Origin of the sequence: Geomonas limicola (assembly GCF_014193675.1) — a bacterium.
Lineage (GTDB): Bacteria > Desulfobacterota > Desulfuromonadia > Geobacterales > Geobacteraceae > Geomonas > Geomonas limicola.
In genome coordinates this window covers 1-55,995 of sequence record NZ_BLXZ01000012.1, presented here as the reverse complement: position 1 = coordinate 55,995, position 55,995 = coordinate 1, and the positions used below count along the sequence as shown (strand labels likewise).

54 protein-coding genes and 1 rRNA gene (1 of these 55 only partly in view) are annotated in these 55,995 nt (G+C 62.0%); 17 read left to right on the top strand and 38 right to left on the bottom strand.

The genetic code is table 11. The features are described from left to right. Positions 1 to 1,042: the 5' portion of an O-acetylhomoserine aminocarboxypropyltransferase/cysteine synthase family protein gene (locus tag H7688_RS22040; RefSeq protein ID WP_183363416.1), read on the bottom strand. 242 nt of this gene lie to the left of the window's left edge; only the first 1,042 of its 1,284 coding nucleotides appear in the window; it begins with the start codon at positions 1,040 to 1,042; its stop codon lies beyond the left edge, outside the window. Positions 1,043 to 1,147: 105 nt separating this feature from the next. Beyond that, positions 1,148 to 2,644, bottom strand: a complete 1,497-nt coding sequence (gene malQ / locus H7688_RS22035; RefSeq protein ID WP_183363420.1) for a 4-alpha-glucanotransferase — start codon at positions 2,642 to 2,644, stop codon at positions 1,148 to 1,150. A gap of 228 nt (positions 2,645 to 2,872) precedes the next feature. Between malQ and H7688_RS22030 the strand changes: the two genes are divergently transcribed. Beyond that, on the top strand, positions 2,873 to 3,037 hold the full coding sequence (locus H7688_RS22030) for a hypothetical protein (protein WP_183363415.1): 165 nt from the start codon (positions 2,873 to 2,875) through the stop codon (positions 3,035 to 3,037). Positions 3,038 to 3,055: 18 nt separating this feature from the next. Here the strand turns inward: H7688_RS22030 and ftsH are convergent, their stop codons facing one another. The 16 genes from ftsH to H7688_RS21950 all read right to left on the bottom strand — a co-directional run bounded on the left by ftsH (position 3,056) and on the right by H7688_RS21950 (position 20,854). Further along, complete coding sequence (gene ftsH, locus H7688_RS22025) at positions 3,056 to 4,903, bottom strand: ATP-dependent zinc metalloprotease FtsH (protein WP_183363414.1); 1,848 nt, start codon at positions 4,901 to 4,903, stop codon at positions 3,056 to 3,058. Between the two features lie 248 nt (positions 4,904 to 5,151). Beyond that, positions 5,152 to 6,027 (bottom strand): CRISPR system precrRNA processing endoribonuclease RAMP protein Cas6, encoded by an 876-nt coding sequence (gene cas6 / locus H7688_RS22020; RefSeq protein WP_183363413.1) that lies wholly within the window; start codon positions 6,025 to 6,027, stop codon positions 5,152 to 5,154. Between the two features lie 129 nt (positions 6,028 to 6,156). Then, complete coding sequence (locus H7688_RS22015) at positions 6,157 to 7,110, bottom strand: Tim44 domain-containing protein (protein ID WP_183363412.1); 954 nt, start codon at positions 7,108 to 7,110, stop codon at positions 6,157 to 6,159. A gap of 52 nt (positions 7,111 to 7,162) precedes the next feature. After that, entirely contained in the window at positions 7,163 to 7,966 is an 804-nt protein-coding gene (locus H7688_RS22010) for an HD domain-containing protein (RefSeq protein ID WP_183363410.1), read from the bottom strand. Continuing rightward, positions 7,959 to 8,333, bottom strand: coding sequence for a PilZ domain-containing protein (locus tag H7688_RS22005; protein ID WP_183363408.1), 375 nt, complete (start codon positions 8,331 to 8,333; stop codon positions 7,959 to 7,961). Before H7688_RS22005 ends, H7688_RS22010 begins: the two co-directional genes overlap by 8 nt. A gap of 76 nt (positions 8,334 to 8,409) precedes the next feature. Then, entirely contained in the window at positions 8,410 to 9,693 is a 1,284-nt protein-coding gene (locus H7688_RS22000) for a class II fructose-bisphosphate aldolase (RefSeq protein WP_183363406.1), read from the bottom strand. Positions 9,694 to 9,780: 87 nt separating this feature from the next. Next, entirely contained in the window at positions 9,781 to 10,734 is a 954-nt protein-coding gene (locus H7688_RS21995) for a DUF4140 domain-containing protein (RefSeq protein ID WP_246329923.1), read from the bottom strand. A 73-nt stretch (positions 10,735 to 10,807) separates the two neighbouring features. Continuing rightward, on the bottom strand, positions 10,808 to 11,287 hold the full coding sequence (locus H7688_RS21990; protein WP_183363418.1) for an FKBP-type peptidyl-prolyl cis-trans isomerase: 480 nt from the start codon (positions 11,285 to 11,287) through the stop codon (positions 10,808 to 10,810). Between the two features lie 138 nt (positions 11,288 to 11,425). Beyond that, positions 11,426 to 12,667: a DUF1015 domain-containing protein gene (locus H7688_RS21985; protein WP_183363404.1), complete on the bottom strand. Its 1,242-nt coding sequence runs from the start codon at positions 12,665 to 12,667 to the stop codon at positions 11,426 to 11,428. A gap of 63 nt (positions 12,668 to 12,730) precedes the next feature. Then, positions 12,731 to 13,573 carry an NlpC/P60 family protein gene (locus tag H7688_RS21980; RefSeq protein ID WP_183363402.1) on the bottom strand — a complete coding sequence of 281 codons (843 nt, stop codon included), beginning with the start codon at positions 13,571 to 13,573 and terminating at the stop codon, positions 12,731 to 12,733. Between the two features lie 62 nt (positions 13,574 to 13,635). Further along, positions 13,636 to 14,752 (bottom strand): peptide chain release factor 2 gene (prfB, locus tag H7688_RS21975; RefSeq protein WP_183363400.1). Its coding sequence is split into 2 segments (ribosomal slippage): positions 13,636 to 14,682 and positions 14,684 to 14,752, totalling 1,116 coding nucleotides; the frame shifts between segments, so codons are not numbered across the junction. Between the two features lie 77 nt (positions 14,753 to 14,829). Further along, on the bottom strand, positions 14,830 to 16,389 hold the full coding sequence (gene lnt / locus H7688_RS21970; RefSeq protein WP_183363398.1) for an apolipoprotein N-acyltransferase: 1,560 nt from the start codon (positions 16,387 to 16,389) through the stop codon (positions 14,830 to 14,832). Next, positions 16,386 to 17,249 (bottom strand): hemolysin family protein, encoded by an 864-nt coding sequence (locus H7688_RS21965; RefSeq protein ID WP_183363397.1) that lies wholly within the window; start codon positions 17,247 to 17,249, stop codon positions 16,386 to 16,388. Before H7688_RS21965 ends, lnt begins: the two co-directional genes overlap by 4 nt. Positions 17,250 to 17,397: 148 nt before the next feature. After that, the gene (locus H7688_RS21960) at positions 17,398 to 18,105 is read right to left on the bottom strand and encodes a diacylglycerol kinase (RefSeq protein ID WP_183363396.1); all 708 of its coding nucleotides are present in this window, start codon (positions 18,103 to 18,105) and stop codon (positions 17,398 to 17,400) included. Positions 18,106 to 18,141: 36 nt separating this feature from the next. Further along, positions 18,142 to 18,531 (bottom strand): rRNA maturation RNase YbeY, encoded by a 390-nt coding sequence (gene ybeY / locus H7688_RS21955; RefSeq protein WP_503826608.1) that lies wholly within the window; start codon positions 18,529 to 18,531, stop codon positions 18,142 to 18,144. Then, positions 18,494 to 20,854, bottom strand: a complete 2,361-nt coding sequence (locus H7688_RS21950) for an HD family phosphohydrolase (protein ID WP_183363394.1) — start codon at positions 20,852 to 20,854, stop codon at positions 18,494 to 18,496. The genes ybeY and H7688_RS21950 overlap by 38 nt, the downstream gene beginning before the upstream one ends. Positions 20,855 to 21,094: 240 nt before the next feature. Here H7688_RS21950 and eno point away from each other — a divergent pair, with 240 nt between their 5' ends. From eno to H7688_RS21935, 3 genes are all read left to right on the top strand, one after another. Further along, entirely contained in the window at positions 21,095 to 22,384 is a 1,290-nt protein-coding gene (gene eno, locus H7688_RS21945) for a phosphopyruvate hydratase (RefSeq protein WP_183356584.1), read from the top strand. A 175-nt stretch (positions 22,385 to 22,559) separates the two neighbouring features. Then, positions 22,560 to 22,784, top strand: coding sequence for a hypothetical protein (locus H7688_RS21940; protein ID WP_183363393.1), 225 nt, complete (start codon positions 22,560 to 22,562; stop codon positions 22,782 to 22,784). Between the two features lie 159 nt (positions 22,785 to 22,943). Further along, complete coding sequence (locus H7688_RS21935; protein WP_183363392.1) at positions 22,944 to 23,864, top strand: RluA family pseudouridine synthase; 921 nt, start codon at positions 22,944 to 22,946, stop codon at positions 23,862 to 23,864. Here the strand turns inward: H7688_RS21935 and H7688_RS21930 are convergent, their stop codons facing one another. Both H7688_RS21930 and H7688_RS21925 read right to left on the bottom strand, forming a co-directional pair. Further along, positions 23,865 to 24,521: a protein-L-isoaspartate(D-aspartate) O-methyltransferase gene (locus tag H7688_RS21930; protein ID WP_183363391.1), complete on the bottom strand. Its 657-nt coding sequence runs from the start codon at positions 24,519 to 24,521 to the stop codon at positions 23,865 to 23,867. A gap of 47 nt (positions 24,522 to 24,568) precedes the next feature. Beyond that, positions 24,569 to 25,981 carry a sigma-54-dependent transcriptional regulator gene (locus H7688_RS21925; protein ID WP_183363390.1) on the bottom strand — a complete coding sequence of 471 codons (1,413 nt, stop codon included), beginning with the start codon at positions 25,979 to 25,981 and terminating at the stop codon, positions 24,569 to 24,571. A 506-nt stretch (positions 25,982 to 26,487) separates the two neighbouring features. Here H7688_RS21925 and H7688_RS21920 point away from each other — a divergent pair. Together H7688_RS21920 and H7688_RS21915 are read left to right on the top strand one after the other, a co-directional pair. Further along, positions 26,488 to 26,847 carry a transposase family protein gene (locus tag H7688_RS21920; RefSeq protein WP_183363389.1) on the top strand — a complete coding sequence of 120 codons (360 nt, stop codon included), beginning with the start codon at positions 26,488 to 26,490 and terminating at the stop codon, positions 26,845 to 26,847. A gap of 603 nt (positions 26,848 to 27,450) precedes the next feature. Next, a complete protein-coding gene (locus H7688_RS21915; protein WP_183363388.1) occupies positions 27,451 to 27,942 on the top strand; it encodes a BCAM0308 family protein in 492 nt (163 codons plus the stop codon). 129 nt (positions 27,943 to 28,071) lie between these two features. On the opposite strand, the gene H7688_RS21910 is transcribed toward H7688_RS21915, so the two are convergent. Together H7688_RS21910 and rpsA are read right to left on the bottom strand one after the other, a co-directional pair. Then, a complete protein-coding gene (locus H7688_RS21910) occupies positions 28,072 to 28,299 on the bottom strand; it encodes a DUF3820 family protein (protein ID WP_183363387.1) in 228 nt (75 codons plus the stop codon). Between the two features lie 3 nt (positions 28,300 to 28,302). Further along, positions 28,303 to 29,502, bottom strand: coding sequence for a 30S ribosomal protein S1 (gene rpsA, locus H7688_RS21905; RefSeq protein WP_183363386.1), 1,200 nt, complete (start codon positions 29,500 to 29,502; stop codon positions 28,303 to 28,305). A 448-nt stretch (positions 29,503 to 29,950) separates the two neighbouring features. Between rpsA and H7688_RS21900 the strand changes: the two genes are divergently transcribed. From H7688_RS21900 to H7688_RS21880, 5 genes are all read left to right on the top strand, one after another. Then, positions 29,951 to 32,248, top strand: coding sequence for a hypothetical protein (locus tag H7688_RS21900; RefSeq protein ID WP_183363385.1), 2,298 nt, complete (start codon positions 29,951 to 29,953; stop codon positions 32,246 to 32,248). 52 nt (positions 32,249 to 32,300) lie between these two features. Next, the gene (locus tag H7688_RS21895; RefSeq protein WP_183363384.1) at positions 32,301 to 32,648 is read left to right on the top strand and encodes a hypothetical protein; all 348 of its coding nucleotides are present in this window, start codon (positions 32,301 to 32,303) and stop codon (positions 32,646 to 32,648) included. A gap of 74 nt (positions 32,649 to 32,722) precedes the next feature. Further along, entirely contained in the window at positions 32,723 to 32,920 is a 198-nt protein-coding gene (locus tag H7688_RS21890) for a GSU3473 family protein (protein WP_183363383.1), read from the top strand. Between the two features lie 418 nt (positions 32,921 to 33,338). Further along, positions 33,339 to 34,799 carry an RtcB family protein gene (locus H7688_RS21885; protein ID WP_183363382.1) on the top strand — a complete coding sequence of 487 codons (1,461 nt, stop codon included), beginning with the start codon at positions 33,339 to 33,341 and terminating at the stop codon, positions 34,797 to 34,799. 121 nt (positions 34,800 to 34,920) lie between these two features. Continuing rightward, positions 34,921 to 35,355 carry an archease gene (locus tag H7688_RS21880; protein WP_183363381.1) on the top strand — a complete coding sequence of 145 codons (435 nt, stop codon included), beginning with the start codon at positions 34,921 to 34,923 and terminating at the stop codon, positions 35,353 to 35,355. Positions 35,356 to 35,487: 132 nt separating this feature from the next. On the opposite strand, the gene H7688_RS21875 is transcribed toward H7688_RS21880, so the two are convergent. The 4 genes from H7688_RS21875 to H7688_RS21860 form a co-directional block, all read right to left on the bottom strand. After that, positions 35,488 to 36,204 carry a BON domain-containing protein gene (locus tag H7688_RS21875; protein ID WP_183363380.1) on the bottom strand — a complete coding sequence of 239 codons (717 nt, stop codon included), beginning with the start codon at positions 36,202 to 36,204 and terminating at the stop codon, positions 35,488 to 35,490. Positions 36,205 to 36,389: 185 nt separating this feature from the next. Beyond that, positions 36,390 to 37,169: an amino acid ABC transporter ATP-binding protein gene (locus H7688_RS21870; RefSeq protein WP_183363379.1), complete on the bottom strand. Its 780-nt coding sequence runs from the start codon at positions 37,167 to 37,169 to the stop codon at positions 36,390 to 36,392. Further along, entirely contained in the window at positions 37,156 to 38,121 is a 966-nt protein-coding gene (locus H7688_RS21865) for an ABC transporter permease subunit (protein ID WP_246329921.1), read from the bottom strand. The genes H7688_RS21870 and H7688_RS21865 overlap by 14 nt, the downstream gene beginning before the upstream one ends. 144 nt (positions 38,122 to 38,265) lie before the next feature. Beyond that, a complete protein-coding gene (locus H7688_RS21860; protein ID WP_183363378.1) occupies positions 38,266 to 39,060 on the bottom strand; it encodes an amino acid ABC transporter substrate-binding protein in 795 nt (264 codons plus the stop codon). Positions 39,061 to 39,339: 279 nt separating this feature from the next. Here H7688_RS21860 and H7688_RS21855 point away from each other — a divergent pair, with 279 nt between their 5' ends. Next, a complete protein-coding gene (locus H7688_RS21855; protein WP_183363377.1) occupies positions 39,340 to 40,467 on the top strand; it encodes an AAA family ATPase in 1,128 nt (375 codons plus the stop codon). 125 nt (positions 40,468 to 40,592) lie between these two features. On the opposite strand, the gene H7688_RS21850 is transcribed toward H7688_RS21855, so the two are convergent. The 4 genes from H7688_RS21850 to mutL all read right to left on the bottom strand — a co-directional run bounded on the left by H7688_RS21850 (position 40,593) and on the right by mutL (position 45,342). Further along, entirely contained in the window at positions 40,593 to 41,894 is a 1,302-nt protein-coding gene (locus H7688_RS21850; protein ID WP_183363376.1) for a DUF512 domain-containing protein, read from the bottom strand. A gap of 306 nt (positions 41,895 to 42,200) precedes the next feature. Next, positions 42,201 to 42,425 (bottom strand): RNA chaperone Hfq, encoded by a 225-nt coding sequence (gene hfq / locus H7688_RS21845; protein ID WP_012529414.1) that lies wholly within the window; start codon positions 42,423 to 42,425, stop codon positions 42,201 to 42,203. A 12-nt stretch (positions 42,426 to 42,437) separates the two neighbouring features. Further along, positions 42,438 to 43,352 carry a tRNA (adenosine(37)-N6)-dimethylallyltransferase MiaA gene (gene miaA, locus H7688_RS21840; RefSeq protein WP_183363375.1) on the bottom strand — a complete coding sequence of 305 codons (915 nt, stop codon included), beginning with the start codon at positions 43,350 to 43,352 and terminating at the stop codon, positions 42,438 to 42,440. Between the two features lie 7 nt (positions 43,353 to 43,359). Beyond that, complete coding sequence (mutL, locus tag H7688_RS21835; RefSeq protein WP_183363374.1) at positions 43,360 to 45,342, bottom strand: DNA mismatch repair endonuclease MutL; 1,983 nt, start codon at positions 45,340 to 45,342, stop codon at positions 43,360 to 43,362. Positions 45,343 to 45,465: 123 nt separating this feature from the next. Here mutL and H7688_RS21830 point away from each other — a divergent pair, with 123 nt between their 5' ends. The 3 genes from H7688_RS21830 (at position 45,466) to H7688_RS21820 (ending at position 48,655) form a co-directional block, all read left to right on the top strand. Further along, positions 45,466 to 46,335 (top strand): D-alanyl-D-alanine carboxypeptidase family protein, encoded by an 870-nt coding sequence (locus H7688_RS21830; RefSeq protein ID WP_183363373.1) that lies wholly within the window; start codon positions 45,466 to 45,468, stop codon positions 46,333 to 46,335. Then, positions 46,319 to 46,738 carry a secondary thiamine-phosphate synthase enzyme YjbQ gene (locus H7688_RS21825; RefSeq protein WP_183363372.1) on the top strand — a complete coding sequence of 140 codons (420 nt, stop codon included), beginning with the start codon at positions 46,319 to 46,321 and terminating at the stop codon, positions 46,736 to 46,738. Before H7688_RS21830 ends, H7688_RS21825 begins: the two co-directional genes overlap by 17 nt. A 156-nt stretch (positions 46,739 to 46,894) precedes the next feature. Then, positions 46,895 to 48,655 carry a DNA ligase LigA-related protein gene (locus H7688_RS21820; protein ID WP_183363371.1) on the top strand — a complete coding sequence of 587 codons (1,761 nt, stop codon included), beginning with the start codon at positions 46,895 to 46,897 and terminating at the stop codon, positions 48,653 to 48,655. 11 nt (positions 48,656 to 48,666) lie between these two features. On the opposite strand, the gene H7688_RS21815 is transcribed toward H7688_RS21820, so the two are convergent. The 4 genes from H7688_RS21815 to H7688_RS21800 form a co-directional block, all read right to left on the bottom strand. Next, positions 48,667 to 50,211: a SpoIIE family protein phosphatase gene (locus H7688_RS21815; RefSeq protein WP_183363370.1), complete on the bottom strand. Its 1,545-nt coding sequence runs from the start codon at positions 50,209 to 50,211 to the stop codon at positions 48,667 to 48,669. Beyond that, positions 50,208 to 50,657 carry a response regulator gene (locus tag H7688_RS21810; RefSeq protein ID WP_183363369.1) on the bottom strand — a complete coding sequence of 150 codons (450 nt, stop codon included), beginning with the start codon at positions 50,655 to 50,657 and terminating at the stop codon, positions 50,208 to 50,210. The genes H7688_RS21815 and H7688_RS21810 overlap by 4 nt, the downstream gene beginning before the upstream one ends. Further along, on the bottom strand, positions 50,654 to 51,991 hold the full coding sequence (locus H7688_RS21805) for a sensor histidine kinase (RefSeq protein WP_183363368.1): 1,338 nt from the start codon (positions 51,989 to 51,991) through the stop codon (positions 50,654 to 50,656). The genes H7688_RS21810 and H7688_RS21805 overlap by 4 nt, the downstream gene beginning before the upstream one ends. A 216-nt stretch (positions 51,992 to 52,207) precedes the next feature. Next, positions 52,208 to 52,495 carry a ubiquitin family protein gene (locus H7688_RS21800; protein WP_183363367.1) on the bottom strand — a complete coding sequence of 96 codons (288 nt, stop codon included), beginning with the start codon at positions 52,493 to 52,495 and terminating at the stop codon, positions 52,208 to 52,210. 385 nt (positions 52,496 to 52,880) lie between these two features. On the opposite strand from H7688_RS21800, the gene H7688_RS22845 reads away from it, so the two are divergent. Further along, the gene (locus tag H7688_RS22845) at positions 52,881 to 53,003 is read left to right on the top strand and encodes a hypothetical protein (protein WP_281379526.1); all 123 of its coding nucleotides are present in this window, start codon (positions 52,881 to 52,883) and stop codon (positions 53,001 to 53,003) included. A 6-nt stretch (positions 53,004 to 53,009) separates the two neighbouring features. Here H7688_RS22845 and H7688_RS21790 read toward each other — a convergent pair whose 3' ends face one another. From H7688_RS21790 to H7688_RS21780, 3 genes are all read right to left on the bottom strand, one after another. After that, positions 53,010 to 53,534, bottom strand: coding sequence for a DUF4870 family protein (locus tag H7688_RS21790; protein WP_183363365.1), 525 nt, complete (start codon positions 53,532 to 53,534; stop codon positions 53,010 to 53,012). 78 nt (positions 53,535 to 53,612) lie between these two features. Further along, positions 53,613 to 54,512 (bottom strand): L,D-transpeptidase family protein, encoded by a 900-nt coding sequence (locus H7688_RS21785; RefSeq protein WP_183363364.1) that lies wholly within the window; start codon positions 54,510 to 54,512, stop codon positions 53,613 to 53,615. A gap of 71 nt (positions 54,513 to 54,583) precedes the next feature. Further along, positions 54,584 to 54,991, bottom strand: a complete 408-nt coding sequence (locus tag H7688_RS21780) for a hypothetical protein (RefSeq protein WP_183363363.1) — start codon at positions 54,989 to 54,991, stop codon at positions 54,584 to 54,586. Positions 54,992 to 55,152: 161 nt separating this feature from the next. On the opposite strand from H7688_RS21780, the gene H7688_RS23005 reads away from it, so the two are divergent. Then, entirely contained in the window at positions 55,153 to 55,470 is a 318-nt protein-coding gene (locus tag H7688_RS23005) for a 4-alpha-glucanotransferase (RefSeq protein WP_308470317.1), read from the top strand. 446 nt (positions 55,471 to 55,916) lie between these two features. On the opposite strand, the gene rrf is transcribed toward H7688_RS23005, so the two are convergent. Beyond that, positions 55,917 to 55,995, bottom strand: a 5S ribosomal RNA gene (rrf, locus tag H7688_RS21770); the annotation flags it as partial.

The window sequence follows — 55,995 nt, the reverse complement described above, 5'->3', positions numbered from 1 at the left end:
CCTTGATGCCGAAGCCGATGATGGCACCGCACCCGTTTAGATACTTCTTGGCGTTTGCATGGTCCTTGTGGCTCGGCAGGCCGGGATAGTTCACCCAGCTTACCAGCGGATTTTGCTCCAGCCACTCGGCAACCTTCTGCGCGTTCTCGACATGACGCTGCATCCTGACGTGCAGGGTCTCGATCCCCTGTATGATCTGGAAGGCATTGAACGGAGAGATGCAGGCACCCATGTCGCGCAGCAACTCGACCCTCATCTTGATGATGTAGGAGATGTTGCCGAGCGCGTCCCAGAACTTGAGGCCGTGATAGGACGGATCCGGCTCGGTGAATTCCGGGAATTTCCCGTTGTTCCACGGGAAGGTGCCGCCATCGACCACGCAACCACCGATGCTGGTGCCATGGCCCCCCAGGAACTTGGTCAGCGAGTAGACCACGATATCAGCCCCGTGTTCGAGCGGCTTGAAGACAAAAGGGGTTGCGGCGGTGTTGTCGACGATGTACGGGATGCCGGCGTCATGGGCAACCTTCGCGATCGCCTCGAAGTCGTCGACGTTGTTCTTGGGATTGCCGATCGCCTCGCTGTAGACCAAGCGGGTATTTTCATCGATCGCCTTGCGGATGTTTTCCGGATCGGAAGAATCCACGAACTTCACCGTGATCCCCAGTTTGGGAAGGGTGTAGTGGAACAGGTTGTAGGTGCCGCCGTAGAGGTAGCTGGTGGAGATGATGTTCTGGCCGGCGCTGGCGATGTTGAGGACGGCGTAGGTAGTGGCAGCCTGGCCTGATGCCACGGCAAGCGCGGCAACACCGCCGTCAAGTTCCGCGACCCGCTTCTCGAGGACGTCGGTGGTCGGGTTCATCAGACGGGTGTAGATATTGCCGAACTCCTTCAAACCGAAGAGGTTTGCCGCGTGCTCCGAGCTTTTGAAGACATACGAGGAGGTCTGGTAGATGGGCACGGCGCGCGAAAGGGTCGTCGGATCCACAGTCTGACCAGCATGCAGTGCGAGGGTGTCAAAGCCATAATTAGTGTCTGCCATGTTTTTCTCCCATCCTTTCAACAATCATTTTGGTAAAGAAAAGCCTTTTATGAGCTATACGAAATTACATCTACTATGTCAACAAATTACTCTATACATTCCCCCTCAACCAACGAAGTCGGGCTGCCTGCCATAAAGCTCGGTAACATGTGCAAGTTTACTGGCAAGGCGGCCCGAGAACGCATCTGGCGGACAGCGCCAGCTCCAGTTGCCTGCTGCCTGGCCGGGGACGTTCATACGCGCGGAGCTGGGAAGTTCCAGGAGATCCTGCATGGGTATGATTGCGTAATCAGCCACCGAAGCCAGCGCGCACTTGATCATCTGCCAGACGATATCGGTATTGTCCCGGTCCAGGTAATTGAGCACGGCCTTCTGCTCTTTGGCTTTGAGGGATTCGAACCAGCCGAGCGTGGTGTCATTATCGTGGGTGCCGGTATAGGCAACGCACGATCTTACGTGGTTATGCGGCAGGTAGGGATTCTCCGGGCCGGAACCAAAGGCGAACTGCAGGATCTTCATCCCGGGAAAGCCGAACTGGTCGCGCAAGGCCTCGACCTCGGCGGTGATGATACCCAAGTCCTCCGCAATTATCGGCAGAGTACCCAAAGCGTAACGCAAGGTATTGAAGAGCGCCTCGCCCGGACCCTTGACCCAGCGCCCGTTGATGGCAGTCTTCGCCCAGACCGGCACCTCCCAGAACGCCTCGAAGCCGCGGAAGTGGTCGATCCGCACCATGTCGTAGAGGGATAGGTCGTTGCGCAACCGCGCCACCCACCAACCGTACCCTTCCGCAGCCATGCGTTCCCAGTTGTAGAGGGGGTTGCCCCAAAGCTGACCGGTCTTGCTGAAATAGTCGGGCGGCACCCCCGCGACGACGATAGGCCCCCCCTTCTCGTCCAGGTGGAACAGGTGCGGGTTTGCCCAGACGTCGGCAGAATCGAACGCTACGAATATGGGGAGGTCACCAATAATAGAGATCCCCAGCACGTTCGCGTAGCCCTTTAGTTTTTTCCACTGGCGGGTGAATTGCCACTGTTGGTACTTCTGCTCGCCAATAGCCATACCGAGTTGTTCACTCCAGCTGGCAAGTGCTTCCGGCTCGCGCTGGGCAATTGGCTCAGGCCAGGCATTCCAGCTCTCTCCCTTGAAATGCTCCTTCAACGCCATGAAGAGGGCGTAATCATGCAACCAGAAGGTGCTGTCGCAGAACTGCCAGAACTCTTCCTTGCGCCGCTGTGGGGCCGATTCAAAGAACCGCGTCGCCGCCACCTTCAGGAGTCCGGTCTTGTAAAGGGTGGTAGCGCCGTAGTCGACATGGTCGCCGGGGGGGTCGGGCTGCAGGTCCTGCGCTGTGAGGTCGCCATCATCGACAATGGCCTCGAGGTTGATGAGCAGCGGATTGCCGGCGAACGCGGAATAGCAGGAATACGGGGAGTTTCCGTAGGCGGTGGGACCAAGCGGCAGGATCTGCCAGAGCGACTGACCCGATTTGTGCAAAAAATCAACGAAACGACGGGCCTCCTCTCCAAAGGACCCGATGCCGCCTGTGCCCGGCAGCGACGAGGGGTGTAACAGCACCCCACTCTTTCTCTTTCTCACTATAAAACCCCTCACATCATAAGGTACGGCCGGCACTCGTCATAGCAGCAGTCTCAGGATCAAAGTTCCAAAGAAAAGGCCGCTGTGCTCTTTGGGTGAGCTAAAGAGAATCGAGCCCTGAGCCTAGGGGTGCCCCCCTGAGACAAAGCAGGATGAACTATGCCATAAAATAGCTGTAATGCAAACAGAGGGGGACTTTACGGTGATGAAGGGAGATGTTATAGTGCCGCCATGGAAACTATCAAGACAGCTACTTTCGAAGCTCTGCTAGAGAACGCGGTTCCCAACGATGTCGGCGGTTACGACTTCATTTTGGACGGGGAGACCTTCCAGATCAAGGACACCCTGGAGATCTCCGCAATCGCAACGCGAAAAGGCTACATCATTATCTACTAGAGTCGGTAGCCTCCGGGTTCAGGCACTGGCGAGAACGGCGTCCACCCGGACGCCGTCGAGGGTTTCCTCCTCGAGCAATGCCGCGGCCAGGGCGTCAAGTTTCTCGCGGTTCCGTGAAACCAGTTCTTGCGCCCTTGATTCCGCCTGCCGGATCAACGAAGCGATCTCCTGATCGATCTGCCAGGCCATCTCCTCGGAAAAGGTTTTTTCCTCCGCCAGCTTCATTCCCAGAAAAGGATGCTCTTCCCCGCGTTGGAAGGTCATTGGCCCGATCTTATCACTCATCCCCCATTGGCAGACCATCTTCTCGGCGAGGTCGGTGACGTACTTCAGGTCGCTTTGCGCGCCCGACGAGATGTCGTTGAACACCTCTTTCTCGGCAACCCTGCCTCCCAGTGCCACGCAGAGACGGTTCACCAGGTAGTTGCGCGGGTAGTGGTAGCGGTCGTCATCGGGGAGCTGCTGGGTGACCCCTAAGGCGCGCCCCCTGGGAAGAATCGTCACCTTGTGCACCGGGTCGGTACTCGGCAGCAGCCGCGCCACCAGGGCATGTCCCGCCTCGTGGTAGGCAGTGATGCGTTTTTCGTCATCCGAGATCACCATGTGACGCTCGCCCCCCATCAGGATCTTGTCCTTGGCGCGTTCCAGGTGATCCAGAGTCACCACCATGACGTTGTCACGTGCCGCCAGGATGGCCCCCTCGTTCACCAGCCCTTCCAGATCGGCCCCGGTCATCCCGGGAGTTCCCTTGGCGATCACCGCGAGGTCGACGTCTGAGGCGAGTGGGATCTTCCGGGTGTGCACCCGGAGGATTTTTTCCCGGTCGCGCCAATCCGGCCGTTCTATCACCACGTTGCGGTCGAAGCGCCCCGGACGCAGCAGGGCGGGGTCGAGGACATCCGGGCGGTTGGTTGCCGAGATGACGACCAGTTCGGCGTGGGGATCGAAGCCATCCATTTCGGACAGTAGCTGGTTCAGGGTCTGCTCGCGCTCGTCATGCCCGCCGCCGAACCCGGCACCGCGGCTGCGTCCCACCGCATCGAGCTCGTCGATAAAGATGATGCTGGGAAGTACCTTGCGCGCGCTGGCAAAGAGATCGCGGACCCGGCTGGCGCCGACGCCGACGAACATCTCGATGAACGCCGAGGCGGAGATGGAGAAAAAGGGAACCCCGGCCTCCCCCGCCACCGCGCGGGCCAGCAAGGTTTTACCGGTACCCGGAGGCCCCACCAGGAGAACCCCCTTGGGCACCTTCCCGCCAATCTGCTTGAACTTCCCCGGTTCTTTCAGGTACTCGACCACCTCGCGCAGTTCCTGCTTGGCCTCTTCCATCCCCGCGACATCGGCAAAGGTGACGTTGATGTGCTCCGAGGTGTAGGTCTTGGCGCCGGAACGGGAAAAACCGCCCATCATGGCACCGGGTCCCTGACTCTTCATCCCTCTCATGATGAACCACCAGACTCCCAGGATGAGCAACCAGGGGAGCAGGTAGATGAAGATGTTGCCCGCGGTGGAGCCGTCGACCGGCAGGACCTGGACGTCGACCTTGCGTGCCTGTAGTTCTGGGAGGAGTGTGGGGTCACCGAAGGAGGGGATATTGCTGGTGAAAAAGGCGGTATCAACCGAACCGCCCTTTTGCCCCGCCGGTTGCGGGATTGAGATCTTGGTGCGGAACTCCCCACGCAGGTTGCTGCCGCGCAGGGTGACTTTCTTGACATTGCCGGCGGTCAACTCATCACGAAAGCGGGAATAACTGATATCGGCACCACGCTCGGCAGACTGCTTGACAAAGGAACCGTAGAAGGCATTGAGCAACAGGACCAAAAGACCGGTAACCAGCAACGGCCTCCAGATTGACTTCCCCATGAGAAGCTCCTCGGCGAGTGAGTGACCGCTAACACAGGGGAAGTCTAACCGAGAAAGGGCGCAATACAAGGCGGGGCGGCTTTATGAGGCAGGAGGCGATGCTGGGATATTTTTATCATGAGGAGCATCGCGGCAGGCTCTGATGAGAAAAGCGGGGTTGCTCAGGCGGCGATAATGAGAAATTCCGACGACAGAAAGCGTCCGGTTCGTTGCCTCTTCGGCCGACGCTAACTGCAGCAGTGTGCCAGCTACCCTTCCAGCTGGAACCGGCCGAAACCGAACGAGGCCCCTTTGCCGAGATGGGTGGCGCCCCCCAGTTGCAGCAGCAGGTGAAAGGGCTCCAGGTCGCCGGCGAAGGTCACGCTGCCGATCAACCCGGCGGGGCGTCCATTCCACACCTCGAGCCTGCAGTCGGAGCCGAGAGGCTGGACCGAAGCCGCAGCCTGGGAAAGCCAGCGGTAGTCGAGCGGGAGCTCCAACCCTTCGTAGTAGTATGCCAGCGAGGAGACACGACGCATCAGTGCCCTGGTGAGTTCGGCAAAGCTGAAGCGGCGCACCAGCCTTCCCTCATGGGTGAGCTTGAGCGGCGTCACGAAGCGAACGGTGAGCCGGTCCGGCGGCAGCGGTCCGGATGCGGTGGGGTCCTCGGCACTCAAGAGAGGGAGCGCCGGCTGCAGTCCTCCGGCCACAGACTCGCGCCCGCCACCCGGCGCTTCCGCCTCGACCTTCAGCACGCTGGCCGGTAGCGCCTCGATCAGAATCCTCACCGCCTCGATAAAATGGGGCAGGTGATGCACGGCGCTTCCGAAAAGGGTGAGGGAACAGGTGAAACTGCTGCCACCGTTGGGCAGGGGCAGTAACCGGGGAAAGTGGAACACGAAAGGCAGCGGAGGTTTCTGGTGGCGTCGCAAGGCCTCCGGGTCGCGGGCTAGCTGCTGACCGAAGATCTCGGGGTACGGGCAGCCTTCGGCAGCGCGGCAACCGGCACACGTAGTACGGTCACAGGACACGACACGGCGGAAGGCGGCCTCGAAGCCGCCGCGGCACGCGTAGAGAAGGTAGGGATCCTCGAGATCCTCTTCCAGCAGAAACTCGAAGTGAATTTTTACGTAGTGCAGCTCCACGATTGCGCTCCTCGGGAGCTTTTATAACTGGTGAGCGGTAGCCGAGGCAAGTTTAAATGCGGAACCCGACGCAGCAAAAAGAAAGTGGCCCATCTCTCGACGGGCCACCTGGTTGGTTCATGGCTGGTGCTACTTCTGGGTTATCGCGCTCAATTTCCAGGGGTTGTTACCGACCGCCCTGGTGAAGGTCCAGAACTCCTCGAACTTCACCGGATCGGTTTTGCTCCCGGCAACCACCTGGCCGGTCGTGTCGTCCGTGGTGTAGTCCAGGAGGTTCGCGTAAATGAGCGCGGTGATGTAGTCCTGTCCGCTCTCCTGCCACGCCTCGGAGATCTCCACCGTGCGCACCGCGATGTTCTCCAGGCGGTTCACGCGTTTCTCGCCGAGCAGACGGTCCACGTCGTTTTGCAGGATGCCGCGCATCTCCTCGGTCAGAAGGCTTCTCACGCCGGAGAGATCCCGGTTCATCCAGGCCCCCTGGATCTTGAAGAACATGTCCATGACGTTGTCGTTGAAGCGCTGTTCATCGAAGGAAGGGTCCATCTGGCGGATGTAGGCGAGGCCGTCGGCCAACTCGTCGCGCTGCGGGGCGTAGTTGAGCCCCTGGCTCTGGGACTGATAGTCGTTCATCTGGATTACCCGGCCAGGCTCCCCGTAGCCGCTGTCGCTAACGCGGTTTTTTTTTACAAAGCGGTAGATCATGTAGGCGATGCCCGCCAACAGCAGGATCTCGAACAGGCCGATGCCTCCCCCGCCGCCTCCGCCGTAGCCGCCGAACCCCATGGACCGGAACAACATCCCGCCCAGCATACCTCCGGCAAGGCCACCGAGCAGGCTGCCGCCGAAGCTGCGCCCGAAGGAGGGCTGCTGGTACGGCTGCTGATACGGCTGCTGAGAGGGGGCGTACTGGCGCGACGGCGCCGCCTGGGAAGGAGGCGCCACCGGCCGCGAGTAGCTCCGCGTCCCCCTGCTGCCGATCGAACCTCCGCCACCCACGCGGGCCTCGGCCCCCTGCTGCACCACGAGCAGCGCCGTAACCGCAAGAGCCGCAACCATCGCCCACGTTCTCACTATTCTGCTCATCACGTTCTCCTCACTGTTGTTTCTCTCGGAAAGTAGCGCACAGGCCATTGTATCAGGTAGCCGATTCTGACGCCAACCGGTCTTCGAGATAGTCGTGCACCCGGGTCACGATCCCCTGCACCACCGCATCGTCGGGGAGCGTGGCGGCCAGTTGTTGGATCAACGACCTCTCCTTAATGAGCTTGTGCGTTGTCACGAAGTTAATATCATAAACCCAGGAGAGTTGCAGCAGTTTAAAATCGTTGAGACTTTTCAGCGTGGCGAGTTCCACCATGCGGCCGGCCTCGACCGCCTCGAGCACCTCCGGAGAGCAGGAGGGGAGGTCGGGGAATCCGAGCCCGGCTGCGGAGGCGCGCTCACCCTCGGGGGCGAAGAAGTAGTCGATGAAGACGCGCCAGATGTCCAGCTTGTCCGCGTCGCGGACCAGGCGCAACAGGTCCTCGGTTGCCGGAGGGAGCCCGGCGGGGAGCTGAAAAACATTGTGCAGGCGGACCGCGAAGTAGACGCTGTCGCGCTCCTCCTTGGGGAGGAAGTCGAGCAGGGAGCTTTGCTTGAGGATCTGGGCCGAGAGGTGGGCGTGATTCACCGACTGGCTGTCCAGGAAGGTGCGGTACTCCCGGTACTGCGGGAAGCGGCCCAAGTCGTGGCACAAGCCCGCCACCTGGGCCAGCATCTGGCGCCGCTCGTCCCCCCCGGCGGCAATCAACCGGGCAGCCTCGCAGACGTTGCGGGTGTGCAGTTCCTTCAGGTCGAAGTTGCGCTGCGCCTCGAGGTCGCTACCGCGAAAAGAGCGGCAGTAGGAGCCGAACCACGCCGTAAGAGAGGCGAGGTCGGTAACCGTGGAGCTGTCAAACATGGTGGCTCTTGGCAGCGGCAAACGCCGCGAACTCTGCCATTACCTTTGACTCGTCGCCCCCCTGGTAGGAGATCACGCTGCGCAGGTGGGCGAAGGATTCGACGTCCATCTTCTCGAAGATGCAGCCGATCCCCTCCGGCATGCTGCGCGCCACGCTGCCGCTTACGTTGATGACGATAGGGTCCTCGGTGTCGGTGAGGTAGATGGTGATTTCCACGGGTGCTCCGATGGGGATTCGCTGGCTGGTCTCAAGGTACAGGCCGTGCAGGCTGAGATCCCTCACCTCGCCCTTGAGTACCACGTCTTCGCTTTGTACCAGTGCCGACACCCTGAAGCCCACCCGGGAAAAGCTCCGTTTCTCTTGCATGGCAAACCCCTTTCTTGCGCCGTAGTAAAAAAAGGGGGCACGCGCCCCCTTTCTTGATACTACCGTATTTTCTTCATTAGTCTTCGAAGTTCCCTTCCGGTCCCTTGTCGCGGGAGATCCCTTCGGCGCGCAGCGGCAGGAGGTCCGGGGTCCATTGTGCCGGGTCCTCGATGAGCTTCCCTTTGGGGCCAAGGTCGTAGCTGCCGGCCTTGAGGATCGCCTCGATGGCCAGCGGGGCGGTGTCCTTGGAGTTGAACACCTCGGTGATCAGCTTGAAGGCGAAGGCCTCGACGCGGGCCGCCATGCGCTCGCGCACCTCGCGCGGCTGCGCCAGGAGCTTGTTCTCAAAGGGAAGGTTCAGGTTCTTGTAGTCCCCCTTCTTCCAGCCCTTGCTATCGGCAAAGGCGACCATCTCGGTCCAGAGTTCCTCGGTCATCCCCTCGCCCGGCACCTTGATGAAGTTCCCGTCGGCGTCGAGTTTGGCATTGCCGTAGTCGTTCACCTCGAGTCCCCAGGAGATGAACTGCAGCGCCGTGGCCACATTCGCCTTCGTGGTGCGGGTGCGCTGGGCGATCTGGCGCAGACGCTCGTAGCTGTTACCGGAGGTGCCATGCTGTGCGCCATTTACGCCGTACTGCTGGATCGCCTCGTGGATCTGCGCGGTAAGGTCCACCTGGATACCGGCGTCAGAGGCCTCGATGCCGTGGGTGGTGCCGTTATTGAGGGCGATCCAGTCCGGGAAAATGCTGTTCGCGTTCAGGCCGCGGATCAAGAAGAGCGCCTCGGCGACCGTGGAGAGCCCCTCTTTCCCCTTGATCTCGCCGACTTCGGTCTCGAGACCTGCCCAAGCCGGGATGAAGCTGGAGAGCTCCAGGTTGGCCAGGAGGTTCTGCTCGTCGGGGAGGTGTGAGGCGTCGATGGCGATGGAGGTGATGCCGGCATCGAACATGCTCGGGATCTCGACCTTGGCGGACTTGACGTCAGCCTCGCCCTTGATGCCGTAGTGGTCGGCGTGGATGGCGACCGGGATGGTGATGCCGAGCTCGTTGCAGACGGCATCGACCTGGCGGGCCATGTTCCAGTAGTTGACCGGGCAGTAGGCCTTCTGACCGCCTTCCGACTTGGCGATCTCGATGATGACAGCGGCGTTGGCCTTCTGGGCGGCGGCGAGCACGCCGCGGATCACGAAGTGGTTCCTGCCGTTTGCTGCCAAAGCGATGGCTTTACCCTTGGCATTCATGGCCCGGTCGACGACCTTGCCACTGACGATCAGTGCTTTCGAGTTGGGGAAAAGCTTCGCCACGTTGGGCGGACGACCGACCTCGAGGGCCTTGACGAAATCTGTAGCTGCAGCTGCCATATCTCCTCCTTATCACCTGGTGTAATTGCTTCATTGCAAAAAACGTCTACGTTATAGCATCCTAATTCAGCACTGGTCAAGCCCGCACTACGGTATCAGCGAAAATTCTCCGGCACCGCCCCCGGCAAAACGTCCCGAGCCGAGGTACTCGCCCCGCCAGTAGGCGGCCGCCTCGCCGGGCGGCAGGTCGCCGGCAGTGCCGGCGAAGGCGAAGGAAACCGGCGGGTTGGGGCCGGTTGCCGTGCCGCTCAGCGTCAGTGCGTTGCGGGACAGGACGGGGAACTCGCCGCGCACGCTGCGGGAGGGCTGTCCCTGTGCCAGAGTCCCGGGAGAAACCGCGTAGAGCGCCCCTTTCTCGGCAGGGGGGAGCTTGGCGTGCAGCACCAGCTCCCCGGTAGCGTCGCCGGCCCAGCGGAAGGCATAGCTGGGAACCCATCGGGTGCCACCCACCGTATAGGAGAGGCGCGCCTTGTCACTGGAGAGCCAGACCCGGGCGACCACGGCCCCCTTGCGGGCCCGGGCCAGTTCCTGCTCGAGTGTTTCCAGCGACTTGCGGCAGCGGCGCTTGCCCCGGTACACCGACTCGAGCTGCGCCAGCGCGAACTCGGTGCCGCGCGCCAGGGAGCTGACCGGGTCCGGGTTCGCCTTACTCTTGCGGGGCGCCTTGCCGCTTTGCAACTTCACCGCCGCGCTGAAGATCTCCTCCTGGCGGGAGAGCGCCTGCAACCGGTCCTGGAGTTCGCTGATCCGCTCCTCGAGCCGGGAGATTTCCTGAGCCCGCCGCCGGTCGGCCTCGGCGGGGACCAGTTCCACCCGGAGCACACTCGCCCCGGCAAGCGGCTTTACCCGTAGCGACCCGGGCGTGTAGCTTTGGGGGAGCGGGCACTCCAGATACCCCTTCTGTGCCGCCAGTTCCTGCTCCACCCGGGCACCGTCCAGGTACAGGGTGATGGTTTTCTGGCCGGCCGCTGCCGGAGCAGCGAGAATAAGGAGCAGTCCACAGCAAAGCGGCATCCAGCGCATCTGGCACCTCCGGAACATGAGAACAGATCTCAGGAAACCCGAAGTGACAAATGTAGCGGCTGCCGCGGCAATTGCAAGGTTTTGACAGAAACTACTTTTCTACGTCGAGCAGTTCCACTTCGAAGATCAGGTTGGCGTTGGGCGGGATCACCCCACCGGCGCCGGCCGTGCCGTACCCCAGGGCCGCAGGGATGAAGAGCTTGCGCTTCCCCCCTACCTTCATGGACATGACACCCTCGTCCCATCCGGGAATCACCTCGCCCGCACCGATCCGGAACACGAAAGGCTGGCCGCCCACCGAGCTGTCGAACTTCTTGCCGTCTTCCAGCCACCCGGTGTAGTGCACGGTCACCTTTTTGCCGGAGACCGGCGAAGCGCCCTTGCCCGGCACCAGGTCCGTGTAGGAGAGCCCGGAGGCAAGCTTCACGGTACCGGCAGCGGCCTGGGGGGCAGCCTGGGGCTCGCTTGCCGCGCTCTTCTCCGGCTGCTTCGCCTCTTTCTGCGAGCAGGCCGGGATGACGATGGCCACGACGAGCAACAGCAAAACGATGAACTTCTCGACATTACGCATCACAAACATCCTCCGAACAACGTTGGTCGTTTTTCTACAAGTAGTTTCAGCATCTTTGCAGCGAGTTTTCCAGATAGCAATCTGTGCGCCATCAAGAGTCCTGCAGCGGGCCCTGCCAAGCGGCCCGCTTTGCAGCGCCTAGTCCAGCAGGTGGACGAAGAGGCCGCTTCTCAGCTTCGGTTCGAACCAGGTGGACTTGGGCGGCATGATCTTGTCCACGTCCGCCAGGGCCATGAGTTCCTCGATCGAGGTTGGGAACAGCGAGAAGGCCACCTGGTACTCCTCGGAGTTCACCTCGCGCTCCAGCTCTGCCAGACCGCGGATGCCGCCGACGAAGTGGATGCGCTGGTCCGTGCGCGGGTTGCGGATCCCCAGCACCGGGCTTAACAGGTTGTCCTGCAGGATGGAGACGTCCAGCGACCCCACCGGGTCGTCGGCCGGGAAGGAGTCCTCGCGGGGGACCAGCTCGTACCATTTGCCGGAGAGGTACATGCCGAACTGGTGCCGACGGGTCGGGCTGAGCGCGGCGGAGACCGGGGTCACCTCGAAGCGCTCGGCGACCCGGGCCATGAACTCCGCCACGCTGCGGCCGTTGAGATCCTTCACCACCCTGTTGTAGGGCATGATGGTCATCTCGTTGTCCGGGAAGATGACGGTGAGGAAGAAGTTGTACTCTTCGCTGCCGCTGTGGTTGGCATTGGCCTCTTTCCTCAGGTCGCGCACCCGGCTCGCCGCCGCGCTCCTGTGGTGCCCGTCGGCGACGTAGAGGGTCGGAATCGCCGCGAAGCGCTCGGTGAGCATGGCGATTTTGGCAGGATCGTTCAAAAGCCAGAGGGTGTGGGAGACGCCGTCGCCGGTGGTGAAGTCGTAGAGCGGCTCCCCCTGGGTGACCTCGTCGACCGCCTGGGTGATGACCGCGTCGTTGCGGTAGGTGTAAAAGACCGGCTCGTCGTTCGCGTTCAGGGCGTCGATGTGGCGCACCCGGTCTTCTTCCTTGTCGGCCCGGGTAAGCTCGTGCTTTTTGATGGTGCCGTCCTGGTAGTCGTCGACCCCGGCGCAGACCACGAGGCCCGTCTGGGTGATGCCCCCCATCTTCTGGCGGTAGATGTAGTAGCACTCGGTGGCGTCCTGCACCAGCACCCCTTTATCGAGGAACACCTTCAGGTTCTCCGCGCCGCGGTCGTACACCTCGTCCGAGTGGATGTCCACCTGGTCGGGCAGGTCGATCTCCGGCCGCGAGATGTGCAGGAAGCTCACCGGGTTGCCGGCGGCCATGCCGCGGGCCTCGGCGGTGTTCATCACGTCGTAGGGGAGAGCTGCCACCTTATCGGCCAGCTCCTTGGTGGGGCGCACCCCTTTAAAAGGTTTGATAAATGCCATGCGTACTCCGATCTCGATGTCGTTAAGCGAACTAGCTGTTAAGTATCTTCAGCCGGCGTGCGGCTAGAAGTAGCGTTTGGCCCCGACGAAGCGCTTCAGGAAATACGCGTCGTCCATGGTGGAGACCTTGATGTCGTCGCCGCGCCGCGGGGCGTGCACGAAGCGGCCGTTGCCCACGAAGATGCCGACGTGGTTGATCTCTTCTGCCGAGCTGCCGAAGAAGACCAGGTCGCCGTCTTTAAGCTCCTCCTTGGCCACCACGTCCCCCACCTTGAACTGATCGCGGGAGGTGCGCGGGATGTTCACGCCGCAGAGGTTGTAGACCGCGCGGACGAAGCCGCTGCAGTCCATGCCGTCCACCACGGTGTCCCCGCCCCAGCGGTAGGGGATCCCGACGAAGCGTTCCGCGGTACGGGCCGCGATGGAGCCCATGTCGCTGCGGTCGCGACGCGGTTCGGCAGCGGGCTCCGCTTTCCGGACCGGCGGCGCCGGGACGGCAGCGACGGCCGAAGGACGGGGCGGCTTCTTCAGCGAAGGAGCCGGAGCTTTTTCCAGGACCGGCTCACGCATGGTTGTGGGAACTGCCGGCTTGGGGGGCGCGATGAAGTACGAGGAGATGACCCGCTCCTTCACCAGCCGGCGCGCGGTGCTGCTGGCATCCTCGCGGCGGAGGAAATCGCCGAAGCGGACCGCGTAGATGCCGTTTTCCCGCTTGAAGTAGAAGGCCTCGACCCCCTTCTCCTGGAGCTTGCGGGCGAGCCGCTCGGCATTTTTCACCTCGGAGAAGGCACCTACCTGGATGGTGAAGCCTACGTCCTTGAGACCGGCGCGCTGGGCGGCGCACCCCGTGGCGACCGAGGCGAGGAGGAAGATGCATCCCGCAAAAAAGCTTACATAGTTGGGCATTACCTGAATTCCTTTGCTACCGGCACTGCGTTCTTGCTGAATACGACTCTGGCCTGCTTAAGCTAGATGTCCTTGGTCTCGCGGCGCACTCCCATGAGGTAGGGGACCACGAAGTCCTCGAGAGCACCGTCCAGGACGGCGTCGGGGTTGCCGCTCTCCACCCCGGTTCTGAGGTCCTTCACCATCTTGTAGGGGTGCAGCACGTAGGAGCGGATCTGGCTCCCCCAGCCGATCTCCTTCTTCTCGCCGGCGATGTCGGCCGCCTTGGCCTCGCGCTCGCGCAACTCGAGCTCGTAGAGTTTGGAACGCAGCACCTTCATGGCGGTCGCCTTGTTGCTGTGCTGGCTGCGCTCGCTCTGGCAGGCAACCACGATCCCGGTGGGGATGTGGGTGATCCGGATCGCCGAGTCGGTGGTGTTGACGTGCTGACCGCCGGCGCCCGAGGAGCGGTAGGTGTCGATGCGCAGGTCGCTCTCCACGATCTTCACGTCGATGTCGTCTTCCTCGACGATCGGGAAGACGAAGACCGAGGCAAACGAGGTGTGGCGCCGTGCATTGGAGTCGAACGGCGAGATGCGCACCAGGCGGTGGATCCCCGCCTCCGCCTTCAGGTAGCCGTAGGCGAACTCGCCGCTCGCCGCAAAAGTACACCCTTTGAGCCCCGCCTCCTCACCGGCCTGGTAGTCGGTGATCTCGGTCTTCCACCCTTTCTTCTCGCAGTAGCGCAGGTACATGCGCAGAAGCATCTCGGCCCAGTCCTGGGACTCGGTCCCCCCCGCGCCGGCGTTGATGGAGACGAAGGCGCCCGAGGCGTCGTGGGGGCCCGAGAGCATGCGCCGGAACTCGGCGGCGCTCACGGCCTCTTCCAGCCGGCCATTCATGGCTGCGACGTCCTGAAGCGTCGCCTCGTCCTGCTCCTCGCTCCCCAACTCGATCAGCTCGCGGATGTCGGTTGCCTGCGTGTCGAGGGCCTCCCAGGTGGTGACGTCCTTCTCCAGCGCCATGCGCTCCTTGAGCACCTTCTGGGCCCGGTCGGCGTCGTTCCAGAAGTCGGGACTGGAGGTGAGTTCCTCCATCTCGAACATCCGCTCCTTCTTGCTATCTACGTCAAAGAGACCCCCGGAGTTTGTTGATCCGCTCGGCGAGCCCTTCTATCTTGGCGACTTCTTCTCTGAACATCGGTTGCGACTCCTTTTCTGATACTGCGCATAAGGCATGGAACAGCGGCCCACTATAGCAGGAATAGGCCTGCCGCGTCACGCATTTGCGGAAATTTTCTTGCGCCCCCGGTACCACAGGGAGAGTATCCCTCCCAGCGAGGTGGCCAGACAGGCCAGGGCAAAGAGGTCGCCATGGCGGCTGTAGAAGCTCCCGCCAGTCCCGCGGCGCACCTGGCCGGCCAGGGTGGCCTCCTGAAAAAGCTGTGTCATGCCGCGCACATGCCCTTTACTATCGATGATGGCCGAGATGCCGGTGTTCGCCGCGCGAACCAGCGGCACCCGGTTTTCCACGGCCCGGAACACGGTCATGGAGAGGTGCTGGTAGGGGGCCGAGGATCTCCCGAACCAGGCGTCGTTGGTGATGTTCACCAGAAGCCCCGCACCCTGGCGGACATAGGCCCGGGAAATTTCCGGGAAGATCCCCTCGAAGCAGACCAGGACGCCGATCTTGCCGGCTTCGGTATCGAGCGGCTTGAGGCTCCGCCCCGGTGAAAAGTCACCGATCCCCTCCACCAGCTTGTTCACAAAGGGAAACAGCCCCTTGAGCGGCACGTACTCACCGAAGGGGACCAGGTGCTGCTTGTCGCTTCTGCCCGCGAGCGCCCCGGACGGCGCGATCAAAAAGGCGCTGTTCAGGTAGCGGGTCAGCTCCCCCTCCCGCTCGAAGGCGGGGCTGCCGGCGACCAGGCAGCTCTTGAGCTCCGCGGCCAGGGACTGGACCCGCGCCGCATACTGCGGTTCGCTCTGCAGGAAGAATGGGAGCGCACTCTCCGGCCAGACCACCAGCGTCCCGGGGGTGCGGCACTCCTGGCGGGAGAGCCGCTCGTAGGTGTCGACGCTGGCGGCGGCAAAGGCGGGGTCCCATTTGAGCTGCTGCGGGACGTTCCCCTGCACCAGGAGGACCCGTTCCAGCGGACCCGGCTCCGGGCGGTTCAGCGCCTCAAATCCGTAGCCAAGCGTGGCGGCCACCAGGACAAGCAGGGCGAGGAAGCTGCGCACCGGGTAATACGCGTCCGAGCGTCTGAGCCAGAGCCACATCCTGAAGAAGACCAGGTTGGCGAAGGCCACCAGGAAGCTCACGCCGTACACCCCGGTGATGTCCGAGATCTGGATGAGCGGCAGGGTGCGGTACTGCGAGTAGCCGAGGTTGGCCCAGGGAAAACCGGTCAACAGGAAGGAGCGCATCAGCTCTGCCGCCACCCACAGGACCGGAAAGGAGCAGAGCGAAGAGATGCCGCCCAGTTCCCCTGTCCTGGCGAGCCAGAGCACCAGCGCCGGGTAGAGGGCAAGGTAGGCCGCCAGCACCAGGTAGAGGAGCGCGCTCAGCGCACTCGGGAGTTTCCCGTAGCTGACCATCACGATGTTGAGCCAGTACAGGATCCCCAGGTAGGCGACCAGGCCGGCAAGGAAACCGAGCTGGGCGGCACGCGCGGGGGTCGCCTCCTTGGCGGCACTGAACAGCGGCACCAGGGCACACCAGGCCAAAAGCGAGATGCCCGGGTTCGGAAAGGAGAGCGCCAGGAGCACTCCGGAAGTCAGCGCCAGGAGCAGGGGCCCCCAGGCAACGCGTTTCCCGGGGACGAGGAGGTCGGTCACGGCTGCTCCGTATCCTTGTCCGGCGCGCCCTGGTCACGCTTTACGATGCGGACCCGGCTGATGCGCCGTTCGTCCGCTTCCAGCACGGTGAGTTCCAGCGCATCGCTTACAAAGATCTCGCCAGCACAGGGGATGCGTCCGGCCAGGTGGAAGATGAGCCCCCCCACGGTCTCGAACTTCTCCCGTTCGATCTCCACGTCGAAGTGCTCCTCGAGCTCCTCGATGGGGAGCCGGCCGTCCACCACGATGGCGCCGTCCGCCTCCTCGGCCAGCATCTCCTCCTCGAGGTCGTACTCGTCCTGGATGTCACCCACGATCTGCTCCAGGAGGTCCTCGATGGTCACCAGGCCGGCGGTCCCCCCGTACTCGTCGATGACCACCGCGAGGTGCACCCGGCGTTTCTTGAAGTCGTGCAGGAGCGCTTCGAGGTCCTTGGTCTCGGGGACGAAGTAGGGGGCCCGCAGGAGCTTCCTGAGTTCAACCTGGTCGTCGGGGAGCCCCCAGTACCTGAGCAGGTCCTTCGCGTAGAGCAGGCCGATGATGTTGTCGATGGTCCCTTGGTAGACCGGAAGTCGGGAGTGGCCGCAGGCGATAATCTCCTTGAGGACCTCGCTCAAGCGCATGTCGGAAGACAGGCAGGCCATCTCGGTGCGCGGCAGCATGATCTCGCGCACCACCGAGTCGCGCAGGGTGAGGATGGAACGGATCATCGCGTTTTCCTCCTCGTTGATGACCCCCTCTTCCTCTCCGGCGTCCATGATCTCCTGGATCTCGGCCTCGGTCACCCTCTTCTTGCCGTAGAGGAACCTGCCCAGAAGGTCTATGAGCCCACCGTTTTTCCGTCCGTTTTCCTCATCCAAGGGATGTTTGCCTCCGTTCGTAGCCATTGTCGCGTCGGGATACTGACCACTTTGTCAGCCCTGTCTCTTCCTCCCTGTTCTCCCACCAGCCGGCGGGGGTAGTTCTCTGTCTTGATGCCGGCCAGCCCGGCGCGCGTTGTGATCCGGTTCAGCCAAAGGCGTGAAACACACTGGTCACCGCGACGGTCACCAGCGTCCCCGTCAAGGCGCCCATCACCACCTCCCGGGTGCTGTGGATCTGCAAAAGGAGCCGCGAGTGGCTCACCATCACCGCCAGGACGAAGCACAAAAGCGAGGTGAGCGGGTCCTGGGTGTTGAAAGAGATGCTGGTGGCGATGGAAAAGGCGACCGCCGCGTGCCCGCTGGGCACCCCCCCCTTGAGCGGCGTCCCCTTGCCGGTCAGGGACTTCAGGATGATCACCGTGATGAGCACCATGATGACCGACACGACGGTTCCCAGCTCGGAACTGGTGCCGACCATGGCGAGCACTCCCCGATGAAATGGAAACAGGTACTTGGCAAGGACCAGGTACCCGAGGATGGCGGTCCCGAAGGCCGCCACCAGTACGGCTCCCGCCGCCACGTCCTTGGCCACCTTGGCCATCGGATGAAACTCCGGCGAGATCATGTCGACCACCACCTCGATGGCGGTGTTGAGGAGTTCGGCGAACAAAACGAAGGAGATCGCCAGCGCGATCAGCATGAACTCCATCGGGGTGACCCGTACCAGGAGGGCCGCGGTCATGACCACGAGCGCCGCGGCGAAGTGACGCCGCATGTGCTTTTGGGTGCGCACCGTGTAGAGGATCCCCTCTATCGCGCAGTTGACCGATTCAATGAAGCGGGTCGGCTTCACCCTCCCCCTCCCGATGCGGGTATCCGGCCGAAGCCGCTAGACAAGCCCTTCCTCGACGAGTTGGGCGAAGATCTCGCGCTCGCGCTTTTCCATGCGGGCCGCCTCGGCCTCGCCGCTTCTCTCGTGATCGTAGCCGGTGATATGCAGGATGCCGTGCAAGAGCAAAAAGCAGAGCCGGTTCCAGTAGGTTTCGCCCGCCTCGTCGGCCTCGCGCGCCGCGGTGTCGGCGGAGATCACCACGTCACCCAGCATCTGCGGGTTCAGCTCCCCGAACTCCCCTTCCTGCATGGCGAAGGAGATCACGTTGGTGGCCTTGTCGCGCCCAAGATAGTCGCGGTTCAGGGTCCGGATCGAGCGATCCCCGACCACGGTGACCGAGAGTTCGGCCTCAGGACATCCCAAGGCGTCTAAGATCCTCTGTGCCACCTTTCTGAACGCCGGAATCCCGACTGGGTTCCGCTTTTGGCGGTTCGCTATCACTATCTTCTGGGGACTTCTTGGCACAGCTCTTCTCCTTGTAGGCAGGTTCCGGGTAGTCGATCCGGTGGTGGTAGATCCCGGCCAGGATCTGGTTGAAGCTCTTGGCTATCTCGTGCAGGTTTTTAAGGGTCAGTTCGCACTCGTCGAGCTGCCCGTCCATGAAGATGTTGTTGATGATCTTCTGCACCATCCCCTGGATGCGCGCAGGTGTCGGATCGACCAGGGTGCGGCTCGCCGCCTCGACGCAGTCGGCCAGAAGCACCAGTCCCGCCTCGCGGGTCTGCGGTTTCGGCCCCGGGTAGCGGAAGTCGCGCTCGTCCACCGGCGGCGCCCCGGGAGTCTCCATCCCCTTCGCCTTCAGGTAGAAGTAGCTGATGAGGCTGGTGCCGTGCGACTGGCGGATGATGTCGATGATCGGGCGCCCCAGCCGGTACTCGCGGGCCAGCTCCACCCCTTCCTTCATGTGCGAGATGAGGATGAGCGCGCTCATGCTGGGCGAGAGCTTGTCGTGGCGGTTCTCGCCGTCGCGGATGTTCTCGATGAAGTAGAGCGGCTTTTTGAGCTTCCCGACGTCGTGGTAGTAGGCCGCGACCCGGCCCAGGAGGGGGTTGGCGTTGATCGCCTCGGCCCCCGCCTCGACCAGGTTGCCGACCAGCACGCTGTGGTGGTAGGTGCCGGGAGCCCGGATCATCAGCTCGCGCAACAGCGGGGAGTTCAGGTTGGCGAGTTCGAGGAGCTTTACGTCGGTGGTGTACTGGAAGAGTGCCTCCACCAGGGGAACCGTCCCCGAGACGAAGACCGCATTGAGGAAACCGCCGAAGAAGGCGAAGCCGATGCAGTAGAGGGTCTGCAGCGACATCGGGTTGTCGCCGTAGATGTGGAAGCAGAGCGCCACCGCCACGTTGACCACGCTCACCTTGAGCCCGGCCGAGTAGATGGTGCCGCGCTCCTTGCACTGGCGCACCCCGTGCGCGCCGACGATGCCGCCCAAAAGGGCGTAGATCACCACCGGCAGCGAGTTGTTCATCATGATCCCCAGAAGCGGCGCACAGATGGAGCAGTAGACCAGGGCCACTTCCGAGTTCAGGATGATCCGGACGATGATGCTGCCGGCGGCAAAGGGGAACAGGTAGAAATAGCTCGCCGTGTCGATGCTGGGGAAGACCCCGCCGAGAGCGGTGGAGACGGCGAACAGGAACTTGAGCCCGGCGAAGTTGGCGACGGTCAAAAGCGCCAGGAACATGATGTCCTTGTTCGTCGGGTTGAACTTGCGGATGTTCTTGCGGGCGAAGCGGTACGGCGAGTAGGAGAGCACGAGAATCAGCCCGAATACCCCGACTCCGGTAAGTAGCGGGGTCAGGTTCTTGGACTTGTACATCTTCTCGAGCTTCAGCGCCTGTTCGGCGGAGACCCGTTCGCCCACGCGCACCACCATCTCGCCGCGTTTCAGCTTGAAGAGCACCGGGCGTACCGCGGCACGCGCCTCCCCCTTCTTATCCTCGGAGGCGTCGCGGTCGAAGGAGAGGTTGGGCGAGAGCATGCGCAGCGCCACTCCCTTCAAGAGCTCCAGGTCCCGGGACTGACCGCCGTAGGTAAGGTGCGCTGCGGCGAAGTTCCGCCTGGCGGTAGCGAGGTCGATGACCGCCGCATAATCGCCGGCCGCCACCTCCTGCCGGGTCCCGGGATCGATCACCTGGATGCCGTGCTTGCGGTTGGCACTGAACTTCGCCAGGTCCGCGACGATGCGCTGCCGGTAAAACGGCGCCACCTGGCGTCCCAGGTCGGCGAGGAAGGCCCGGGAATCCTTGATGCGCGCCAAGGCGCCGAACTCCTGGTCGGTCAGGTCCGGCACCAGCACCTCGGCAACCGCCTGGCGCCCTTTTTCACGCAACAGGGCGAAGGCCTGTTCGAAGCGGCTGACGATCTCCAGGTTCGCGTTGGGATCCAGGCTGTAGACGTAGGGCGCCGTCGCTTCGGCCTCCGCACGCTTCTTCTCGGTGAGGAGCAGGTCCTCGATCAGGTAGTCCTGCGAGGCGCGGATATCGGAGGTAGCGATGTCCCCCTCGCGGAACTTTACGGTGAGGAGTTGCGGGCTGGGAATGATGAGCAGGGTGAGGAATAAGGCGGTGGCGAATAGGAGGGTGATGCGGGTGCTTTTTTGATATTTTTCACCGGAGAACGCGTCGGCGAACTTCTCCAGCCAGCAGGTACAGAGCTGGGCGACGGAGGTTTTGTCGTTTTTTTGTTTATCGCCGTTTTCGGTGGGCATTATTTCCAGTGGTTCCCATGTCGTAGGCAAAAGCCGCCGGGAAGCAGACAAGGAGCCAATATATCCTCTTTGGCCTTTTTCTGTCAATGGAAACGACGGTGGCGCAGCCGAGTCCCCCTGCCCGCGGCTCTAGTTAATAAAAATTTAAAAAACCGCTTACCATTTGTCGCCGGATGTGATATAAACCAGGGCTCCATTGGCAGGTAAAACTGCCGCCATTAACAAAACGCGGGGGGAAAAATGAGCCAGATTACCGAAGTGTACGCCAGAGAGATCCTTGATTCCAGGGGGAATCCGACCTTGGAGGTCGAAGTGTTCCTCGATTCGGGTGCCATGGGGAGGGCTGCAGTCCCGTCCGGCGCTTCGACCGGCGAGCGCGAGGCACTGGAACTGCGCGATGGGGACAAGGGGCGCTACCTGGGTAAAGGGGTCCTCAAAGCGGTCTCCAACGTGAACGACATCATCGCCGACGAGATCACGGGCATGGACGCCACCGATCAGGCAGGAATAGACAACCGCATGCTGGCCCTGGACGGCACCGAGTTCAAAAGCCGCCTGGGCGCGAACGCCATCCTGGGCGTTTCGCTGGCAGTCGCCAAGGCAGCCGCCGAGGAAGTCGGCCTGCCCCTGTACCAGTACCTGGGGGGCGCGAACGCGAAAGAGCTGCCGCTGCCGATGATGAACATCATCAACGGTGGAGCGCACGCGGACAACAACGTCGACATCCAGGAATTCATGATCATGCCGGCCGGCGCCAAGAGCTTCAAGGAGGCGCTGCGCATGGGTGCCGAGATCTTCCACGCCCTGAAGTCCGTCCTCAAGGGGAAAGGGTACAACACGGCCGTGGGCGACGAGGGTGGCTTCGCACCGAACCTCAAGTCCAACGAAGAGGCGCTGGAAGTGATCATGGAAGCAATCGTCAAGGCCGGCTACAAGCCGGGTGAAGAGGTGCTGCTGGCGCTTGACGTCGCATCCTCCGAGCTCTTCGAGAACGGCGTGTACACGCTGGAGAACGAGGCACAGCCCAAGAAGACCCCGACCGAACTGGTCGACTTCTACGAGAACCTGGTGAACAAGTACCCGATCGTCTCCATCGAGGACGGCATGGCCGAGAACGACTGGGACGGCTGGAAGCTTCTGACCGAGCGCCTGGGCAAGCGCATCCAGATCGTGGGCGACGACCTGTTCGTCACCAACCCCTCCATCCTGAAGGAAGGGATCAAGAAGGGGATCGCCAACTCGATCCTGATCAAGCTGAACCAGATCGGCACCCTGACCGAGACCCTCGACGCCATCGAGATGGCCAAGCGCGCCGGTTACACCTGCGTCATCTCGCACCGCTCCGGCGAGACCGAGGACACCACCCTGGCCGACCTCTCCGTCGCGGTGAACGCGGGCCAGATCAAGACCGGTTCGCTGTGCCGCACCGACCGCGTCTGCAAATACAACCAGCTGCTGCGCATCGAGGACGAACTGGACGAAGTGGCCCAGTTCCGCGGCGCCGAGGTCTTCTACAACCTCAAGAAGTAGGAAGCGACCGCCAGTGCAGGACACGAAGGCGCACCCCACGCGGGGTGCGCCTTTTTTTGCGTCTCGCGGATTATCTGCCGGAAAAAGTCCTCAATGCTATACTGCAGGAAGTACGGCGTGGCTGCCCGGGGTACTGGCTCCGACCACCAGGGCGGCTCACAAGGAGGTACCAACCATGGCATGCACGGACGAGAAACACAAAGAACATATCTGCGCGTTGACGGCGGCCGGCGAAACGGACCTGGTTCACGAATTGGCCCTGCACCCCACCTTCGAATGTGGCAACTGCGGCGCCAAAGTAAGCGACCAGGACCGGGTCTGTGATCCGGTGTCGCTGCCTGACATCGCCGGGCTAGGAGACGGTGCCGACAACGTCGGCACCAAGGTGGGGCAGACCTGAAAAGCGGCGGATCGTGAAATCACAGGCAAGGAAGCACGCTTCCTTGCCTTTTTTATGTCTGCAACCTGGCGCCTCGGCAGGGTAGACCGGAGAGCACCGGAGCTGCCCCCGGCAACGTCAGCCTTGCAGGGTGCCCTCAATGAGGCTATACTCCCGCGCATGTTAACTTACGAGATATCGGCCCACGACCACCTGCGGCGCGTCGACAGCTTCCTGCGCAACCTGATGCCCACCGCACAGTTCTCCTACCTGAAAAAGCTGCTGAACACCGGGCACCTCACCGTGAACGGGTCTGCCCCCACGCCCGAGCAACTCCTCAAGCAGCACGACCTGGTGCATCTGAAGGAGAGCGGCAAGACCGTCGCCTTCGTCGCCAAAGAGCCTCCCGAGCTGGACATCCTTTTCGAAGACACCTGGATCATCTGCTTCAACAAGGCGCCCGGCTTGCCGGTGCACCGCACCGAAGACGCCAGCGAGGCGAACCTGGTGGACCTGGCGGAGAGCTTTTTGAAACGCAGGGACGGGACGAGCCGCCTGAGGCCGGTGAACCGGTTGGACCGCGGCACTTCCGGAGCGATACTGCTCGCCAAGAGTGCTGTGGCGGCGGGGATGTTCGGGAAGATGATACAGAACGAAGGGCTGGGGAAACTGTACCTGGCAATGGTGGAAGGAAAACTGCCTGCAGAAGGTATGATCGATTTCCCGCTGGACGGGAAGGAGTCCCAGACCCGCTACCTGCGGCTGTCGCAGGGGAGTTCCGGGGCCCTCGTTGCGGTGTACCCGCTGACCGGGCGGATGCACCAGATTCGGCAGCACTTCAAGATGCTCGGGCGCCCGATTCTGGGGGACAAGCGCTACGGCGGCCGCCCCCTTCCCGGCTTTACCGGGCACCTCTTGCACTCCTTCGTCACGCAACTGGTGCACCCGGCGACCGGGGAGGCACTGGTGATTCCGGCCCCGCTTCCCGCTCCGCTGCTGCAGACCCTCACCCGTCTCACCGGGTTAAAGGAAGAAACCCTGCTCAAACGGTTGGAGGAGGTTCCTCCTGCCGAAGCCCCCTCCCCTTCCGAAGCGGAGTAGCTACCACCCCTGTTCTCCGATGAGCGGCACGAAACGCACCGCTCCCAGATCTTCGCGCCGGTACTCGCCCTCCCCGATGCGCCGCACCCGCACCAGGTTTTGCAGCTGCTGGGTGGCGCCAACCGGGATCACCAGACGTCCCCCGGGGGCCAACTGCTCCAAGAGCGCCCCGGGGACCTCCGGCGCCCCGGCGGTGACCACGATCCCCTGGTAGGGCGCCTGCTCCCGCCACCCCAGCGTCCCATCCCCCAGATGCACCGTCACGTTTGCGTAGCCGAATTCCTCGAGCCTGCTGCGGGCCGCTTGCGCCAGCACCGCAATGCGCTCCACGGTGTACACCTGCGCCGCGCAGCGGCTTAACACCGCCGCGGCGTACCCCGAACCGGTACCGATCTCGAGCACCCGCTCGCCCCCCTCGAGCTCCAGGGCCTCGATCATGAAGGCCACGATGTAGGGTTGGGAAATGGTCTGGCCGGCAGCGATAGGAAGGGGGGAATCGTCGTAGGCGAAGGCGTGCATCTCGTCGGGGAGGAAGGACTCGCGCGGGACCTCGCGCATGGCCGAGAGCACCCGGGGATCGCGGATGCCGCGTCCCATCAGGTGTTCACGGATCATGCGTTCCTTGGCCGATTGGTTATTGAGGTTCCACCTGTCCATACCCCCTCCGACCGCACAATGGTATCACAGCAGGAACGGGCGACAAATCAGCCTTTCAGCCGTTTGTTCAGGGTCTGGCGCCCCATGCCGAGGAGCCTGCTGGCGCCTCCGAGGTTACCTCCGGAGAGCTGCATGGCCTCCTTGATCATGTACTCCTCGATTTCGTCGACGGTGGGGAAATGACCGAAGATGACGGCCAGCGGGTCGTCGTCCGTGACGGCAGCGGTACTGGTAGGGGGTGGAGCCAGGAGACGCTCGTCGCCGATCACCGCGCGGAAGCTCTCCATGGAGAGGATACCCGAGGTATGGCGCACCACGGCATCGAAGACCAGGGCCTCGAGTTCGCGCACGTTCCCCGGAAAGTGGTACAGCGACAACAGCACGGCGAGCTCAGGCGGCGGGGTGGGCTTTTTCTTGTTGATACGCTCGGCCACCAGTCCCAGGAAATGGTCCAAAAGCAGCGGGAGGTCGTCCAGCCGCTCGCGCAGAGGGGGGAGATGGATGCGGTGCCCGCAGAGCCGGTAGTAGAGGTCGTTGCGGAACTTGCCCGCGGCGATCAGCCCCTGCAGGTCACGGTTGGTCGCCATGACGATGCGGGCGTTGCTCTTCTTGGCAAAATCCGACCCCACCGGGTAATATTCCTGCTCCTGCAAAAGGCGCAGAAGTTTCACCTGGCTCAGCTCGTTGAGGTCGCCGATCTCGTCCAAAAAGAGCGTTCCACCCGAGGCGCGGGTGATCAGGCCGTCGCGGCTCTGGTCGGCACCGGTGTAGGCGCCTTTTTTGTGCCCGAACAGGGTGTCCGAGAACATGTTGTCGTCGAGACCGGCTGCGTTAAGGGCCACGTACTCGCCGCTGCAACCGCTCAGGTCGTGGATGGCGCGGGCGATCAGTTCCTTGCCGGCACCGGTCTCACCGGTGATCAGGATCGGCTGCCGGGTCACCGCCACCATCTCGATGTACTGGAAGATGGCGCGCATCTTCTTGTTCCCGGTGACGATGGCAGTAAAGGCCTCGGGGTGATCCAGGCGGTCGGTGAGCAGGCGCTGGGTGAGGTCCGAGAGTTCGCGGGAAAGGTTGCGCATCTCCAGCGCCTTCCCGACGCAGGTGACCAGGCGGCGCGAGTCTACCGGCTTCACCAGGTAGTCGAAGGCCCCGGTCTTCACGCACTCCACCACGGTCTCGATCTCGTCGTCAGCCGTGACGATGATGACGGGTATGTGAGGGTGGTCGTGGATGATCTTGGGGAGCAGCTCCATGCCGGAGGGGGACGGCATGTGCAGGTCGAGGACCAGGACCGCGACCGGTTCCTCGGCCAGGTACTGCAGCACCTTACTGCTGTCGCTCAAGGTACGGACCTCGTCGATCCCGCTCCCCTGCAGGCAGAGCCTCGACGTGGTGAGAATCCGTTCCTCGTCATCGACCAGCAGCACCTGTTTTCTGAGGCCGTTCATCTGGGTCATGCACTGCTCCGTCGGCTGTGGGTTTGGTGCAGCCAGCGCTGCGGGTTGGCAGGGCGATTTTCAAGGCACGTGCCAAAAAGCTGGAAACCTGCGGTGCGGCAGCGCCAAAGCCTCGGCCTTGCCTGGAAGGCCAGGGGGCGATTCTATAGGGGTGCCACATTTATTACAACTGCAAAAAAGGTGACAGACCGCGAGAATGCTGAAAACAGGGGCGGCACGGTGAAAGCTGACTAAACCCTGCAACGATTTCTTGGCACCGATCATAAGCACACCGACCGGCAGGAATAGAGCTTTAATGCGGGCTGGAAGTGGATACCGGGTGATGGCATGCTCGTTGCTAAAGGATATCGAGCATTTACCCCCCACAAGGTGTCCGACAATGCCACATCACCACTCGACGGATCAGAGGTTTACCCATGGATTATCCCGCAATTTTCTCGGCCACGCTGGGGCTGCACCATCCTTGGCACATTGTTTCGGTGACCTTTGGGCGGGACGAGAGGCGCATGGACATCCGTCTGGACGTTTTTCTGGGGAACCTTTTCACCTGCCCCTGCTGTGGCAAGCCGACCCCCCCCTGCGGGTTCGAGGAAGAAACCTGGTTCCATGAGGACTTCTTCGGGTATGCCACCTACCTCAACGCCCGGGTGCCGCAACTGCAGTGCAGCGCCGGGATCCTCTCCGCCGACCGCCCCTGGTCCCGTACCGGTTCGCGCTTCAGCCGGCTGTTGCCGACCGGTGCCGTGGTGACCGCCCTCGCGGCAGGCGAGTTGGAACCGGGCGCGGAAGCCGGCGTGCCCCACAGCACCTCCGAGTCGAGAGTGTCACAGCCGGTCCCTGCGCTGGCTCTCAGCAGGAACTGTTGACTCACCCTACCCCCAAGCGTAGAATGAAGTTGTAACGAAGCAAGCTCTTTGAAAACAACTCTGGGGTACAGGCAAGGGTGATTCTGAGGAAGCTGTCGATACAACTTTCTTGTGATTCTCAGGTTCAGACGTGGTGAGCAATTCAGTTCAAGAATATGCCTGAAACGTTTTCCGGGGGAATGCTAGAAACAAGGGCAGATGTCTCATATATCCTTTACGGTACTTTGGAGTTGGTAACTGGCGTATCAGGAGATCAAGCCGGAAGGCGTAGATTCTCATCCGCCATGCGCGTAAAAACCGCTTCAAAAAGGGGACAGCCAAAAGGGTTCACCGGGGCTTACCTGGTCACCGGGTGAGCAGGTACTCCGACCTCCGATTAGCAGCCCACCGACGGATTAGATTAAAGCATCTCGAAATGAACGCCAGTTACACTTTGCGAAAAAGCCCGACGCCGAAGGTATCGGGCTTTTTTTGTGCCCCCAGCTGGGCAACCGGGGAGGGGATGCTGGGCGGAACCGCCTGATTTTCTGGAGAAAGCGCTCTTCCCCACGTGCTGCGATGCTATACTGGGGTTGACCACAGAGAGTGTCGAGGAGGCTCATTATGGCACACAAACGTAAAGGACCACCGGAAGAAAACCGGTTGAGAACGATCCGCAGCCCGCACGTCTACCTCCAGCAGCGGGGACTGCCGGAAGATGCCCTGTGCAAAGGATGTGGCCTGGTTTACCGCAGTAAAAGGTGGCAGCTGGGCCACCCCGAGGGACCGCCCAGCTGCGAGGTGCTCTGCCCGGCCTGCCAAAGGATGAAAGATCATAACCCCGGCGGGGTCGTCACCCTTTCCGGTCCCTACCTGGCCGAGCACAAGAAAGAGATACTGAACACCATCCGACACGAGGAACAACGGTCCCGGGAGAAAAACCCGATTGGTCGCATCATGGAAATCCGGGAGGAGGGGGACCACATCACGGTAACCACGACCGAAGACAAGCTGGCCCAGAAACTGGGGCGCGAAGTGTACAAGTCCCAACGGGGGGAACTGCAGTACCAGTGGACCCACGACCTGAACCAGGTCCGGGTGAACTGGATGCGCTAGATACGTTCCTGCCACCGGGCTGGCAGCGCTCCAAGTAAAGGGGACAACTCGCAAGAGAGTCCTCGACAACTTTTTCGGGCATGAAAAAAGCCCTCTCGATATCCGAGAGGGCTTTTTTGTTGTACAGCGTCAGCGTATTTTCAGCGGGGCGAACAGGTACTCCAGGCCGTTCAACTTGATTTCGTACAGGCACTGCAGCAGCTCGCCCAACTCGCCATTCGGGAAACCCTGTTGGCGGAACCAGACCAGGTATGGCTCGGGAAGATCTACCAAGAGAGTCCCGGCGTACTTGCCAAACGGCATCTTGGTGCGGGCCAGCTTGAGTAGAAAGCCGGGATCCGGGAAGATCTCCTGCACCGATTAGCCTTTGTTGAGCTTCGCTTTGAGCAGGTCGCCCAAGGTCCCCATCCCTTTGGGTGCCTCTGCCGCGCTGGCGCGGAAGGCGTTCAGGGAGTCGGCCTGCTCCTGCTCGGCACGGCTCACCGAGGCGAGCGACAGCGAGATACGACGCTGCTCGCGGTCCACACCCTCGACTTTCACCTCAATTTCCTGCCCCTCGGAGAGCACTTCGCGGGGGTGCTGGATGCGCTTGCCTGCCCCCAGCTTGGAGATGTGGATCAGACCGTCGACACCGTCAGCCAGGGTGACGAAGGCGCCAAACGGGGTGAGACGGGCGACTTTGCCATTGTGGAAGGTCCCTTCCGGGAAGGCGCCGGCAGCCTCTTCCCAGGGATCGGCCAGGGTATCCTTGAGCGAGAAGGAGATGCGGTCCTTGTCCCAGTCGATGGACTTCACGACCAGATCGAGTTCCTGCCCTACGCTCAAAACCTCGCTCACGTGGTTTACGCGGGTCCAGCCCACCTCGGATACCGGGAGCAGCCCCTCTACCGAGCCGATCGAGACGAAGGCACCGAAGTCGCGCAGCGAGGTGACCGTGCCGTGCACCTTCTGGCCTACCTGCAGGGTCTCCTTGAGAGACTCTTTCTGCTGGCGCAGCTCCTCCTCGAGGAGTGCACGGTGCGACAGGACGATGTTGCGCCCCTTCTCACCGTACTCGGTGATCATGAAGGGGAGATGCTTGCCGATCAGGGCCGCAGTGTCCTGTACCCGGCGCAGCGCAACCTGGGAGAACGGGCAGAAGGCGCGCGAACCGGCGACCTTAACCTCGAAACCGCCCTTGATCTCCTTCTCAATGACCCCTTGCACCGGAATTCCGTTGGCGTAGGCCTCCTCAAGCTGGGCATTGCCTGCCGAGCCACCGGCACCACCGATCTTGGTCGTGAAGCGCATCTCGTTGTTGCGCGAGGAAATGAACCAAGCGGTCACCTTGTCACCGACCTGCACGGTCAGGTTGCCTTCGGCGTCCATGAGTTCCTTTATATCGAGGACACCTTCGCCTTTGCGGCCGGTGTCCAGAAACACCCACTCCTTGGCGATCTTCAGAACCGTTGCTTCCACCTTGTCACCCGGTGCCAGGCGACCGGCGTCCTTCTGGCTCGCCTCGAACAGCTCGGCGAAACTCTCTTCGCCGGTTTCCATCTCATCCAACATTTCGTCCATTGTTGAGTACCTCATCACTGAATTGTCTGCCGTCGGGCATCACACGAGCATACAGGGCACCCCACACCCTTGTCAACCACCGGTTTGCAATGCGCCGGACCCGGCGAAAACACAGCCCGGCTGAGCGCTGTCAGAGGCAGCGGCAGGAAGGGGTATACATTATTTTTCTCATAATGCCACATCAGAGCCAACAGCATTGGAAGTCCCCCCCGTCGGCAACCTCCTGAAATTACACTGCGTCGGTTCCAAGTCATGCACCAGCTTCAGGGCGGGGGCAACGAGGTCTCTGGGAACGCGCCGACAAATTCCTGTAGTTTTTCCACACCTTGACGATATTTCACTCACAACGCCGGTCAAACCGGCGCTTGGTCCCGCATTGTCCCGGCGGTTTCACTGCCGGTAATCAAGCGCCGGCAGAACCGGCACTCGTTACAAAGGAGGTTCGACCATGCACGGAAAGGTGAAGAAAAGCTTCATCCTGCTGCCCCTGGGGGCATTGGCACTGGCAGGATGCAGTGGCGGTAGCACAAGTGGCGGCCAACAGCCGGTAGCCGGCCTGACCATCGCCAGCAAGGTAAGCGTCGTGGATCCCAAGACCGGACAAGCGGGGAAGCTCACCGCCAAGGCTGTAGCCAGCCTCCCTGCGGGCTCCGACTTCGACAAGGACATTCCCTTCATCTACGTTAACGACCGTTCTATCGAGGCCTTCAACACCCCGAACGACATCCTGTGCAAGGTGGCCCAGACCAGGCACTCCGACATGGTGAACAAAGGTGCTTACCGGGCTCTTATCGACAACAAGCTGTGTGGCGACAACGGCGGGCAAGGCGGGCAGGCCGGCAACGCCCCGGATTACGCTACCTGGACCGTCCTTGCCACCCGGGCCGACTCGAACTCGCCTGAAGTGCTGCGGGTATGGGTTCACGAATCCCACGAAAACGGCGAGAAGATTATCTACGGCTCCGCCAATATAAGTGCCGGCGCCAGCACCGCCAACCCGCTCGGACTTTTCCGTCTGGACTTTGCCGGCTACCCTGCTACCGCCGGTCTGCCGTCCAGCAGCCAGCCCGTCTTCAAGGGGAGCCTGCTCACCGAACCCGCCAACGGCGGCCAGGTTTCGCTCAAGTTCGTCGAGCAAGATGCCGGCAACGGCGGGGGAACCTCCGCCGCGGCCCTCTTGCGCTCTGCCGACGGCTCCACCGGCTCGGGCACCCTCTCCAACAGCATTTTAGGTACAATGGACATCGCTTACAACACGAGCCTGTTCCATCGCGTGGCCGGCAACGACGACCGCTGCCTGAACCGCAACGACTTCGACAGCTCGGCTTGGCGCTACGGTCTCTACGACGCGGGGACCGGGGCACGCATGCAGAGGAACTCGGGCTTCCCGATCAGCTTCACCAAAAACGGGGTCAGCGGCAACGGCTACGTGGGGTACTGGGGAATCTGGCAGAACCAGGGTACCCCGCTTGCCAACGGTGACACCGTCTACAAGCAGAGCTACGGTCCCACTCCGGACACTACCCCCTACACAGTGTTCACGGCTCCGGGTAAACTGGTCAAGCATACCCGCAAGACCCTGACACTGGCGGAGATCAAGGGGGTGGCCCTGAGCCTGTTCTCCTTCACGAACAACACCCCGAGCAGCTATCGGGTCACCTGGGACGGCAGCAACTTCGTGAAAGACGCCCTCATGGTGCAGGGGAACAACGGGCAGACCTGGCAGGACATCACTCCGGAAAACATCGACCTGGCGAGCCTGGGGAGCGCAGGCCTCAATTTTTACTCCGACGCCCTGGGTGGCGACGTGCAGGTGAAACTTGCCTGCGCCCCGAACTCCGTACAGAACCAGGGGCCGCAAACCTTCGCCTGCAGCGCAAGCGACACCGCCCAGGTCGTTCTCTATGCACGGTCCGTCGTAGTCCCCGGTGACACGGTGCCGAGTACCCTCGCCTGCACCACCAACTGCCCGGACCTCGATAAGGTCGCCAACAGCGATCCGTTCCCCTACCGCGAGGTCGGTTTCCGGGCCCAGGCTCCCAGCGCGGGGCTGCTCTACTCCTACGCGTTCAACCCGAACAGCCTCACCCTGACCCAGAGCGGCAACCCGGTTGTCGTGAGCAATGCGGAGGTCTACCCTAACGGCCTGCAGAGCGGCCCGCTCTTCGACCCGAGCATTTCCGACAACATCGCGAGCCTGGCCTGCGGCTTCGACGCCAACGCCACCTGCGGCTGGCAGGCCTGGGGTAACCTTGCCGAGTTCTACACCTGGGAGACTGGCCCGCAGTCCTGGCAGCAGTTCTCCACCCTGAAAAACGGCAGCACCTTCCTCAGCTTTCAGCAGCCACTCCAGGTGCTCTACAGCCACACCGGCAACGGTTACACCAACGCGAAGTTCTACCTGCAGTACAACGGGTTCGGCGACCTGCAGGGCATCCCCGGCAAGTGTATCGACTCCAACACCGGTGCCGATGCGGACTGCTCGCTGCAGGGACCGAACTCGTCGGTACGCTGGGTACAGCAGTTCACCATCACCAGCGGCTCGACTGTCACCGATACCAGCGGCAACAGCTACCTGGTGAAACCGTTGGAGCTCGAGCAGCGCATGAAGGCGACGACAGGCTGTGAGGCGTTGCAGGTGTCGAACGTCGCTACACCGACCCTGAGCATCTGGGCCGACCCGGGCCAGCCGACCGAGCCCGTGGTGACCGCAGCACCCGCCGTCATTGCAGGTAACCTTCAGTAAAAAGGACACAAGCGGCGGGCTCGAGAGTGAGCCCGCCGCCGTAAGGAGACTGATGAGAGCATCAGGGACCATCGCCATTCTCTTCATGCTGACAGGGACGGTACAGGCCGGTCAGGCACCGGCACACGGGGCGACGACCAAACACCACCGCGCGGCCAACAGCCGCACGTCGAAGGCAAAGAAGGCCACGGTGCAGCAGATGCGCAAGCGTGCCGAGGCCGAAGGACGTCAACAGGCACAGGCCACGGGACTCAGGGAATACCAGATGCACCTCCAGGCGGAGGCACGCGGGCTCGCAGAGTATCAAAAGGTGCTGGCCGACCGCCGGGATGGCAAAGCCCCCATGCCTGTACCACGTAACGCACAAGCTGTGGCCACCACCCCCCTTGGTGCGCATTAAAGTATTTCGGCACCCCGTCCGATAAGATCATTAACGGGCCGGTTCGGCCCGCATCAAACCAGGGAGGGACCCCCATGGGCGTTCTGGTCTGTTACGACGACTACACCTACGATGTCATCAACGCGTACCACCTCGATTACCTCATCGACAAGGGGTGCATCATCGGCTACGACGATACCAGCGACTGGCAGAAGACCGAAGACGCCGAGGCAGACGTCATCCTGCTCACCGATCTGGCACATGGCATAGCCAGAAGAGAACGCGCGAAATAATCTACTTCCCGCATTTTCGATGGCGATGTCCCGGGCGAAACGAGCTCCCGAAGCCCGGGGAGCGCACCACCAACGGCCAAGGGTGACCGGGCCGACTCCTGGGCAAAGGTTGCTAACGTGCAGCCGGGCCTTCCAGGGCGCCTGCCTCCCGGTTTCCTTGATACCCGGAAAACCTTCCACCAGGCGGCAGAAATAACTGTTCCTTCTCCCGGAAGGAAGGCTCCGTTTGGCATGCCAACGGCGCGTGCTCATCCTGAGGTGATGCAGACCGCGCCCCAGCCCAACTCCCCCCATAGCACCACCTCTTCGATACACGCCCCCCAGCCCGGCTTGCCACTCCCCCCGTAGCGAATCACCAGCAGAACCAAGTATGGTAACATAGCGCCATGGATAACGATCTACAGTAGCGGAGGACGTCATGACTACCCCGGCGGCGCTGAAACGGATAGCAGATACGATCTGGGAACTTCCCATGAGCTACAAGGAGGGGATGCTGGTTCCGGCCCGCATCTTCGCGAGCGAGAAGCTGGTCAAGGAGATGGACGCAGGCGTTTTCGAGCAAGTCTGCAACGTGGCGACCCTCCCGGGTATCCAGCGCTACGCCTACTGTATGCCGGACGGCCATTGGGGGTATGGATTTCCCATCGGAGGATTGGCGGCCATGGATCCCGGCAGCGGGGTCATCTCTCCCGGCGGCATCGGCTTCGACATCAACTGTGGGATGCGACTGGTGCTGACCAACCTGAGCGCGGAAGAGGTGCTGCCCCGGCTGCACCACCTCGTGGACCGGCTCTTCGCCAGGATTCCGACCGGCGTCGGCTGCCACGGTTTTGTAAAGCTGAAACAGGACGAGTTCCGGCAGGTGGCCGAGCAGGGATCACGCTGGTGCCTGAAGCACGCCTACGCGACTCACGAGGATCTGGAGATGACCGAGGAGGGGGGCTGTTTTTCCGGTGCCGATGCCTCGGACGTGAGCGTGAAGGCGGTAGAGCGGGGCTTCAACCAGCTGGGCACCCTGGGAAGCGGCAACCACTACTGCGAAATCCAGGTGGTCCAACCGCACAACATCATGGACGCCGAACGCGCCGAGGCGTTCGGGCTCACCATGGTCCCCAACCAGGTGGTGATCATGTTCCACTGCGGCAGCCGCGGGTTCGGGCACCAGGTCGCCACGGACTACCTGAAACTCTTCCTGGGTGTCATGGAACGCAAGTACGGCATCAAGATCCGAGACCGTGAACTTGCCTGCGCCCCATTCCACTCCCCCGAAGGGCAGTCCTACTTCAGCGCCATGAAGTGCGCCGTGAACATGGCTTTCGCCAACCGCCAGGTGATCCTGCACCGTATCCGGGAGGTCTTTTCGGACGTGTTCCACAAAAGCCCCGAAGAGCTTGCCATGCGCATGGTCTATGACGTGGCCCACAACACCGCCAAGCTCGAGCGTCACACCGTGAATGGCCGAGTGAAGGAACTCCTGGTGCACCGCAAGGGCTCTACCCGGGCCTTCGGTCCCGGCGCCCAGGGCATCCCGAAGTGTTATGACAAGACCGGCCAACCGGTGATCATCGGCGGGAGCATGGAAACCGGCTCTTACCTGCTGGCCGGCATGTCCAGTGGCGCGGACGCCTTTTTCACCACTGCCCACGGCAGCGGCAGGACCATGAGCCGGCACGAGGCGAAAAAGCAGTTCCGGGGCGACAAGCTGCAGCACGACATGGAGCAGCGCGGCATCTATGTGCGCACCGACTCGTTCGGCGGCCTGGCCGAGGAGGCGGGTGCCGCCTACAAGGACATCGACGAAGTGGTGCTGACCACTGAGCTCGCCGGACTCAGCAAACGGGTGGCCCGCCTGGTCCCGATCGGCAACATCAAAGGCTAGGACTCAAACCCGGGCCGTGCGTCGAGCCGGGCTGCCAGCTCGCCGGTCAGGAACCGTGACGGGCGCTCGACGCAGCCCGGGTACCTCAACCCAAACAGTGCCCATCACCGTGAGGTCCCCAATGCCCTACGAATTCAGAGGCGACATAGCGCACGCGGACATCGCGTTCGACGCCTCCGGGAGCACCCTGGAGGAGCTCTTCAGCGCGGCGGCCGAGGCGACCCTCAAGGTCATGGCCGAGGATCCGACAGCGGTGCGCCCCACCGAAACGGTACGGGTCTCGCTGGCCGAGGAGAGTCTCGAGATGCTCCTGTTCGAGTTCCTGAACGAGCTGATCTTCTACAAGGACGCCCGACGGCTCCTGTTGCGGCCGCAATGGCTGGAGATCGGGAGCGAGGGGGTCGATAGCTACCAGTTGCAGGCAGCCCTGCAGGGGGAAGAAATCGACGCTTGCCGGCACCAGCTCGATACCGATGTGAAGGCGGTCACCATGCTCAGGTTGTCGGTGCACCAGGTTCCCGGAGGCTGGCAGGCTACCGTGGTACTCGATGTCTGAGCCGGGGCAGCCGAACCCCACAAAAAAGGGTGCCTTCTCGATAGATAAGCACCCTTTGCGCAGATTTTCTCAGTCTTCTTTCAACGCCAGCTGGCTCCAGCGACAAATACCACGTCCCCAGGCTACTCCCCGTCAGCCCAGCACCACGATCCGGTTCACCACGCCGTTCACCCCGAACAGGTACCACGCGTCGGCCTCGGCGGTGGATTTGGCACTCTCGGTCGAGACGGCACCGTCCAGCGTCACCACCAGGTTGCGGCAGCTCAGGCGCAGCTGGGACGCGTTCACCATGGGATCCTTCTCGAGCACGAGCCGCAGGCTGTCCACCACCTCTTCGTCGTTATCCTCGGAATGGGCGAGCTCCAGACCGTTCACCACGTCGCGGCTCCCCGGCACCCACCAGGCCAGCACGCCGGCCATCCTCTTGTGCGAGATGCTCTCAACGATTCCGTTCAGGATGACCACCCCGTCGTTCACCTCGACCTGAATCTCGTAGCGGGACATGAGGGAACGCACCGGCTCCAGGTCCTGCTTGATCACGACCTGGATGGAAAACTCTTCGAAGACCGGTTCGGAGAGCAGGGCGTCGCAGACGTGGTCGCGTATGGCACCGTCCTCCATCCGCTCCGCCGGCGCCACCCGGAGCCGGTCCACCACGCCACTGACCGGCCGGGGTGCTGCCGCCAGTTCCAGAGCGAGCTTCTTGGCGGCGATACCGTCGACCTCGCCGCTCAACGTCAAAACCCCGTCCTCGAATCTCAGATCTATCGGGGATTTATGCAGATTCACCCGCGGCTCCCGCTCGAAGGCTGCGAGCACCGCACCAATTACCTCTTCTGAACGGATCATCGTCGTTCCCCCTTGTGTCGCTACCTTTGAGTTCGCTACAGCCCAGGAAATATCGAGCCATAGGGGAACCCACCACCTCGTGCCGGAAACCTTTTCTTAGCACGGATTTATTGTACCATCGGGGGAAAAGTATGTCGATTGGGGGGAAAGGCGGCCGCATGGGCCGCCGCAAGGCTTGGTAACTACTAGAGTATTCTGGAGAGGAAGGACTGGATCCGGTCGTGTTCCATCTGGTTGGCGAAGAAGTCCTCAGGAGTCCCCTGCGCCACGAAAGAACCGGCCTCCATGAAGATGACGCGGTCAGCCATCTCCTTGGCAAAACCCATCTGGTGGGTGACGATGATCATGGTCATCCCCTCCTTGCCAAGGGCGCGGATGGTATCGAAGACCTCGCCGATGAGCTCCGGGTCGAGCGCCGAGGTAGGCTCGTCGAAGAGCATGAGCTTGGGGCGCATGGCAAGCGCACGGGCGATGGCGACGCGCTGTTTCTGTCCGCCGGAGAGGGTCGCCGGGTAGACGTCGCGCTTCTCCGAGAGCCCCACCTTGGCCAGCATGTCCAGCGCGATGTGGCGCGCCTCCTCCTGCCCCTTCTTCTGCACGGTGAGCGGCCCCTCCATCACGTTCCCCAGTACCGTCATGTGCGGAAACAGGTTGAAGTGCTGGAACACCATGCCGATCTCGGATCTCAGCGCGCAGATCTTCTGCGGGGTGTCCAGGTGGCGCCGGCCGTGCTTGTTCTTCACGTAGCCCACCTCCTTCCCCTCGAAGGTGATGGTTCCCTCTTCGATCTCCTCCAGGAAGTTGACCGAGCGCAACAGGGTGGACTTGCCGGAGCCCGACGGTCCGATGATGACCACGATCTCCCCGGGGCAGACGTCGAGGTCGACGCCGTTTACCGCGGTGAGTGCGCCGAAGCGCTTGGTGATTCCCTTGAGGCTGAGAAGCGGTTGGTTAGCGGATTTCATAGATGCCGGCCCGGTGCTCGATCTTTTCGAAGATGAAGGTGAAGAAGGTGGTGAAAACGAGGTAGATGAGGGCCGCCAGGATGAGCGCCGTCACGTTGAAGTAGGCATTGAACATCTGGTCGGCCGAGCGCATCAGCTCCACCATGGCGATGGTGGAAACCAGCGCGGTGTCCTTTATGAGCGCGATGAACTCGTTGCCGATGGGGGGCATGAGCCGCTTGTAGGTCTGCGGGATGATGACCCGGCGCATCGCCTGCCCGTAGCTCATGCCGATAGCCTTGGCCGCCTCCATCTGGCCGTGCTCGATGCTCTGGATGCCGCCGCGGATGATCTCACCCAGGTAGGCAGAATAGTTGAGCCCGAGCCCCAGGATCGCCGCGGTGAACGGCTTGAAGGTTATCCCCAGCGAAGGAAGGCCGTAGTAGATGAAGAAAAGCTGCAACAAAAGCGGCGTGCCGCGGAAGAGCCAGATGATGAACCAGCAGAGCACCGAGAACGGCTTAAACCGGCTGATGCGCCCCAAGGCGATCAGGAGCCCCCCCAAAGGCGAGATCAGCATGGTGCAGAACACCAGGGTGATGGTCATCACCGCACCCTTTAAAAGGTTCGGAAGAAAGCGCAGGCAGTCCTCCCAGAACACCACGTAGCGCGGTTTCTGCTCCTTTTGCACCGAGGCCAGGAAGTTCAGCGCCTCGCTGTTGTCCGGGTAGACCGCGAGCACCTCTTTCGTGCTCGCCGTGGCGGCGGGGAAGTCCTTCAGGGCGAACTGCAGGCGGGCGACCTGCATCCGGCTGCGCACGAAAGCTCCGCTGTCGTCGGTCTTGGAAAAGGGAACCTTCTTGAGGACCGTGATGGCGGCAGGGAGGTCGCCGCGAGCCATGGCATCGTTGGCGTCCTGGAAGATCTGTTCGGTATCTTCGGCGCGGGAGAGCGGGGCTAACAGGAGGAGCAAGCAAGAAAAAAGCAGGATCGTTCGGATGACCCTGCCGCACAGGACTTTCATCGGCATACCTGATTGTTATTTACACCGTACAAGCGGCGCTGCTGGTGAACTTCCCCCTCCCGTTCCGGGAGGGGGAAGCGGATGGGCTTCAGATTACTTCCACTTCTTCGGGTTGGTGATGTCCTCGCCGAACCACTTCTTGGAGATCTTGCCCATGGTCCCGTCCTTCACCATGGCGTCGAGCTGCTTCTGCACGGCCTGGCGCAGTTCCACGTCGTCCTTGCGGAAGGCGACCCCGAACGGCTCCTTGGTGATGTTGCCCGGGAGGATCATGAACTTGCCGGGGCGCTTGGCGATGAAGTCGCGGCCGGTTGCGTCGTCGATGACCACGGCGTCGATGCGCTTGGACTCGAGGTCGAGCAGCGCCTTCGGGTTGTCCTCGTACTCGCGCACCTCAACCGGAGCTGCCGGCAATTTCTTGACCGCCTCGACAGCGGAGGAGCCCTTCTGCACGCCGATCTTGGCGGCTTTCAGATCAGCCAGCTTCTTGAACTGCTTCTCGCCGAAGCGGACTACGGCAACCTGGCCGTCCATCTTGTACGGCTTGGTGAAGGCGACCTCTTTCTTGCGCTCGTCGGTGATGGTCATGCCGTTCCAGATGCAGTCGAATTTCTTGGAGTTGAGGGAGTGGATGACACCGTCCCACGCGGTCGGCTGCCACTTGATCTTGATGCCCAGACGCTTGCCGACTTCCTCGGCTGCATCGATGTCGAAGCCGACCAGTTCGCCCTTGTCGGTGCGGTAGCCCATGGGCGGGAAGGCGTCATCGAGGCCGATGGTGAGCACCTTCTCGGCTTTGACCCGTTTGAAGGAACCGTCAGCAGCAAAGGCCGAAACGGCGCAGGCAATCAGCAAGAGGCAGGAAAACAGACCGACGAGTTTTTTCACGGTGAACACTCCTTTTCATTCTATAGTAGTGTGCTGCCAAGCTTTTTTGATGACAATAAACGGTCGTTTGGACCGGCGGATTATAGCCCTATCTGGTGATAGCGTCAACCGTATAAATACGAGAGGTAACGGTTCTCTAACAGGCCCCGTCGCGGCTGCTATCTCGGCAGAATCCTTCAGGCAAAGCCCGCTCACCGTATACATCCTTGCCCGCTTTGTGACAACTGGGTATACTTCGGTCATACGCAGTCAAGTGTCTGGAACGTAACGGGACTCAACATGGTCTGTAAGAAAATTTTCATCGCAGCAACCGGTCAGCACTGCGGTAAGACTACAATCAGTCTTTCGCTTATGCATCTGGCGAAGAAGAAGTATGCCAGGGTCGGTTTCATCAAACCGATAGGGCCGAAGCTCTTCATGCTGGACGGCGTCGAGATGGACATGGATGCCGCCCTGATCGCCTCGATCTACGGCCTGGAGGACGACCGTGCGCTGATGTCCCCGGTGGTCATCGGCCGGGGCTATACCAAGAAATTCCTTGCCGGAGAGATCCCGCAGTCGGCTCCCCTGGAGAACATCATCCGGGCCTGCCGCGAACTGGAGGCCAGGAACGACTTCTTGATCATCGAGGGGTCCGGGCATGGCGGGGTCGGCTCGGTGATCGGCATCAACAACGCCCAGATCGCCAAGGCGCTGAACGCCCCCGTCATCATGGTCGCCAGCGGCGGCGTGGGAAGCGTCATCGACGCGGTACAGTTGAACCTTCCCCTGTTCAAGCAGGAAGGGGCCGACGTGAAGATGGTCCTGGTGAACAAGCTCATCCCGGAACTGCGCCAGGAGACCCTGGGGTACCTGGACAAGTTCTTTGCGGGCCGCTCACAACTGGTCGCGGGCGCCTTCGATTACTCGCGCACGCTGGCCAACCCGACGCTGGCCGACCTTTCCAACCTGTTGAAACTCCCCTTGCACGGCGACCAGCACGCCCGCAGCAGGATCATCCACAACATCCAGTTGGGCGCAGCCTCTTCGCAGAGGGTCATCGACACGCTGCAGGACTCCACGCTGCTCATCACCACGAGTTCGCGCGACGAGTTGATCGTGACCGCCTCGGCGCTCTACAACATCCCGGCTTACCGCAAGAAGCTCGCGGGCCTCGTGATCCCGGGGCACCAGGCGGTTTCCGCCATCAGCCAGAAGATCCTCGACGACAGTAACATCCCCTACATCAAGGTTGAACGGACCACCGCCGAAGTCTTCACCACCTTGAGAGAGCACGTCTCGAAGATCACTGCAGAGGATCACGAGAAGATCGACCTCATCAAGCACACCGCAGAGAAGGTCCTCAACTTCGAGACCATCGACTCGCTGGCCTCGCACCAGCGCAGGCTGCGCCTAAAGGTTGCCTAACCGGGACGTTACCCGCAGAAAGGCCCTTTCCCAATTTGGGGAAGGGCCTTTCTCATTTCCGCTCCGCACGAAAAAGAGGAGCGGCCGACCTGCCCGCTCCTCATTCGTATCCATTTCCTTCCTGGCTACCTGCCGAAGATCTCTTCCAGCGCGAGGTAGATGCCGTAGGGGGTCGATTCCACCACCCGGACCGGTTTTCCCAGGTCGCGCTCCAGGTCCTCCACCGTGATGTCGTCGAGGAACATCCCCTCCCCTTCCTTGATCATCACGTCAGGCACCAAAACCTCCTCGCCCAACTCCACTCCCTGTAGCGCCTCCAGGATATCCCGCCCGGAAACCAGTCCGGTTACCGTAACGCCACCGCCGAAGAGACGGTTACGCACCGCAACCGGCAGGGCACTGATGCCCGTGGTCTCGGAGAGGCGATCCAGGAAGGCGGCCAGGTAGCGGTAGGGAGATTCTCCCGTCACTACCGTCACCCTCCCCTGCCCCAGGTGCTCCGCATCCTGGAGTACCTCCTCGGCCTGGGAGAGAAACAACGGGATCATCCCGACACCGTTTTCGATCTGCGGCAGGTCGCCGTAACTCTCCAGCGGAGGGAAGGGGCGACGGGCCTTCAGGTAGAACTCGTCGGCCAGGAAGAGGAAAGGCTCACCCAGCTTTTTGGCCAGGTCCTGGGCCTTCACCTCCCACTCTGCGACAAACCCCTCGGCGAACTCCCGGTCCACTGGACGCAGGGTTGGCAGTTTGGCGCGATGCCCCGTGAGCCCGACCGGGACCACGGCCAGCGAGGCGACCGCCGGGTACATGGCGGCCAGGTCCTCGACGGTACGTGCGAAGATGGCACCGTCGTTAAGCCCCGGGCAGAGGACCACCTGGGTGTGCATGACGATGCGCGCCTCGGCAAGTTCCCGCATCACCTCGAGGATGGGGAGGATCCCCTTTTTGACGAGCAGCTCCTCGCGGACCTCGGGATCGGTGGCGTGTACCGAAATGTAGAGGGGCGAAAGCCGCTGCTCCTTGATCCGCGCCAGGTCCCCTTTCTTGATGTTGGCGAGGGTCACGTAGTTGCCGTAGAGAAAGGAGAGCCGGTAGTCTTCATCCTTCACGTAGAGCGGCTTGCGCAACCCCTTGGGGAGCTGGTGCACGAAGCAGAACACGCACTTGTTGCCGCAGCGTGCCGGCGCCGGCGCGGGGAAGGTAAGTCCCAGGGGCTCCCCCTCGTCCCGCTCGACTTCGAGTTCCCACAGCTCGCCGTCCGGCTTTTCCACCTCGAGGATCAGGAGATCCTCCGAGGTGAAGTAGTTGTAGTCAATGACGTCCCGCAACAGGTTGCCGTTCACCGAGATCAGACGGTCTCCCGGCTCGATCTCCATTTCCTCGGCGATACTTCCCGGCATGACACTTTCTATGATAAGTCCTGCCATCAGACGATCTCCCTTGATTCCCGGCGCAGTCCCGACGCCCCGAGATTGCACACACCTCGCCCCTTTGCTCCTTCCAGGCGCACCATCCCGCAGTCCGGTGGGAGTTCGCCAGGAAAAACGGCGTTCAGTCCAGCCTTATTCGGGGAGCTACCAGATCTACAGAAGTGGGGTCCGCGCTTGAGGTGGAAAGAAAGGCAGCCGGTCCGAGCAGGACCGGCTGTGAGGGGAGGCGACATGGTTGCGTGTTTCATAATTTGTGTGCCAGACAGCCTGAAGACACTCAACCCTGCAAAGCTGTGTTTAAAACTACTGGTGGAGGCGGAACACACCGTCCACGGAGGTAATGCTGCAGATTGCGTGCTTATAGATCAGGATGTCACCGTGGACTTCCATCAGGACGGAGAAGTTGTCGAACGACTTGATATGTCCTTCAAGTTTCTCCCCGGACATAAGCTGAACCAAGACCTTCACCCGCTCCTTGCGGGACTGATTGAGGTACTGGTCCTGGATGTTAAAAGGCGTTTTCGGCATGATTCCGCTCCTTTACCCAAAAAATTCAATCACATGTTCCTGGATAGTAGCAAAACTTTCAGGATATTCAAGCCAATAAATATCATTTTCCCTACTAAACCAGGTCATTTGCCGCTTGGCATAACGCCTGGTGTCCCGCTTGATGAGTTCGACAGCCTCATCCAGTGCCAGTTCCCCTGCCAGATGTGCAGCGATCTCTTTGTAGCCGATCGAACGCAATGCCTTGAGCTCCCGCGAATAACCTGCCGCCACAAGCCCGGCCACCTCGGCAACCAGCCCGTCGCGCAGCATCTGGTCCACCCGCTGGTTGAGGCGCCGGTAGAGTTCCTCGCGCTCGACCCGGATGGCCATCTTCAATGCCTCGTAGTGCCGCTCGGCAAAACCGTGCTCGGAGCGGAAGGCCGAAATGGGGCGGCCGGTCTGGGCGAAGACCTCCAGTGCCCGGACGATGCGCACCCGGTCGTTTTGGTGCAGGCGCGCCGCGGTCTCCGGGTCCACCTCAGCCAGCTTTTGCAAAAGCTCCGCCCCCGAGCTTCCCTCGAACTGCCGGCGCAACTCGGGATCCCCTTCCGGCGAATCCACCAGCCCCTCGAGGAGTGCCCTGATGTACAGTCCCGTGCCGCCGACCACGATCACCTTCCGGCCGCGCCGGTGGATCTCCTCGATGACCGCCGCGGCCTCGCGCCTGAAATCGGAGGCGCTGAAGTTCACCTCGGGGGAGACGAAGCTCACCAGGTGGTGCGGCACCCGGGCGAGTTCCTCGGCCGACGGCTTGGCGGTACCGATGTCGAGCCCGCGGTAGATCTGCATCGAGTCCGCGTTGACGATCTCGGCGCCGATCGACTCGGCAAGCCGCAGCGCCAGGGCGCTCTTTCCGGACCCGGTGGGACCGGCCAGCACCAGCAGTTTGATCTTCTCCTCAGCCATGGTCTGCCTAGATCCGCTTGAACATCTTCTCAATCTCGCCCAGGGTTAGCCGCTGCATGACCGGCCGGCCGTGGGGACAGTTGCTGGAAAAGTCGGTGCGGTCCATCTGGGCAAAGAGCGCCGCGATCTCCTGCGGGCTCAGGGTGCGCCTCCCCCTCACCACGCTGTGGCAGGCGATCCGCGCCAGGATGTCCTCCTGAACGTCGGAGAAGGTGCGGCTTCTCCCCAGGCTGGAGAGCTCCTCGAGGATGTCGCGGATGGTGCGCAGGTACTCGGTCCCCGCCAAAAGCTGCGGCACCCCCTTCAGGAGCCAGGTGTTGCCGCCGAATTCCTCCAGTAGGAACCCAAGGCGCGTCATCTCGTCCAGATTCTCGCTGAGGGCGGCCGCCTCCTTGAAGGAGAGTTCCAGGGTTTCCGGGAAGAGGAGCCCCTGGCTGTCCACCTGCTGCCCCGCGAACTCGGACTTCAGTCTTTCGAAGGCCACCCTCTCGTGGGCCGCGTGCTGGTCGATGAGCACGAGATCCGTACCCTGCTGGCAGAGGATGTACGAGGCGTTGAACTGCCCGATCACCGACAGCGAGGAGAAGTACCCCGGCTCCTCGGACTGGACCTCGATCGCCGGCGTTACCGTGCTGGGAACCGCAGAGAGTTCCGGTGCCCTCTGAGCCACAGTGGCAGGGGAAGGCACAGCCTCGCGCTCCAGTGTGGCGCGGGAAGCTTCGGCCGGAGCCTGGAAGAAGGAGCGCAAAGGCGGCTGGGGGCGCGGCTTGAAATCGACCAAGAGCTCGCGCACCTCGGCAACCCGGGTCGCGCTCGCCGGCGAAACAGCAGCCGTGCCGGCGCAGCCAGCCGCATCGGCCGAAGCTGCGCCGGGAACCGGGACCTCATCAGCTGCCCCGAACCGTTGCGCCGCAGCGGCCGAGACCGGCGTGCTGGAGACGGGGGGGGCCGGGCGTGCTGCCGGTGCAGCGGCACGCTGCTGGTCCCTCTTGAGCCAGGGGGTCTCGCGCAGCACCTTTTCCACCGCCTCCTGGATCGCGTCGTGAACCCGCCCCTGCTCCCGGAAGCGGACCTCGTGCTTGGTCGGATGCACGTTGACGTCCACCTCGCCGGGCGGGATGTCGATGAACACGGCGACCACCGGGTAGCGGCCGCGTTCCAGGAAGTTGCGATAGGCCTGCAAGATGGCGTGGTGCACCACCTTATCCCTTATGAAACGGCCGTTTATGTAGGTATAGAGGTGACTCGACGCGCTGCGGCTGCACTCCGGCGCCGCCACCAGCCCGGTCACCTGGAGCCCGGCCGGATCCTGGTAATTCACCGGGTAGAGCGAAGCCGCGATGGGGCGCCCGAGCAGGGTCGCCACCCGTTCCTTGAGGTTGGCGTCGAGGGCACGGAACACGGTGCGCCCGTCGTTGACATAGGTAAAGCGCACGTCAGGGCGGGAAATGGCAAGCCGGGTGAGCAGCTCACCTACGTGCGCCCCTTCCGTCTCGGCACTCTTCATGAACTTGAGCCGGGCCGGGGTGTTGAAAAAGAGGTTGCGCACCGAGATCACGGTACCGGCTGCCATGCCGCAGCTCTTCACCTCCTTGATGCGCCCCCCTTCGGCGTAGATCTCGGTCCCCTCGACGGAATCGCCGGGACGCGTCGAGATGGTGAGACGCGAGACCGACGCGATGGAGGGGAGCGCCTCGCCGCGAAAACCGAGGGTGGACAGCGAGAAGAGATCGGCGTCGCAGGCGATCTTGCTGGTGGCGTGACGCTCCAGGGCTAGAAGGGCGTCCTCCTTGGACATGCCGCAGCCGGAATCGGTGATCTTGATGAGCTTTCTGCCGCCGGACTCGATCTCCACCACCACTTCGCGCGAGCCGGCGTCGAGGGCGTTTTCCACCAGCTCCTTGGCCACCGAGGCAGGGCGTTCCACCACCTCGCCGGCCGCGATCTTGTTCGTCAGGTTTTCGGGGAGTATCCGGATCGTCGTTGCCAAGGGAACCTCGCAAAAGTGCAGTAAAAGGGTTTCAAGATACCGCATGCCTCTGCCGTTTGTAAATCCCAAAGCAACCCGACCGGAACGATTGCAGGCGGGGTAATCGATGCTATAACTTGCCTGATGAAAATTTTCTCACCAATCATATTTATCCTCGTCCTCACCCTGTGTCTGGTCCACCCGAGTGCGGCAGCAGCCAAGAGGCACCGGGGCCACGGAAAGGCTGGAAGCGGCACCTCCTACCTGGTGCTGGTCAACGGAAAAACCTTCCGCGAACAGGATGCCGACACGCGCCGTCCGCCGGCCAGCCTCACCAAGATCATGACCGCGCTCATCGTCCTGGAGCGCGCCCGACTGGACGACGTGGTGACGGTGAGCCGCGCCGCGGCCGGAGAAACGGGAAGCAGGGTCGGGTTGCGCCGCGGCGAACGATTCAGGGTGCGCGACCTGCTGGCCGCCTCGCTGATCGCCTCGGCCAACGACGCCACCCGAGCCCTCGCCGACCATGTCGCCGGAAGCCAGCCGGCCTTCGTGCAACTCATGAACGAGCGTGCCCAGACCCTGGGGCTTCGCGACACCCAGTTCAGCAACGTCTGTGGACACGACCACAAGGGACTTTACACCACGGCCCGAGATCTGGTAATCCTCACGGAGCGCGCGCTGCACATCCCGGCCTTTGCCGAACTGGTGACGCAGCGAAGCCTGTGCATCCGCACGGTGACCGGCAAACGGAGCATCGGCTTCCACAACGTGAATCGCCTGATCGGCCGCTATCCGGGAGCCCGCGGGGTCAAGACCGGGACGACGCCCAATGCCGGCCAGTGCCTGGTGGCCGTAGCGGAACGCGACAACATCCGGGTGTTCCTGGTCTTGCTGCACTCGCGAGAGCGCTGGCAGCTGGCGCCGGCACTCCTCGATGCCGGTTTTGTGCGGACGCGTGCGGATAATCTTCAAATGGTAGACAGGAGGGAGAGCGATGCGGCAGCACCGTAAGGAACTGTGGTTCGAGATCAAGAAGCGGCGCGGGTTCGTGAACATCACCGGCGAGCTGCAGCAGGCGGTCACCGAAAGCGGCATCCGGGAGGGGCTTTTACTCTGCAACGCGATGCACATCACGGCGAGCGTTTTTGTGAACGACGACGAGTCGGGGCTGCACCATGATTTCGAACAGTGGCTGGAGGGGCTCGCCCCGGAGAAGCCCTACTCGCACTACCGCCACAACAACACCGGCGAGGACAACGGCGACGCTCATCTGAAGCGGACCATCATGGGACGCGAGGTCGTGGTGGCCGTAACCAACGGAAAACTCGACCTTGGCCCCTGGGAACAGGTCTTTTACGGAGAGTTTGACGGCATGCGCAGGAAACGTGTCCTGATCAAGATCATCGGGGAATAACCCTTTTCCCCTTCCTTGACTCCCGATCGAGAGCCGATGCTCCTTGATCGGGAGCCCCGCCTGCTATCCTCCAGCAGCACCTAGCTCACCCGAATACCTGGCTCAACGTGTCCGGCCGCCAGCCTTCGGGCGGCCTTTCGCTCCGGGAGGTGGACCATGTCCCGCCGAGTCTGCTTGCTGCTCCTGGCCGGTTCTCTGACGTTCACCACCGCCTGCGCGGAAGAGGCCGCCTGTCCCAAGGTCCCGCCCCCGGCTGCCGAAGCCGAACTGCACCGGCTGCGCAGCGCGGTCAAGCACCACGACGAGCTCTACTACCAGGCGCTCGATCCGGAACTGAGCGACGGCGAGTACGACGCGCTTGTTGCCGAGTTGCGGCGCGGGGAAGCCTGTTTTCCTCGCCTCGCCGAGGGCCGGTCCCTAAACAACTCGGTCGGCTCGGACCTTGCCGCCGGCTCCGAACTCATCGCGCACCCCCACCCCATGCTGAGCCTCAACGCGGCGACGGGCCCGCAGGCCGTCGAAGAACTCTGGGGACGTATAGTCGCGACCGAAGCAGTCCCTTGGGTGCTGGTTCAGCCCAAGGTCGACGGTCTGCCGGTCGAGCTCACCTACCGCGCGGGGCAGCTGGTATCGGCGGCAACCCGCGGGGATGGCAGGTTTGGCGCGGAGGTAACCGGAAGGGTGCGCCAGATTCCCGGGATCCCGTTGCACCTCAACGGTGCAGCTCCCCGGCTGGTCGTGGTACGTGGTGAGGTGTACGCCGAACGCGCCCGATATGCGGCACTGGATGAACGGAACAGTGGCGCCTACGCGACGCCGCGCCACTTCGCGGCGGCGATCCTGAAAGCGAAGTGGGTCACCCCCGACCAGGTGGGCGCACTGCGCCTCTTCCCGTTCGAGCTGGTACAGACCGAGCCGGACCTGAGATTGGGTTCCGACCGGCAGGCCCTGGAGCTACTGGCGGGGTGGGGCTTTCCGGTGCACCGCGCATTCAGCCGCAGCGCGGGGAGCCTCGGTGACGTGACCGCCCTGTACCGCGAGTACCTCGAGGGGCGGGAGCGGCTCCCCTTTGCAGCGGACGGGATCGTGGTGAAACTGGACGACCTGGCGTTGCGTGACCGGCTCGGTGTCGGAACCAGGACTCCCAACTGGGCCGCCGCCTGGAAGTTCCCGCCCCCCAGTACGATCTCGCAGGTGGTGGCTATCGAGTGGCAGACGGGGCGCTCCGGGCGGCAGACTCCGGTGCTTCGGGTCGCCCCGATGTCGCTGGGCGGGTTGGAGGTAAAGCGGGTCTCGCTGCATACCCCGGGTACGCTGGAAAAGCTGGGGGTTCGTGTCGGTGACCGGGTGGAAATCGTCCTGGTGGGGGATGTGATTCCCGAAGTCCGTGCCGTGGTAGCAAAGGGGCCCCGCCTAGCTGACACGGCCCAGATCTCCACGGCGCTGACCCCGACCGCCTGCTACCGTGATGCTCCCGGCTGTCGCGAGCAGTTCCTCGCCAGGGCCCGCTACTTTACCTCCCGGAAAACCGGGTTAGGAATCGCAGGGCTGGGCTCCGGGCGGCTGCAGCAGTTGGTGGAGGCCGGGCTGGTAGCCGACCTTCCCTCCCTGTTCCGGCTCCAGGAAAAGCACCTTGCGGGGGTCCCGGGCTTCGCTGCGCGCTCGGCCAAATCCGTCGTCGCTGCGTTGGCACGGGCCAGGCGTCCCCAGCCTTTTCGCCTTCTGCAGGCGCTGGGGATCCCCGGAGTCGGCCCGGCATCGGTACGGGAACTGTCCGGAAGCTACCGGACGTTGGGAGAAATCCTCGAAGGAAACGGCAAGGCAGGAGGCCCGGCGGCGCTACGGGTGCGCAGCTTCTTCGCCACGCCCGAAGGGGATGAGCTGTTACGGCAGTTTCGGGAACTGGGGTGCTGGTGAAAAGCTCGGCTTCAGGCTAGGCAACGCAGCACGACCACCGTGATGTCGTCGGGCTGGGGATCCGGCATCCCGGTAAGTCCCACCAGACGGTCCACCATGTCCTGAGCACTCTGAAGCCCCGCCAGGTTTCTCGCGAGGATCTTGTTGGTGAGCTCAAGCTGCGGGTTCGCATCGATGAGTCCGTCGCTGAAGAGCACCAGGACGTCCCCCTTCTCGAACTGGACCGTCCCCTCCTGGTACACCTGGCCACTTTGCACACCAACCGGCAAGCCACGCGGCGAGAGGGTTTCCACGCTACCGTCCGCCCGGCGCACGAAGACATAGCCGTGACCGCAATCGACAAAGCTGAGGGTCCGTCGGCTCGCATCCAGCTGGCCGTGGAACAGGGTCACGAAGCTTTCCGAGTTTTCCAGGTCGGGGAGCAGCGACGCCTCGGCCAGGTGCAGGGCCTGCCCCGGGCTGTTGTACAGGGTGACGGCATGCAGCGCAGCGCGGGCGGTGGCCATCAGCATGGCGGCGGCCATCCCCTTCCCCATGACATCGCCCAAGGTGATGTTAAAAATGACCGGAGAGACCTCCTGCCAGTCGTAGAAATCGCCTCCCACCTGCTTGGCCGGCAGGCAGCGGGCAACCACCTCGAAACCCGGGATGTTCGGGTAACTGCGCGGCAAGAGCTTGGCCTGGATCTCGGCGGCGTAGTGCAGCTCGAGCTGCAGCTGGTAGTGCCGCATCTCGCTCTCCCTCAAGGCCGCAGCAGCCCTCTTGCGTTCGCTGATGTCCCGGCACACCCCGATGTTGCCAGTGGGGACCCCGAAGCGGTCCAGGCGCTTCAGGGCATAGATCTCGCCGTTGAAGACCTCGCCGCTTTTGCGCTTGAACTTCACCTCCATAAGCTTCCCTTCCGACCCGGCGACGTCGAAGACCTCGCGCCCCAGGCTCTCGAACTCCTGCTCGTCCGCGTACAGGATCCCCGCGTTGCGATCGACCACCTCCTCCACCTCGTAGCCGAAGGTGTCCCGCAGGGCTGGCTGGTTCACGTGCAGGATCCGGCGCCCCTGGTCTGCCACCACGATGACGTCACGGATGCTGTTGAAGAGGTTACGGTAATCTTCGGCCCGCTTCTCGATCTCGGCGTAGGCCCGCTCCAGCGCCTGTTCGGTCCTGCGCTGTTTTGCATGTTCCTTGGCCTCGGTCAGGGCGCGCTGCACCGCCGGAACCAGACGTGACAGGCGGCTTTTCAGCACGTAGTCGGTGGCGCCGCTCTTCAGCGACTCGATGGCCGCTTCCTCCCCCAGTTTCCCGGAGACGAAGACAAAGGGGAGGTCCGGATGCTGGGCACGCACCATGCCCAGGGCGCTCATCCCGTCAAAGCTGGGGAGCGCGAAATCGGCAAGGATCAGGTCGATCCCGCCGCGCTCGATGGCCACCTGGAACTCCTCGCGTCGTGACACCACCTGGACCTCGCACTCAACCCCTTCGGATACCAGGGTCATCTGCACCAGTTCGGCGTCCATCGGGTCGTCTTCCAGATGGAGGATGCGCAGGCTCCTGCTCATTTCGCGACACCTTTGGCCGGCGGAGGTTCGTTGACGATTGCCCAAAAAGCACCCACCTCACGGACGGCGTTGATGAATTCGGAGAAGTTGACCGGTTTTACCACGTAAGCGTTGACGCCGAGACGGTAGCTCTCCACCAGGTCGCTTTCTTCTCGGGACGAGGTCAGCACCACCACGGGGAGGTACTTGAGCCTGTCGTCCGACTTGATGATGCGCAGCACCTCGAGGCCGTCCACCTTGGGCAGTTTCAGATCCAGAAGAATCACCGCGAGGTTGCCGTCCTCACGCGCGGCATAGGCACCACGCTGGAACAGGTAGTCGAGCGCCTCGGCACCATCGGTGACCCGGTCCACCTCGTTTGCCAAATTGTGCTCGGAAAGTGCCTCCAGGGTCAGTTCTGCATCGTTGGCGTTGTCCTCCACCAACAGGATTCGTTTCAGTTTCATGGTACGATCTCCTCTTGCCTGGGGAGCGAGAACCAGAGGGTGGCCCCCTCCCCCAACACCGACGAGGCCCAGACCCGCCCGCCGTGCCGCTGAATGATCCGCTGCACACTGGCGAGACCGACGCCGGTCCCCTTGAACTCCTCGTTGGAGTGCAGACGCTGGAAGAGCCCGAACAGCTTGTGCTGGTAGCGCATGTCGAACCCGACCCCGTTGTCTCTCACGAAAAACACCAACTCGCTGAGGTTGCCGCTTCCCGTGCCGATCTCTATCTCGATCTCCTGGCGATCCCGGCTGAATTTCAGCGCGTTGGCCACCAGGTTTTGGAAAACCGTGCGCAGCATCTCCCGGTCTCCCCAGACCTCCGGTAGCGGGGCGATCTGCCAGTCGACCCGTCCCGCGTCGGGATGCCCGGCCATTTCCAGGATCACCTCGTTGACCAGTTCGCCCAGGTCTACCCGCGCGCCCTTGAGCTCCACCCTCCCCAGGTGCAGGAATGATAGCAGGCCATCTACCAGCAGGGCCATGTTTTCTGCCGCATCCCGGATTACCTCGAGGTAGTGGTGGCTCTTGTGATCCAGCACCGAGAGGTCCTGCTTGCCCAGAAGTTCCAGGTAGGCGTTCAGGTGCCTGACCGGCGCTCTGAGATCGTGGGACATCGAGTAGCTGAAATTTTCGAGTTCCTTGTTGGCCGCCTCCACTTGGCGCACCTGGCTACTCAGTTCAGCGTTGAGCTCTGCCACTCTTTTTTCGGCGCGGCGCCGGTTCAGCGACTCGATGAAGGCGGCCGCCAGAGCCTCCACTTCTTCGCGGTCGGCGCTGCTGTAACCGGACGGCTTGTTGGCGAGCCCGATCATCCCGATGCTGCCGCCGGCGTAGCTGAGGGGGACTCCGAGAAACGAGCTGAGTTCCGGGTGGCCCGTTGGTCGCGGCACGGAGTTGGGATCGCGCCCCACGTCGTTCACGATCCAGGATCGGTTCGCCTGCAGGCCGATCCGGTTGATGCCGCGGTTCGGCATGCTTTTGAGAAGCCGGACCGCTTCTGCCGTAGGCATGCGACAGGCCGCCCAGCCCCGCTCGCTTACCAGTGTGGTGTCGAAAAGCCCCTGTTCGTTCAGCTCCCCGATGAAGCCGTAGGCGCTACCGGTGAGATCCTCGGCCACCCTCAGACAGACCTGGGCCATCTCCTCCTCGGTCTGACAGTTGGCTGTCTCCCTGAGGACACTGACGATGGAGCTCAGCAGCGCGATCTGGCGACGTGCGCTGCGGCCGGCAAGACTTGCCTCGGCAAGTTCTGCCTCCAAGGCTGCGACGGATTTGGGGGGTGACTGGGTCATCTGGTTTCCCTGTGCCGGTAACGGGTGTTCATCTGCCACCCTTGCAGTTTATCATACCTGCCAAATGCATTGACAGAAGCTGCAAAGAGCCTGGAGTCGAGCCACTCTCAGCAGAGCCGATACCAGGCGAACGAATGGCTGACTCTTTTGTCAGAGGGATGATTTGTGAGAAAAGACAAAGGTCATCTGAAGGTGAGACAGGGAGGCCAGAAACAGTTACACGGAACCCGTTACCCATTGTGCAACGGTTTCGGCCGGATGTTCTTTGGGAACAAAGGCAACCCGGTCTCCGCTTTTGATGCAGTGGTCCAGACGGAACCCTTCGTGGTTGACCAGCACCGCCTCGATGCTTTCCAGGGGCAGCCCCAGATCGCGAGCCAGCACGCTGGCGGCAAATCCACAGGGGGGAATGGCAACCTCCACCGTGGTGGCAAGGCCCCGTTGCATCCGGAGCAGGCGCAGCGCTCCCAGCATCTGAATTCTCGCAGTTCCCTTGGATAGCATAGGTAGCTCCAGCGCTGGCAGCGCGTGACATTACACAGGCATAACTAATGATATTTCACACTTTGTCTTTGTCAAATGCAGTATTCGTAAATCGGCTCAGACAGAAGACAACCAGCAAAAAGTCTGGTATAGATAACGGGAATCAGCTACCACTGTTTACCAAGGAGTCGCAATGAGAAGAAGCATAGCGTTAACCATCGCAGTGACCTTACTTTCCCTCAGCTCTGCCTGGGCCTTATGGGAAACCCCGGCTAAAACGAGTGGCTCTAAACTCGGAGCCGTAACCGGTGGCGAGTTCAAACAGGCTCACGAGGTCATCAGCAAGAAATGTGTTTCCTGCCATACTGAAGACCGTATCAGTGCCGCCTTCCTCTCCGGTAAGAACATGACAAAAATTCAGCAGGAAATGGAGAAAAAAGGGGCCAAGCTCGAGCCGAAGGAGCGCGAGGTACTTGGTATCTTCTGGAAGCAGACCCCGCTTAAACCCGCGAAGAAACCGGTCCAGTAGGACGTCTCAGCTGACCGGTCTCCGTTCGACGAGGCAGCGCCACCCTTTGAGGCTCTTGAGAATCACCCAGAGGTAGGTGAGCAGCACGATGGCTGTCCCTGTGCGATAGTAAAAGGTAAGCGGCACCGCAGCCAAAAACAGGGGGAGGGTCTTCCAGAACAACCTGATCTGGTAGGTATAATGACTCTCTAGCCAGGGCTCGCTGCCGCTGTCCCGATAGCTGTAGGCTGCAATCACCCCCATCACCATGGTGATCCCGTAGAGAAAAGCCGTGGCATAGCAGCCGTAGATCATGGTTGGCAGCCTGGTCTCCACCTGTACCAACAGGCGCCTCAATTGACCCCGGCGTGCTGCTACGAGCGGCACCCGAAGCTCTGCAACCGCACCACCGATGACCGTGAACCTGACGGTGTCTCCAACATCCGGCTCGCCCCCTCTCCTCCAGACCACCGGGCTGAGCCGGTAGCAGGTTCCCTCGGTAGTTCGAACGATTCCTTCACCAGCCATAAGCCTGACGACGATCCCTTTCATGCCGCCTCCCGCAGGGTCCCCGATGTCGGGTAGGTTGTTCCTGCACACTCCCAGCTACGACACAAACCGTCAACGTTCTCAGTTTCCTCTTCCCGGTGCGCTTGGCAGCGTGAGGGTGATGTCCACCGGGATTCCCCTTCTCTCCTCGATCACCCGCACCACCTTGGCAAAGTCCACCCGGGTCAGCAGCCGTTTCCGGGCCAGCAGCCGTAAGGTTTCTCCCACCGAAATCGTCCCCGTCACCGGCGGATGCGCCTCCAGTAGAATCCGGTTCCCTGCCTTGCTAGCCTTCACGGGTTCGTCGACGATGCGGACCCGGGTGCCGCGAGACACCAGCTTGAACAGGGTGACGATGTCTTCGGGATACAGCCGCAGACAACCGTGACTGGTTCTTCTGCCGATGCCGTGGGGGCGGTTGGTGCCGTGGATCATCAGGTCGTTGCGAGACAGGCGCAAAGCGTGGCTGCCCAGCGGGTTTTCCGGGCCGGGTGGCACGACAGCACGCCGGTAGCGCTGCTCCGCCTGTATAGACGGCGGCACATGCCACACCGGATGAACTATCTTCTCGATTACGGTGTAATCACCGGTGGGGGTAGTACGTCCCTGCTCGCCGATACCCAGGGGGAAGGTTCGCACGGGAGCACGTTTGGAACGGGGAACGTAATACAGGCGAAACTCGGGGATATTGACGAGGATTACCGGGCGCTGCTGCACGGTGGGCAAAATCCTGGCAGTCGGCAGGGTGACGCGGGTTCCGCTTCCGGGCACCCAGGGGTCGACCCCCGGGTTTGCTGCGATGAGACTGTTAAAACCGAGGTCGAACCTCCTGGCGACTTCCACCAGTGACTCCGCTCCCCGCACCCGATAACTTCGGAGGCTGCCTATCTTGGATGAGCTGATGACCTGGTCCGCAGGTGCAGCGAAGGACTCAGTAACCGGCAGTTCCATGATGAGTATCGCCGTTACCAGATTGAGCAATAGCCGAACGCATTTCATGGGATGGACAATCGGAAGCCCGCGCAGATTAACCTGCGCAGCTCCTTCTCCTACTATTTGCGCTGACCCAATTCGAAGGCCTTGGTCGCTCGTTTGGCGGCAGTTTCTGCGGCCTGTGCCGACGCGGCTGCTCCCCGCGCGGCAGCATCTGCTCGGTCGGCACTCTCGGCAGCACGACGCGCCTGGTCAGTGCTGCCGGTGAGTAAGGCGCGGTCCGCAGGACTGAGGTCTAATGTTTTCGGCAGGGCTGTTATCTGGCTCTGCAGTGCGTTGAGCTGCGCTTCAACACGAGTGAGGCGCGCCTCTGCAGCGGCCGTGCGGGCTTCAAGGTTCTTCTCCCTGTTTTCGAGAAGGTCGACTCTGCAGGAAATCGGCTCAAGCTGCTGACCAACATAACTTTTTGTGGCACATCCCGCCAGCCCTCCGGCTAACAGCAGCGCTGCAAGTACGGTTGTTTTCATCTCTTCTCCTCATGTTCCGTGGGTTTCATTTTCGTATTTTAAAGCACGCTAATAGTACCAATCTGGACTCTCATTGCAATGCCCCTTGCCCACCTACAGCGGGACGCCCTCGACAAAGGCCTTCGCCATGGCAAGTAAGCGTCCGCTAATATTATTCGACAATGGGGAGGAGGATTTCAATGGAAAATCGCGCAAGCGGGGTACTCTGCCACATAACCAGCCTCCCCTCCCCGTTCGGGATTGGCGACCTCGGCCCCGCAGCCTATGCTTTCGCCGATTTTCTTAAGGAGACCAGGCAGAATTATTGGCAGGTGCTTCCCCTCAACCCCACCGCCCCCGTCACAAGCGATTCTCCCTACAACAGCCTTTCCGCTTTGCAGAAAATCTCCACTTTCAGAATCGGACAGACTTTTGCGAGCCGTACCGGATCTTCTGTGACTCCAATGACTGGTAGTTTGAGGAGTACGGCAGGTTCATAGCGCTGCGCAGACACTTTTCCGGAAAGCCGCTGTCGCAGTGGCCGCACCCCGTGCGTACCCGTTCCCGAGTAAGTTTACGCAGTTATTAAAGGAACTAGGAAAGGAGGTCGAGCAGTGCAAGTTCGAGCAGGGGACACAGGGTTACCAAAGCGGTGAATTGAAAGATGATTCGTAGGGCGATGATGCGGACAGGAAAGACCGCGACAACACAGCTACAAGACCTTCGTGGATTAGGTCAGGATGCCCGTATGAACGACCAGGAAAGAGCTTGGGGGAACTGACAATGGCGCCTTGCGCCAGAGGATGTGACGGAAGAGGTTAAGGAGAGGCTGACAGAAATGACCATCATATATGGCAGGGCGTGATCAAAAATAAAGGATAAATAGAAGCCTAGTTCTGAACGCGAAAAGCCCCGCTGATTTCTCAGCGGGGCTTTTCAATTAAATTCCCTGCGGCGACCTACTCTCCCACATAGCTTCCCATGCAGTACCATCGGCCCAGAGAGGCTTAACTTCTGTGTTCGGG

What these genes read in the sequence shown, in the direction of transcription:
- H7688_RS21810 (WP_183363369.1), bottom strand. Translation starts at nt 50,657, where the DNA reads ATGAAACTGAAACGAATCCTGTTGGTGGAGGACAACGCCAACGATGCA.
- H7688_RS21930 (WP_183363391.1), bottom strand. Translation starts at nt 24,521, where the DNA reads ATGGACAGGTGGAACCTCAATAACCAATCGGCCAAGGAACGCATGATC.
- H7688_RS21885 (WP_183363382.1), top strand. Translation starts at nt 33,339, where the DNA reads ATGACTACCCCGGCGGCGCTGAAACGGATAGCAGATACGATCTGGGAA.
- ftsH (WP_183363414.1), bottom strand. Translation starts at nt 4,903, where the DNA reads ATGGGGAAGTCAATCTGGAGGCCGTTGCTGGTTACCGGTCTTTTGGTC.
- eno (WP_183356584.1), top strand. Translation starts at nt 21,095, where the DNA reads ATGAGCCAGATTACCGAAGTGTACGCCAGAGAGATCCTTGATTCCAGG.
- H7688_RS21920 (WP_183363389.1), top strand. Translation starts at nt 26,488, where the DNA reads ATGGACATCCGTCTGGACGTTTTTCTGGGGAACCTTTTCACCTGCCCC.
- H7688_RS21830 (WP_183363373.1), top strand. Translation starts at nt 45,466, where the DNA reads ATGAAAATTTTCTCACCAATCATATTTATCCTCGTCCTCACCCTGTGT.
- H7688_RS21915 (WP_183363388.1), top strand. Translation starts at nt 27,451, where the DNA reads ATGGCACACAAACGTAAAGGACCACCGGAAGAAAACCGGTTGAGAACG.
- H7688_RS21890 (WP_183363383.1), top strand. Translation starts at nt 32,723, where the DNA reads ATGGGCGTTCTGGTCTGTTACGACGACTACACCTACGATGTCATCAAC.
- H7688_RS21940 (WP_183363393.1), top strand. Translation starts at nt 22,560, where the DNA reads ATGGCATGCACGGACGAGAAACACAAAGAACATATCTGCGCGTTGACG.
- H7688_RS22845 (WP_281379526.1), top strand. Translation starts at nt 52,881, where the DNA reads ATGACAAAAATTCAGCAGGAAATGGAGAAAAAAGGGGCCAAGCTCGAG.
- H7688_RS21780 (WP_183363363.1), bottom strand. Translation starts at nt 54,991, where the DNA reads ATGAAAACAACCGTACTTGCAGCGCTGCTGTTAGCCGGAGGGCTGGCG.
- H7688_RS21900 (WP_183363385.1), top strand. Translation starts at nt 29,951, where the DNA reads ATGCACGGAAAGGTGAAGAAAAGCTTCATCCTGCTGCCCCTGGGGGCA.
- H7688_RS21895 (WP_183363384.1), top strand. Translation starts at nt 32,301, where the DNA reads ATGAGAGCATCAGGGACCATCGCCATTCTCTTCATGCTGACAGGGACG.
- H7688_RS21790 (WP_183363365.1), bottom strand. Translation starts at nt 53,534, where the DNA reads ATGAAAGGGATCGTCGTCAGGCTTATGGCTGGTGAAGGAATCGTTCGA.
- rpsA (WP_183363386.1), bottom strand. Translation starts at nt 29,502, where the DNA reads ATGGACGAAATGTTGGATGAGATGGAAACCGGCGAAGAGAGTTTCGCC.
- H7688_RS22030 (WP_183363415.1), top strand. Translation starts at nt 2,873, where the DNA reads ATGGAAACTATCAAGACAGCTACTTTCGAAGCTCTGCTAGAGAACGCG.
- miaA (WP_183363375.1), bottom strand. Translation starts at nt 43,352, where the DNA reads ATGGCTGAGGAGAAGATCAAACTGCTGGTGCTGGCCGGTCCCACCGGG.
- H7688_RS21805 (WP_183363368.1), bottom strand. Translation starts at nt 51,991, where the DNA reads ATGACCCAGTCACCCCCCAAATCCGTCGCAGCCTTGGAGGCAGAACTT.
- H7688_RS21985 (WP_183363404.1), bottom strand. Translation starts at nt 12,667, where the DNA reads ATGGCATTTATCAAACCTTTTAAAGGGGTGCGCCCCACCAAGGAGCTG.
- H7688_RS21820 (WP_183363371.1), top strand. Translation starts at nt 46,895, where the DNA reads ATGTCCCGCCGAGTCTGCTTGCTGCTCCTGGCCGGTTCTCTGACGTTC.
- H7688_RS21935 (WP_183363392.1), top strand. Translation starts at nt 22,944, where the DNA reads ATGTTAACTTACGAGATATCGGCCCACGACCACCTGCGGCGCGTCGAC.
- H7688_RS21875 (WP_183363380.1), bottom strand. Translation starts at nt 36,204, where the DNA reads ATGATCCGTTCAGAAGAGGTAATTGGTGCGGTGCTCGCAGCCTTCGAG.
- H7688_RS21815 (WP_183363370.1), bottom strand. Translation starts at nt 50,211, where the DNA reads ATGAGCAGGAGCCTGCGCATCCTCCATCTGGAAGACGACCCGATGGAC.
- H7688_RS21980 (WP_183363402.1), bottom strand. Translation starts at nt 13,573, where the DNA reads ATGCCCAACTATGTAAGCTTTTTTGCGGGATGCATCTTCCTCCTCGCC.
- H7688_RS21950 (WP_183363394.1), bottom strand. Translation starts at nt 20,854, where the DNA reads ATGCCCACCGAAAACGGCGATAAACAAAAAAACGACAAAACCTCCGTC.
- H7688_RS23005 (WP_308470317.1), top strand. Translation starts at nt 55,153, where the DNA reads ATGGGGAGGAGGATTTCAATGGAAAATCGCGCAAGCGGGGTACTCTGC.
- H7688_RS21825 (WP_183363372.1), top strand. Translation starts at nt 46,319, where the DNA reads ATGCGGCAGCACCGTAAGGAACTGTGGTTCGAGATCAAGAAGCGGCGC.
- H7688_RS21850 (WP_183363376.1), bottom strand. Translation starts at nt 41,894, where the DNA reads ATGGCAGGACTTATCATAGAAAGTGTCATGCCGGGAAGTATCGCCGAG.
- H7688_RS21925 (WP_183363390.1), bottom strand. Translation starts at nt 25,981, where the DNA reads ATGACCCAGATGAACGGCCTCAGAAAACAGGTGCTGCTGGTCGATGAC.
- H7688_RS21870 (WP_183363379.1), bottom strand. Translation starts at nt 37,169, where the DNA reads ATGAAATCCGCTAACCAACCGCTTCTCAGCCTCAAGGGAATCACCAAG.
- H7688_RS21800 (WP_183363367.1), bottom strand. Translation starts at nt 52,495, where the DNA reads ATGCTATCCAAGGGAACTGCGAGAATTCAGATGCTGGGAGCGCTGCGC.
- H7688_RS22010 (WP_183363410.1), bottom strand. Translation starts at nt 7,966, where the DNA reads ATGTTTGACAGCTCCACGGTTACCGACCTCGCCTCTCTTACGGCGTGG.
- H7688_RS21880 (WP_183363381.1), top strand. Translation starts at nt 34,921, where the DNA reads ATGCCCTACGAATTCAGAGGCGACATAGCGCACGCGGACATCGCGTTC.
- H7688_RS21855 (WP_183363377.1), top strand. Translation starts at nt 39,340, where the DNA reads ATGGTCTGTAAGAAAATTTTCATCGCAGCAACCGGTCAGCACTGCGGT.
- hfq (WP_012529414.1), bottom strand. Translation starts at nt 42,425, where the DNA reads ATGCCGAAAACGCCTTTTAACATCCAGGACCAGTACCTCAATCAGTCC.
- H7688_RS22015 (WP_183363412.1), bottom strand. Translation starts at nt 7,110, where the DNA reads ATGAGCAGAATAGTGAGAACGTGGGCGATGGTTGCGGCTCTTGCGGTT.
- H7688_RS22000 (WP_183363406.1), bottom strand. Translation starts at nt 9,693, where the DNA reads ATGGCAGCTGCAGCTACAGATTTCGTCAAGGCCCTCGAGGTCGGTCGT.
- H7688_RS22005 (WP_183363408.1), bottom strand. Translation starts at nt 8,333, where the DNA reads ATGCAAGAGAAACGGAGCTTTTCCCGGGTGGGCTTCAGGGTGTCGGCA.
- H7688_RS21995 (WP_246329923.1), bottom strand. Translation starts at nt 10,734, where the DNA reads ATGTTCCGGAGGTGCCAGATGCGCTGGATGCCGCTTTGCTGTGGACTG.
- H7688_RS21990 (WP_183363418.1), bottom strand. Translation starts at nt 11,287, where the DNA reads ATGCGTAATGTCGAGAAGTTCATCGTTTTGCTGTTGCTCGTCGTGGCC.